Here is a 46,672-nt window from a genome sequence, read left to right as displayed (position 1 = left end):
TCTATCAGATTCTGTCATCACCTCATTTGTACTTTTAATAGCTGATTGACCTTTAGAGTCTATTTGGTTCAGATTGCTTGAAGCACTGGCTGTGTACGACGTATTAATATTCATTTTGATTCTCCTTTTTTAAAAAAATAGTGATTATTAAATATATCGGCATTTCAGTTAAAATTTGTTAGTTTGATGACGATATAGTAATTATTACAAGGAGGGTTAATATATGACAAATAATATCTTTAAACATTTATTATTACCAGCATTATTATTGGCGCTTGTTACTAGTTTTTTTGCACCTAACTCAGCGGAAGCAGCTATTACAGGGAATAACAGTCCTAACACTGCAATCTCAATGGGATATTGGAAAAATAGTCGTTCAGACACGACAATCTTACCTGAAGGCGAAAATGAAGCGTATTATCAGTTCACGATCAATAAGGGTGAAAGGGTTTATGTGCGAAGTTCATATGATAAGCAATATACGGGGATGAAAATCGAGGTGTATAATTCGAAAAATTCTGACGAGAGGTCTAGAGTCATTAACTCTGATTCCATTACACCATTTATTTTTGCCAATACTGGTGACGTGACTTCAACTTCAGAAACTTATTTTGTGAAAGTGACACGTGGTACATATACAGGGAATATGTATTTTACTGTATCCATTCAAGATCGTATTAAATCTGGAAATGGTAATTTCAATTTTACGGGCACCGCTTCCAACCTGGGGAATTCTTCTTTAAATCTAGCAGGTGTTGATTCTTCAGTTATTACAATGGATTTAACGAACAATTCTTCTATTCCTAAAAATGCTATCGTAAAATCGATTACGACGACTAGTACCCAAACACCTAACCAAGGGAATGTCACACACAAACTGACGGCTAGTGAAAGTAATGTTTGGTACCAATCACTTTTTTCATCTGCAACAAGCGGTTCTTACCGTATTTCTCTTGAAGATCAATTAAAAGTCGCTCAAAAATGGAGCTTTAAGTACAAAGCAAAGGCTACAGCGAGATCTACTATGAGCAATGTCAAAGCCGATATCCGTTACGAATATGATGTCACAGATGGATTCTAATTGAATGGTGTTTACAGATATGTACACCAATTGATCAATAAGTAAGGGAACATCCCTTACTTTTTTAATTGTCGCATTTTTGATGCTATATGATATTTCACCACTCTTAAAACAGCACCTAATACGGCCTGCTCGGCTTCTATATTTTGCGGCGGCAGCCGGTCATCGAGAAGTTCCGTCATGCCAAGTACCGTCCATTCATAAAATCATACGCTACCCATCTTTTATCATTTTCATCCATAAAAAAGTGAAAGTGTTAGTAGTGGTTTTGCTGGAGGGCATGTTGAAAGAGGAGGATGGTGATCATATCGGTGGCCCGCTGGTACAGATCCCATTCTTCGTAGGCCGCAAATGTCATCCGTATTTCATGTAGTGCCTGTTTCATTTCGCTTAATTCCTCGACCGTAAAGGTCTTCTTCAAGTTCAATTGATATTCGTGCAGTTTTCGTTTTAGCTTGCCAATTGGCGTATGCATGGCGATCGTCTCTCCCTATAACCTGACCTTTTGAGATAGTGAATACCATCCCATTATAAAGGATGTGCCTATTTTCTTCTTCATGATTTGTGATATTTTATCACGCTCTTTTCTACTCATGTTTCCATCGTCTCATTTGACTTCTCATGTAAATCAAGTTACTATTTATTCGATAATGATAATCATTTTCATTTAGAGAGGAGCCTATAACTGAATGATCCCTTCTCTTTTTTACGAAAGCAGCCCATTTATGTTATCTGGGACGCAGCAATTCGATGTAAAGAATCGTCCCTATCGCCTTTTCATCTATCAACCTGATGGACCCATACCTTCAGAAGGTTTCCCTGTGATATATGCACTCGACGGAAATGCGATTTTCGCCACCATGGTGGAAGCACTTCGTCTACAATCAAGTATCCCTGAAAAAACAGGGGTGACACCTGCTGTCATTGTTGGCATTGGATACAAGACGGATCAACCCCATCATCCACAACGACATGAGGATTTTACTCATCAACCGCCTGATCAATGGATACAGGCGCTTAAAAAAGGAGCTGCCACACACTCGTATGGGGGTGCTCATCCCTTTTTTTCCTTTTTGGAAAAACAAATCAAACCGATGATTGAAGCAAGGTACCCAATCAATCGAGGTCGTCAAACTCTATTCGGCCACTCTCTTGGCGGTCTTTTTACGTTAAGTACATTATTCGATTACCCTGAAGCATTTCAAACATATATTGCTGGCAGTCCATCCATTCATTGGTATCCGTCACTCCTGTTACAGCAAGAGCAGGCGTTTCAAGAACGATTAAAACAACAGACGCATCAAAATCGATTATTGATTGGTGTTGGTGAGCTTGAAAAAGACCATCTCTGCCAGATGAATCAAAACGCACAGGCGATGAAAGAGCGGCTTTCTGTTTCTTCACCTAATGGTTTACACGTACAATACATGGAATTTCCAAGAGAAGGACATTCCTCTGTTCTTCCTGTCTTGATTAATGAGGCATTTCGTTTTGCTCTCTATCCTTCCGAATCAAAAAGACAAAGGAGTGAGACCGATGAATAACCCTTTCTTGCGTGAAGATGGTTCATTTCTTGTGCTGATGAACGAAACAAGACAGCATTCTCTTTGGCCATCCTTTGAACCAGTCCCTAAAGGATGGGAGACTGTATACGGAGAAGACACTCGGGACGCTTGTATCGACTACATTCAAGCAAACTGGCAAGATCTCCGTTGCTACGATGTCACCGAAGAAGAGGCACAACCATCTGAATCATATAAAATCATTGTCACCCTGTGAATGAGACAGGGTGTTTTTCATTTCGTTGTCAAAAGAAAGTAGAGGTGACTGTTCATGAATACTCATTCTCAGCCTGTGCTAACTGAGGCTGGTCATTTTATGTACCGCCTAATCAGTGTTGAAAAAATCCATCATACAGAGTTACCGCATGTAGAACAACAACTGTCAAATACATACTGTCTTCTTTTTAGTCTCAAAAGCAGCGGCTTTCTCTTCATCAATGATCAAAAATGGCGACTGAAAGATGAAACACTCTATACGATGATGCCAAACGAGACGTTTATGCTGGAAACTGACCCCTATCAAAAATATGAACTTTATTTAGTGCGCTTTCACATCTATGTCTCGCATCACGATGATCTAAAAGCCATTTCAAAAGAGACGGCAAAACCTCTTCTCAATGCATGGCAATTCGTACATACAGATACGTTTGAGCAGATTCATCACTCACTAACACAGATGGCAGACCTTTTGCAGCAGACTGACTCCACTCATTCCTTTCAAAGTCAGCTGCTGTTTCAAAAGTTGATTTTAAAGCTACTGACGCTTCAAAAGCATATGATGTGTGACACCACACAGGCGCTTTTTAAAACGAAACAATACATCGACGATCATTCAGATGAACCCATTCGTTTAACCACACTCTCTGAGATGGCTGGTGTCAGTCCCAATCATTATAGTGAACGATTTAAGGAACAATTCGGTCTAAGCGTCACAGACTATTTGATGAAAAAAAGGCTGACTCGTGCTAAACAACTGATGGCGCAAGGAAACGAAAAGCTCAAGAATATTGCCCAGGAAATCGGCTATCAGGACCCTTATTACTTCAGTCGAATTTTTAAGAAAAAAACGGGTGTGACCCCTTCTCAATATATGAAAAGCAGACAGCGTAAAATCATTGCCTACGGTCCTTCTATCCTTGGACAGCTCACGCCGCTTCATTTGCTTCCATACGCTGCTCCCATTCATCCGAAGTGGACAGCGTATGATTTTGAGCATTATGGTGATGACATTCCAATTCATTTAAACGCACATCGTATCAATGAACATAGTGAAAAAAACATACAGCAAGTGCAAAAAGCACAGCCAGAATTCATTATTGCAAACGATCAAATAACACATGATGAGAAAGCCGCACTTCAATCGATTTGTCCTGTACATTTTGTCCCTTTCAATCAATTAGACTGGCGTTCTCAGTTTCAAGAGACTGCCGCTATATTGGGCGAAGAAAAAGAAGCACAGGAGTGGCTGACACACTACGATGAACTAGTCGAGCAGGCGAAGAGAATTTGCTCACGCAGCAGAAAAACGGTTCTCCCTATTAGAATCTATCAAGATCATCTCTATTTGTCCGTCAACCGCACTTTGTCAGAGGTTATATTAGACGATATCGGTCTGCCTTCCGCCTTTCATGAATCTAGTAAAATCACGGAGCGGAAAATCGATGTACACTTCATCAAGCAGTGTGATCCAGATTGCATATTTTTACTTTTGCATAAAGAACCGAGCACCCTCGCTTTCTATCAACAATTAAAGCAGCAGGTGGCTTGGCAAAACATAAGAGCAGTTGCGCAAAAAGCGGTTTATTCGCTCTCTTCAGACCCTTGGAGAGAGTATACGGCTGCCAGCCATCAACGGGTCATTCATGATCTATTATCTTTTTATCCGTAAAAAGTCCATCAAATTCCTGAGAAAAATCTATGGATCATTGATGAAAAGCATCATACAATCTTTAATTGAGAACAATTATCAGTTAAAGGAGAAAACATATGAAAAAATGGGCAGCTTTGCTTATCATTTGTATCGTAATGGTCATCAGTTCAGCTTGCGGCAGTGGAAATCAAAAAACAACTACTACAAAGAAAACAACATCCACAGAAGCATCAGCTCAGGCTGAAGTTGAATACTTAGGGAAGACGTATCAAGTAAAAACACCAGCAAAACGCCTTGTCATTGCTGGAAGTTTAGAATCAATGGAAGATGCAAAACTGCTAGGTGTTGAGCCGATTGGGGCATCAACTGTAGGCGGCGCATTCCCTTCATTGTTTGAAGACATCACATCTAAAACAGAGGGCATTGGTGAAAAAACAGAACCAAACTTAGAAAAAATCCTGAAGCTCAATCCTGATGTCATTTTAGGATCGACAAAGTTCCCACCAGCGACCATTAAAAAGCTGGAGAAGGTTCAAACGACGATCCCAGTCTCTCATATTTCTTCTGATTGGAAAGACAATCTCTTATTGCTTGGGGAACTGACTGGGAAGAAAAATGAAGCGAAAACAATCATTTCGAACTATCAAAAAGACCTAGTAAAAGCGAAAAAGCTGTTAAAAGAGACAAGTAAAAACAAAACAGCGATCATCCTCCGCATTCGCCAAGGAGATTTGTATGTCTATCCTGAGGACGTGTACTTCAACTCTACGTTGTATGGAGACCTTGGATTTACAGCTCCAAACGATGTGAAAAAGGCCAAAGCACAAGCCTTACTATCCATGGAACGTCTTGGAGAATTGGACCCTGATTATATTTTTGTTCAGTTCTCTGAAGAAGAGAATGCATCAAATCCAAATGCCCTCAAGGACTTAGAAGCCAATCAGATTTGGGCAAGCCTTCAGGCTGTGAAACACGGACATGTGAGTGAAAATATCGTCGATCCCTTGCTTCAAGGCGGAACAGCTTTAAGCAAAACCACATTTCTCGATCAAGCAGTGAATTGGTTATCCACACAAAAAACAGATTGAGCGCCGACATGGCGCTCTTCTTCATGATGGAAGGAGGGTCTCGTGAATGAAAGGTTCTTTTTTATATGACGAGTTGAACGGTCGTCAACTGGATATTTATATTCCACCTAGTCCAAGTACTCCCATGCCAGCTGTGATTGTGCAGGATGGATCCTCCCTGTTTCACCAGCAAATCCTCTCTTTAGAAGATATGATCGAACGCGGCACCATCACACCTGTGGTCCTCATTGGCGTTCATCCCTTCAACCGGCTTGATGAATATACGCCATGGAGAGCACCTGCTCTTCATCCATCCTTTCCAGCTTTCAAAGGCGAAGCTGACACATATCTCACTTTTTTAGCTGACCAGCTGATGCCCTATCTTGTTCAGCACTATCCGATTCAGCCTGAGCAGGGACAGCACGGACTCATTGGCGCCTCTTTAGGCGGGCTTGTGTCCATGTATGTACTTTGGAAGGAACCATCCCTTTTTCAACACATCGGCGCTCTATCCGGTTCCTTTTGGTACCCTCATTTCATGGCCTACATACGTCAGCACAGCCTTCAGACGCTGCCCCGGCGCATCTACCTATCGGTTGGCAGTGAAGAAGGAAAGGGGAAATCCTCTGCTCAGCAATATATGGTGCCATTTACGGAGGAGCTCCATCACATCGTGCTCCATTGTGGCCTCTCAGAACATTGCCTCCGCCTTCATATTGAGCAGGGAGAAGGACATCATATCGGTCAATTTCAGCGAAATTTTTTGTCTGCCATCAAGTGGTTTTATCAGCGTTAAATAGAGCCTGCCTTTCCCGCGGAAATTTTTTAAGCCACTCTATAAGCGGATATGATATATTGGAACGTATAGATTGAAGGAGGAGGGATTTGCGCATGAGACCTTTACAAATCTCAGCTGATACCTCACAAAAGCTTGCTGCATCTCTCAATGTACCAATTGAACAAATTATGCATATGCCGCAACATATCTTATTAGCTAAATTAGCGGAGCTTGAACAGAAGAAAGATCGCTCTTCTTAAAGAAATAAAGGAGTTTACATTCATGGAACAACAACTAGAACAATCAAAATTACATCCTCGCAGTACAGGGCAAACCATTTTGCTGATTGCTGGGATTTTACTCATTGCCTTTAACCTGCGGCCTGCCATTACGTCCGTCGGACCTGTGATCGGCGCCATTCGTTCTGATTTACAGCTTTCAAATGGACTTGCAGGTTTTCTCACGACATTACCGCTGCTCTCATTCGCATTGCTTTCTCCAGTTGCACCTAAAATCGGAAAACGTCTTGGCAATGAACGAACCCTTTGGCTTGGACTTGCTGTCCTTCTATTTGGGATTGTGATTCGCTCGTTTGGCACCATCACCTTCTTAATGATTGGAACAGCACTAGTCGGCGTTGGGATTGCGATTTGTAACGTGCTCTTACCGGGGCTCGTTAAGCATAAATTCCCTGCACATGCTGGATTGATGACAAGCGTATATACAACCTCGATGTCCGTCTTTGCTGCACTTGCATCAGGTGTGAGTGTTCCGCTGAGCCATACGATGCCTGGCGGCTGGAATACGTCATTCCTTGTATGGGGTGGACTTGCACTCATTGCCATGATGGTCTGGGCTCCGCAGCTTCTTCATCAAAACACAGCGGCAGTCAAAAGCATCTCGCTCACAGAGCAGCCAATATGGCGTTCACGTGTCGCATGGCAGGTGACCTTTTTTATGGGCTTGCAGTCATTTCTTTTCTATAGCAGCATCGCATGGTTCCCTGATATTTTGACATCACATGGAATGAACCTGTCGACGGCTGGATGGATGCTGTCTATTATGCAGTTTGCTGGTCTGCCATCCACCTTTTTAACGCCTGTTTTTGCAGAAAAATTAAAATCGCAAAGACCGCTTGTATGCGGCCTTGTTCTTGTATATTTGCTTGGCATGATCGGTCTTCTTCTAGGAGGAACTACACCTATTCTTGTCATCTCTGTTTTATTGATCGGCATTGGACAAGGAGCTAGTATCAGTCTTGCCCTCACATTTATCGGATTACGGACAACCCATATGGAACAAGCAGCTGCCCTCTCAGGAATGGCGCAATCTCTCGGTTATTTATTAGCCGCTGTTGGTCCATTCATGATTGGTATTCTCTTTGATTACACCCATTCATGGACACCATCCATTATCATCTTTATTATTATTTTGTTCTTTATGTTTTTATCAGGCATGCGCGCCGGACGAAATGTCTATATATCAGATCCTTCTTAAAAAGAAAGAACCCGCCTCAAGAGACGGGTTCTTTTCTATTTATGCTTGTTCTGTCACATGTACTTTCAATGTTGCTTGCACTTCTGGATGAAGCTTCACAGGTACATTTGTATATCCTAACGCACGGATGGCGTCATTCAGCTCGATTTTGCGCTTATCGAGTTTGATTTGATGATCCTTTTGTAATTTATCAGCGATTTGTTTGCTTGTAATAGATCCAAACAGACGACCGCCTTCACCTGATTTTGCAGTGAGCTCCACTGTTAACGCCTCAAGTGTTTCTTTTAGTTGTTTGGCTTGTTCAAGCTCTTGGATGGCATTCTTTTTCTCTTTGTTTTTCTGTCCTTCCAATGCACTTAGGTTCGTTGGATTTGCTTCAACAGCTAACCCTTGTTTGATCAGAAAGTTGTGAGCGTATCCGTCAGCTACATTCTTGACTTCGCCTTTTTTCCCTTTGCCTTTTACGTCTTTTAGAAAGATCACTTTCATCTTTGAACCCCTCCTTCGAAATATTCATCTATGGCAGCTTTTAACTTCTCTACCGCTTCTTCAATGGTTATACCATAAATTTGGGTTGCAGCGTTAGTCAAATGACCGCCGCCGTCTAACGCTTCCATGATAATTTGGACATTGATATCCCCTAACGATCTTGCACTGATGCAGACAGTGTCGTCATCTCGTCTAGCGACAGCAAATGACGCTTCCACCTCACTCATCGACAGCAATGAATCAGCCGTCTGTGCAATCGTAATTTGATCATAATACTCCGAGCTGTCAGACGGCAATGAAGCGATCGCCACCTGGCTTTGATACAGCTCTGTATGTTGAATGAGTTTTGCCCGTTTGATGTAATGATCGACTGTCTCTTTTAAGAACTTTTGCACAAGGACAGGATCTGCTCCCTTCGCTCGAAGGTAGGAAGCCGCATCGAACGTTCTTGACCCCGTTCTCAGCGAGAAACTCTTCGTATCAACGATGATTCCAGCAAGAAGCGCAGTGGCCTCAATCATGTTAATTCTTAATTTCTTCGGCTGATACTCTAATAGCTCTGTCACAAGTTCCGCTGTGGATGAAGCATATGGCTCCATATAGACAAGTAAAGGATCTCGGATAAATTCCTCGCCTCGTCTATGGTGGTCAATTACAACGACGTTTTCAATTTTATTCAGCAGTCGTTCTTCCATCACAAGGGACGGTTTATGTGTATCAACGACCACAAGCAATGTGTCATCCTTTGCAAGCTCCATTGCTTCCTCTGGTGTGATAAAACGTGACCAAAGTTCTTCATAATTCTTAATTTCACTAATTAAGCGTTGGACACTGTCCCCAATCTGATTGGCATCAATGACAATATAGCCTTCTTTCCCATTGGCTTGGGCGACCTTTAAAATACCGATTGATGCACCGATTGAGTCCATGTCTGGGAACTTGTGTCCCATGATCATGACATTACCGCTTTCAGACACAATTTCTTTTAAGGCATGAGAAATGACCCGTGCGCGTACTCGTGTCCGTTTTTCCATTGGATTGGTTTTCCCGCCGTAGAATTTCACTTTCCCATTCGGCTGTTTAATGGCTACCTGATCCCCGCCTCGTCCGAGGGCAAGGTCAAGACTCGATTGCGCAAGTGCTCCAAGCTCTTTTAAAGAAGGAACAGACGCACCGATTCCGATACTAAGGGTAAGCGTCGCGCTATGTGCCCCTGTTTTCTCACGGACCTCGTCTAAAATGGAGAACTTCGACGCTTCAAGCTCAGCTAAAATGCTCTCATTTAATACCGCCATAAAACGTTCAGACGAAATTCTCTTCAGGAAAATGCCATATTCTTGTGCCCAATTGTTTAACAGAGACGTCACTTCACTATTAATGGTGCTGCGCACCTGATCATCAAGGCCTTGCGTGACATCGTCATAATTGTCTAAAAAGATATAAGATAACACCGTTCGTTCATTTTCATACTGTCTTTCAATCTGCACCTGTTCCGTTACATCAAAGAAATATAAAAGGCGCTCTGACCGCTTAATAATGACTTTGAATTTCCGGTCATTCAGCGTCACATTTTCTGTCTCGACCTCCTGTTTAATAAGAGGCACAATTGACTCGAATGTATCGTACAAGGATCTGCCGACAAGTGTGCTTTCATGAAAGCACGAAGCAAGAAATGGATTTGTCCACTCGATATAATACTGGTCATTAAACAGCATAATACCAATTGGCATCTCCATTAATGCTTCTTCTCCAACCTTTTTGACTCGATAGGATAATGTTGAAATATATGAATCAATCTCTTTTTGTACTTGCGTATCTGCCCACTTTAAGAAGTAGAGCACACCTGCAAGGACTAAAAGACCAACCGCTCCTATGATCCAATTAAAATAAAGGTTGAGGAGGACTGTGACCATCGCAAGTACAATTAACGCGAAGATCGGATACTTGATGACAGGTTTTCTATAGAAGCTTGGCACTGATATCAACTCCTCAACATTCAGAGTGAATTATTTGTTTTTTACTTTATCTCTTAAATCAAAGCCTATGTCAGCAATCCCTATAATACGCACAATCACACCGATTGGCGGCAAGAGAACCGTCAACACAATAGCAAAAATGGGTACCACTTTTGAGATGTTTTTTTCGTGGCAATAATAGAAGATAAAAGAAAAGCCCTGAATAAGCACCAGTATAAATAAAATTTGAAACGCACTCGTTTGCACGAGCCATAAAAAGCTGCCTTTTTCCGTCTGAATCAGCATCAAAAGTAGTGTGAGTAAATAATACCATACCATGCTTTTTGGCAGCCGCATATCCTTAAATTTCTTAAGGGTTGGCATGTCTTTGACAAACCGTTTGATCAGAGGCTGCACGAACCAGTGATTCACAAAAGCCATCAGCGTGACACCAATCAATAACGCTACAGGTAAAGCACTCAATGCGGTATCCTGCATCTCTCTAAACTGCTTCAGTTGTTTCGCAATGTCCTGTTCAGAAGCGCCGGATTGCTTTAAGACACTCTCTAACATAGGAATCATTTGCCCAATCGCTTCTTTAGCGATTCCAAGTATATCGACTTGGAAAAGCTGAACACTGACAACAAAGTAGATGAGAAAACTGAATAAATAGATCAGCGCTCCTGTAATGACCGCATTCCCCGGCTGCCTCTTGCTATAGAAAACACCCATGCCTAAACCGACAGCAATCAGCATTGGTGCACTCATCAGCCCAGCAATAGACCCAATTAAAAAGCTGATCACTATGCCAATAGCGCCAGCAGCAATTCCTTTTTTCAAGCCATGCCTGATTGTATAGAGAATGATCGGAATCGGAGCAGCTAGAAAGAAAATAATGGATAATAGCGGCACATACAAATAAAACAGCATCATGACCGAAAAAATACTGATCATAATTGCGCCTTCTACTAACGCTTTTGTTTGTTTCACACCTTCACCTCTATCCAATCATTTTTCTATATCTTGCTCAATGTGTACTTCTATGTATACGTACTATGTAAGCTCTATCATGTCTTGCCCCAACCTTTATTTTACCATAGTGGCAAATCTCAAGTAAAATCCAGGCTATCCTGGGAACGTTTCACGTGGAACACAATATGGAATTGTACATGCAAGTTTTCAGACAGCATGTTACAATTTTTTAGATTATTCTTAGCTATAAACCCTGAATTCAAGGTCAAAAGCTGTTAGAATAGAAACATCATCAATAAATGTAAGAAGGAGAATTCACATGGGAAAAACACTCGTATTCGGACACAAAAACCCTGACACAGACACGATTTGCTCTGCTATCGCTTACGCTGATCTGAAAAACAAAATTGGCGCTCAGGCAGAAGCTGTCAGACTTGGAGAAATCAATGGAGAAACACAATACGCATTAGATTTCTTTAAACAAGAAGCACCTCGTTTCATTGAAACGGCTGCAAACGAAACAAAGCAAGTCATTCTTGTCGATCATAACGAATTCCAGCAAAGTGTAAGCGATATTGATCAAGTACAAGTGACTGAGGTCATTGACCATCACCGTATTGCCAACTTTGAAACAAGTGAACCTCTTTACTATCGTGCTGAGCCAGTTGGTTGTACAGCAACGATCTTAAACAAAATGTACAAAGAGCATCAAATTACGATTGAAAAAGAAATCGCTGGTTTGCTTTTATCTGCGATCATTTCTGATTCCTTATTATTCAAATCCCCAACATGCACACAGCAAGACATTGATGCTGCGCATGAGCTAGCGAAAATCGCAGGGGTAGACCCAGAAGTATACGGCCTAGACATGCTGAAAGCCGGTGCTGATCTGAGCCAGAAAACCGTTCAAGAATTAATTACACTTGATGCAAAAGAATTTGCACTAGGCAACAGCAAAGTTGAAATTGCTCAAGTCAATACAGTAGATATCGCTGAAGTGACAGCAAGACAAGCTGATATTGAAGCGAAAATCAATGAAGTCATTGCAGCGAAAAGTCTTGATCTATTTGTTCTAGTGATCACAGACATTTTAGAAAATGATTCTCTTGCTCTTGCACTTGGTGCTGAAGCGGCAAAAGTAGAAAAAGCATTTAACGTAACACTTGAAAATAACACAGCTTTACTAAAAGGTGTTGTATCCAGAAAGAAACAAGTGGTTCCTGCACTAACGGACGCCCTTTCTTAATCAACACGACAAGACTGCTGACAGACACGTTCAGCAGTCTTTTTCTATGTTAAAAAAGCGTTCCTTTCAGAACGCTTCTTTCTAATGAATATACATATCACTGACGAGGATATCCTTTAGCGCACTTGTTGGTATTGTGAATTCAACAACCCCCATGTAGCCAGGCGCCACATCATATTCATTAAAGGAAATCACAAGCTTGCCTTTCGAATTGATATAGAAGCTTTGATCTGGCTGAATCTTCTTAAATGGGTCCATTTCATCTTTGCCAATCCAGTAAACCTTATTGGAATCCTCTTTCATCTGTTTCTTCATTTGTTCTTTAATATTTTCACTAATCACATCAATATAACGATCATTTTTAAACAAGCTTGGTAGTGTGATCAGTACATGATTTTTCTTATCAACCGTATCGTACGTCATCTCTTCTGCTGCTGAAGCCTGAGTAGTTACCTTGTAACGACCTAGTGAGAGAATCTGGTCATTGTTTGTTCTCACTTCATACCCACTCTCAACGCTCAAATGACCATTTTTATAACCCTTTGTTTCCTTTTCAAAATCTTGATACAGCTTTTTGTTTTCAGCTAAATATTTTTGATTCAGGCTGTCTTCTAATTTTCCGTCACCAAGCCCCGATACGTGTGGTGTTTTGAGATCAATATTCGTTCCTTGATCGCTCTTTTTAAATTCTGTGAAAGTCACGACTTTCACAAGCTCTCCAATGACAGGTACCTCTGAAATCGCTCTTGCTGCCTGTGGACTGACGTTAACAGTCGTGACAAACAGAGCAGCCGCAGCGACGAGTCCAATGGTCCATTGCTGAAAGTGAGGTTTTTTATTTTTTCGTTTCAACGTCCGTTCAACCATGGCATCATATTCCGGTGGAATAGGGATTTCTAAATATTCCTCTTTTAACTGTTCCAAATACTTATCCATTTATATTTCCTCCTGCGATAATTCTACTTTTAAAAGTCGCAACGCCTTATATAATCTTGTTTTGATGGTGTTTTCGTTTTCTTCGAGAATATGAGCGATGTCCTCTAGTTTTAAATCTTCAAAGAATCTCAATATGATGATAACCCGGTACATCTCAGGCAAATCCTCTATGGCCCGTCTGACGTCTTGATCCTCATAGACATCTGATTCACCCTTTGATAAGAATTCGAGTGTGTCGTCATCTGTCACCTGCACCCGCTTCTTCTTTCGTAAAAAGTCTAAGGCAGCGTTCACCACGATTTTATAAAACCAGCTATGCATCTTGCTTGCATCCTCTAGCCTGTGAACAGATTTGAGTGCTTTATGAATCGCCTCTTGAACGACATCCATGGCATCTTCCGGGTTTTTGACATAACTATAGGACAATCGATAAAAACTATGTTTATGCTCCATTACGTAATCCGCAAATTGATCATCAATCTTTCGTTTCTTCATTTTACAAAGAGCTCCTTTATCTTAAATGCGCATCTGTTATTTCTTACAATGGATAGACGCGCACCTTTTGAAAATAGTTTGCGCTCGTTATTTTTTTAACATGTCATCGCATGTTCTTTTCTATACAAAAAGAGCGAACCTGACGGGTTCACTCTTTCAAAGCAGTCATTTTTTGATGAACAAACGATCTTAATGAAGAAAGCGGATGAATGATGGAAGCGCCTGTTTCCCGCTCAACCTGTTGTGCAGCGTGAACCATCGAAAGCTGCATCACGCAAATGTGTCCACTTTTTTGCTTCATACATCTTCTCAGCTGCTCTTTGATTCGATCCTCATATGCTGGCATGTCACCATTTAGGCAAAGATGAAAGATATCCTCCATCACAACAATATCGGCTTCAACCTGTATTCCCCGCTCTTTTGCATACGAATAAAACCGATGCATCGTTCCTTCCACTGTATCTGGGTTTGAAAACACAAGTTGAAGAGGCTCTTTTTTCTCGCAAATCAGCTCAAATAACGGTTCATCTATCGGAACAATCGGTTGTTTGAAAAGGTGCTGCTGGTCACCCATAGCCGCAATATATTGTGTACAGGTTAATAGGATCATATCAGCTTCCCTCTCTTGCATCAGTCTGTTGATGGCATAGGTTTGCTGCTGGTGAAGATCAAAAGCGGGATCTTGTTTGGCACGTTCCATAAATGATGAATCGACTGTGTGATGCAACTCAAATGCTGTATCACGAAAAACGTCTTCTATATAAGACATATTGGAAGGATGTGCGTGAAGGCAATGTAATCGAATCATCAGGTTCGCTCCTCATGAAAGTTTTCAATCATTATATCAATCCTTGTATGAAATAGGGAGAAACATGACCATATTGATATTGAGAGATTGAAGGAGGGATTCTACTTGAAAGAAGATCAACAGCCTAAACCATCTTCAGATTCAGAAGACACTTTAACGAATCGACAAGGTCATCCGGTAACAGATAATCAAAACATGAGAACCGTTGGGAACAGAGGACCAACCACGCTTGAAAACTACGATTTCCTAGAGAAAATCAGTCATTTTGATCGTGAGCGTATTCCTGAACGTGTCGTCCACGCACGCGGGGCCGGGGCACACGGTTATTTTGAAGCCTATGGCACATTCGGTGATGAACCCATCTCCACCTATACAAGAGCCAAGTTATTTCAGGAGAAAGGGAAAAAGACCCCTGTCTTCGTTCGTTTTTCTTCTGTGATTCACGGCGGTCATTCGCCAGAAACATTGCGCGATCCTAGAGGGTTTGCGATCAAATTTTATACAGAAGAAGGAAATTGGGATCTAGTTGGAAACAATCTGAAAATTTTCTTTATCCGAGATGCTTTGAAGTTCCCTGATTTGGTTCATGCCTTTAAGCCCGATCCTGTCACCAATCGTCAGGACGGCGAGCGTATTTTTGATTTCGTCTCGCAATCACCAGAAGCGACGCACATGGTGACATTTCTCTTTTCACCATGGGGCATTCCAGCGACATACCGCCACATGCAAGGCTCGGGTGTCCATGCCTACAAATGGGTGAATCACGAAGGGAAAGCGGTGCTGGTCAAATATCACTTTGAACCGAAACAAGGCATTCGCAACCTGACACAGGAACAGGCTCAAGCGATTCAAGGGGAAAACTTTAATCATGCCACACAGGATTTATATGAAGCCATTGAGCAAGGAGATCATCCTGAATGGGAGGTATATGCGCAGATCATGGAGGATGAAGCCCACCCTCACCTCGACTTTGACCCGCTTGATCCGACAAAACTTTGGTACAAAGATGACTATCCATGGAAACCGATCGGACGAATGGTCTTAAACAAAAATCCAGAGAATTATTTTGCAGAAGTCGAGCAGGTTGCGTTTGGGACTGGGGTTCTCGTAGACGGTCTCGATTTTTCAGATGATAAATTGCTGCAAGGACGCACCTTCTCCTACTCTGACACGCAGCGATATCGTGTGGGGCCAAACTATTTACAGCTTCCGATCAATGCTCCGAAAAAGCATGTCGCCACCAATCAACGAGATGGACAAATGGAATACCATGTCGATCAAGGAAAAGGACAAAATCCCCATGTGAATTATGAGCCGTCTATCCTCGGTGGATTAAAAGAAGCGAAGCAGGATGGAAAGGATCATACACCTTTTGTCGAGGGTGAAGTGAAACGAGAATCCATTGACCGCCCGAACAATTTCGGTCAAGCGGGAGAAACGTATCGCCGCTTCAATGATTGGGAACGTGAGGAGCTGATTAAGAACTTAGTCAATACCCTTGCGACATGTCAAAAAGACATTCAAGATCAAATGATCGAAAACTTTACAAAAGCAGATGCTGATTACGGAAAGCGTGTCGCTGACGGCTTAAAAGCCTTTAAACATGAGGAACCAAGCGGACCCATCGGTTCAACAGGCGCAGCACAAGCCGTGAACGAAGCCATCAAGAACAGCACACCTTCAGACCCTTATTAAATGAAAAAGAATGCAGCGGCGAGGCTGCATTCTTTTTGTTTATATCTATTAAGCGTTTTGACCTTTTTTGATCCATTCTGCCACATTGACTGTACGTTTCGCCTGATGTTTCGCAGCTGCTTCTGCATCCTCTTGAATCTTTCCATTTTGGTCCACAGTGACACTCACACCGTAAGGGTTGCCCCCTGCACCGTATAGGGAGTCATCTGTGTATCCAGGAGCGGCAATAATCGCTCCCCAGTGGAACATAGTCGTGTAAAGGCTGAGAATGGTCTGCTCCTGTCCACCATTTGGATTTTGTGCAGATGTCATCGCACTCACTGCTTTGTTTGCCAATTTCCCTTGGAACCACAAGCCGCCTGTTGTATCTAAGAATTGCTTCATTTGAGCCGGCAAGTTACCGAAACGTGTCGGCATGCTAAAGATGATCGCATCTGCCCACTCTAAATCACTCAATTGAACCTCTGGTACATCTTTTGTTTCATCTAAATGTGCTTTCCATGCTGGATTTGATGCCACAACTGCTTCTGGTGCCAATTCAGCAACCTTTAATACCTTCACTTCAGCGCCAGCTTCTTTCGCTCCAGCCTCAGCCCATTTTGCCATCTGATAATTTGTACCTGTTGAACTATAATAAATAATCGCTAGTTTTACATTTTCCATTTGTTCCAGCTCCTTTTGTTTGGTTTGCCCAAAAAGCTTCTGTAAAAATCCCACCTGTATTCCCCACCTTCATTAAAATTGACGACGATACCATAATGCCGCAGCATCGACTTCTTCTCTCGTTAGCTGATGTCCACGATGTTCCCAATGTAGCGTTACAGATGCTCCCGCCTCTTGCAGTAATTGCTCCAGTTCCTGTGATTCCTCTGGACGGCACATTGGGTCATTTTCACCAGCTGCTATAAAGACTTGTTTCCCCGCTAATGACGGTAATGAAACCCCGCGTCTTGGGACCATCGGGTGATGCAGGATGGCTCCTTTCAGTGCATCTCCATAATGGAATAACAGGCTCCCAGCAATGTTCGCCCCATTGGAATAGCCGATGGCTACCACATTGTGACGGTCAAATCCATGTTCATCTGCTGCTTCTCCGATGAATGTATATAGTTCCTTTGTACGCTCAATTAAATCTTGTTCGTCAAAAACACCCTCTGCCAAACGCCTGAAAAAACGCGGCATGCCGTTCTCTAACACATTTCCTCTCACACTAAGAACAGAAGCGTCAGGATCTATCACCTCTGCAAGCGGCAATAAGTCATGTTCTGTCCCTCCAGTTCCATGCAGTAATAAAAGAACAGGTCTTTGTTCATTCTTTCCTTTTCGAAAAAGATGCTTCATCATGAATCTCCTTTCCCTTTGATTTCTCTCACCTCAATTGGCAGCACAATTTGTTCAATCTGGCTACGCTGCGCCTCATATTGAGATGGCAGTTTCAATGCTTCACCCATTGTTTCCACTGTTTCATCGTGTGCAAACCCTGGAGGATCGGTCGCAATTTCAAATAATATGCCGCCAAGCTCTCTAAAGTAAATGGCATTGAAGTAATTCCTGTCTTGCACAGGTGTGACTTGATACCCGCTTTGTGCAATATGTCTTTGCCAATCTAATTGATCCTGATCATCTGTTGCTCTCCATGCAATATGATGTACAACCCCAACACCCATACGTCCGCGTGCAACAGGTATCTTGTTCACATCAATCACATTGCCTATCTCACCAAACGAACGGAATCTCACATAGTCCTCTTCTGCTCCAACTCGTTCAAAACCCATTGTTTGTTCTAGCAGCTGCATCGTTTGCTCTGGCTGTGATGTTAACAAAACAGCTCCGCCAAACCCTTTTATCGCAACAGCCGGTGTGACCCCGTTAAATGTCCACTCATTTTCTTTTCCCTCCGCACGTTCTACTAGCTCAATCAACAAGCCGTGTGGATCTTCGAATGAGAGAAAGGCTTCATCAAAGCGTTCAACCATTTCATAAGAAATATCAAACTGCTCAAGACGTTCCTTCCAGAAAGAGAAAGCGCCTGATGGTACAACATATGTCGTCACGCCCACTTGACCTGCGCCAATTTGTCCCTTTTGTGCACCTGGCCATGGGAAAAACGTGATAATCGTCCCCGGAGATCCTCCTTCATTTCCAAAATATAAATGGTACGTACCTGGATCATCAAAATTCACGGTCTTCTTCACGAGACGAAGTCCTAAAACACCTGCATAAAAATCAACATTCTCCTGAGGATGACCAACAATTGCTGTAATATGGTGAATTCCTTCTGTTTTCTTCACTTCTAATGACCTCCCCATCATGAAATAACAAGCTTCTATTCATTATGTCTTTGTTAACACCTTTATATTATCTCGAATTCGAGATATTAAATCAAAAAAATATATTTATCTCGAATTAAGGATATGATGTTTTTAAATAAATGTCAATGGTGTATGTTCAATCTTTTGAAAAAACAGATCTTCTTTTTATATAGCGGATCTGTTTTCCCTTTATTTTAACAACTCTTTCTTTTTAATATGTTACTGGTAGAATATTCGTAGAGGAAACTGAATGTTATTGCTTAATATAGGATGATTTGATGTTTTACAGAGCTTTTAAAAATATGTTAAGGGGAGAATATTATGGCTAATACATGCCCATACTGTGGCACAAATCTAAAAACGGAGATAGATTTCTTTTTTTGTGATTTTTGTGAGATGAATTTATCACTAAATCAGATTCAAAAAGACGGAGAAAGAATCCAGATAATAAATAGAGAAGTCAATTCTTCCTATCTTAACATGACAACTCCAGAATTAATGACATTTTCAACGTGGGAGCTAATACTCCTTTTAAGAGAAGCTAGAAAAGTAAGAACTTCCTTTTACAAAAGAAATTTTGAGTCAAGAATTCACAAGGAAACTAGAGAAGGGGATGAATTACTGCAGTCATATAAACTATCCACCAAAAAAATGTATGTAATCGAAAATATACTTAAGGTTCGGCTAGGTTATATCCCATCAAATCTAAATAAATCATTCCTCAACAATTATAAAAAAAATATAGAAAACCCTAAATATAAAGCAAAAATGCTGATATGGGAAACGTAATTAATATATTTTCACTTGATTAGTTTAAACTTTTAATATCTTTAAAGCTATGCCTCAAATAGTCAGCAATTATTTATTTTATTTACTTAAAAAAGCGAAGAGCTCAAGGCTCTTCGCTTTTAAGTCAACGACTTACTCACCAGTAACGTATGGAAGTAATGCCATTTGACGTGATTTTTTGATCGCTAAAGTCAATTTACGTTGATACTTAGCGCTAGTTCCTGTTACACGACGAGGTAAAATTTTACCACGCTCAGAAACAAACTTTCTAAGAAGATCAACATCTTTGTAGTCGATGTGCGTGATTCCGTTAGAAGTAAAGAAACACACCTTACGACGTTTCGCACGACCGCCTCTGCGTCCACCTGCCATTTGTTTTCACACCTTTCCTTTAGTCATTTTTTCAGATCAATTAGAATGGCAAATCATCATCGGAGATGTCAATCGGTTTACCATCATTCGCAAATGGGTCATCATTGAAGCTATTTCCCTGATTACGATTTTGTTGGTTGTTTTGATTGCCATATGGATTTTGATTTGGTTCATTTCCGAATGGATTCTGATCGTTTTGGCTACCGCCATAATACTGGCCTCCGCTATTGCCACCGCCGCTGTATCCACCTGAACCAGCACCGCCGCTCTTAGGCTCAAGAAATTGAACACTTTCAGCTTGAACCTCTGTCACGAAGACACGTTGTCCTTGCTGATTTTCATAGTTTCTTGTCTGCAAACGACCGTCTACACCGGCAAGACTTCCTTTTTTCAAGAAATTAGCCACGTTCTCGGCTTGTCTTCTCCAAGTAACACAGTTAATGAAATCGGCTTCACGCTCTCCAGATTGATTCGTAAACGTACGATTCACAGCTAGAGTAAACGTGGCTACAGCCGCACCATTAGGCGTGTAGCGAAGCTCAGGGTCTTTTGTTAGTCTTCCGACCAATACAACACGGTTTAGCATATTGAAAGACCACCTTTAAATATATATTTCAATGATTTATACTTCTTCTTTAACAACAATGTGGCGAATGATATCGTCACTAATCTTAGCTAAGCGGTCAAATTCTTGAACTGCTGCAGCGTCAGATTGAACGTTTACGATTTGGTAGAAGCCTTCACGGAAATCGTTGATTTCATATGCAAGACGACGTTTACCCCAATCCTTTGTTCCAGTGATCTCCGCACCGTTAGAAGTTAACACGTTATTGAAACGCTCGATAACTGCTTTTTTAGCCTCATCGTCAACTGTTGGGCGGATGATGTACATAACTTCGTACTTTCTCATCTGATTGCACCTCCTTTTGGTCTAAGCGGCCCTAAACGGGCAAGGAGCAATAAATTATATTACTCACAATTGTATATTATAACAAACCACTTGGCCTATGACAAGAACTTATACATTAAAACGGAAATGAATGACGTCTCCATCTTTCACTACATATTCTTTACCTTCTAGACGGACTTTTCCAGCCTCTTTTGCAGCAGACATGCTTCCTCCAGCAAGTAAATCTTCATATGCAACCGTTTCAGCACGAATAAACCCACGTTCAAAGTCCGTATGAATGATTCCAGCACATTCCGGTGCCTTCATTCCTTTTTTAAACGTCCAAGCGCGTACTTCCTGCTCACCTGCTGTGAAATAAGTAGCTAAACCAAGAAGTGAATAAGATGCTTGAATCAGCTGATCTAGACCTGATTCTTTGATGCCAAGCTCTTCAAGGAACATCTGCTTCTCTTCTCCTTCAAGCTCTGCAATTTCAGACTCGATCTTCGCACAAACGATGATGACTTCAGCATTTTCACCAGAAGCAAACTCGCGGATTTGCTGCACATATTCGTTGCCCTCATGATCCGCTACTTCATCCTCACTCACATTTGCTACATAAAGAACTGGTTTAGATGTGAGTAAATGAAGCTGTTTCACAAGCTTCTGCTGCTCATCTGTAAATTCTACAGATCTTGCCGATTTCCCAGCTTCAAATGCGTTCATTAGCTTCGACAAAATATCATATTCAGCTACCGCTTCCTTATCCTTTTGTTTTGCAAGTTTACTCACACGAGCCAAACGCTTTTCAACTGTTTCTAAATCAGCCAAAATCAACTCTAAATTAATGGTTTCGATATCTGACACAGGGTCAACCTTACCTGATACGTGTGTGATGTTATCATCTGCAAAAGCTCTCACCACATGACAGATCGCATCTACTTGACGAATGTGAGAAAGGAATTTATTCCCTAAACCTTCACCTTTAGAGGCCCCTTTGACAATACCGGCAATATCAGTGAATTCAAAAGCAGTCGGAACTGTCTTTTTCGGCTGCACCAATTCTGTTAGTTTTTGCAAACGATCGTCTGGAACTTCTACAATTCCGACGTTTGGATCAATGGTACAAAACGGATAGTTAGCAGACTCCGCTCCAGCCTGTGTAATTGCATTAAATAGCGTTGACTTCCCAACGTTAGGTAAGCCAACAATACCAGCTGTTAAAGCCATTCTTTCATCTCCTCTATATCAAACGTGCTCGTTATACTGCGTAATATGAACCTAGAGCAATTATAAGTAGGTTTACATGAAAAGACAAGCTAACCATCATGCATTTTCAATAGAAGAAACAGCAACAAAAAGAGGAAATCAGAGCTACAAAAGGAGAAATTGCATCTGTTTCTCCTATAGAATATACAAATTTAATCAAAAAAAGCATGAGGCCTACTAAGCAGTTGGCTCCTCATGCTTGACAAGAATTTTCTTCATTTTTCGTTCAAAATCTCTTCTTGGAATCATCACGCTGTGCCCACAGCCTTCGCATTTAATGCGAATATCCATGCCCAAACGAATCACCTTCCACCGATTGGCACCACATGGATGGGGTTTTTTCATTTCAACTACGTCGTGTAACCCAAACGCTTTGTCTGCCATCAGCCTTCACCTCTCTTACTCACTTCATTGAATCTATTGTACAAAAAAACGACGATGAAGGGCAATGCACAAAATAAAGAGCCTCTTTCATTCGTCAATCTCGTTCTTTTTTATAGAAAAAACCCTTCTTTTAGATCATTTTATTTGTGACCAATAGTTACTTAAACTCCGCTTTTTTTCAATATTGTCACAAACACTCTAGGCCAAAAGGTTTTTATTGGTAGAACGCTGTGGTTTTTCCATATTTTTTGATTTATGATATCTGCATAAATGTTATGTGAGGGAGCAGGTATGATGGTCAATCGAAAGGATAGATTAACTGATAAAGAATATAAAATCATATCCGATCATGCTGGAAACATAGACAATTACCAGCTGCACCATACGATAGAAACAGGTCAGCAAACGCTCACTGTCCACGATTTTCTAAAGATCGATCATAAATTATATGGTTTAACGATGCAGCAGGAACATTCAGACGAATTCATTGTTGCTTTTCACTGTCCGCTGCCAAAGCAAATGACGGTCACATCATCACAAGATGTGCAATCGGCGACACAATCATTGCTCAAAACGGATTATGCCTATCCTATTGAAAGAAAGTCCCTAGCTGGGAATCAAGATCATGTCTTTTTTAAAGGGAAAGAATACATAGAACAAGTCTGTCAGAAGCACCCTAATGCAGCCATCCATCTCACTGGACAAGCCCTTGCCGGTGCTGTTTGTGCTTATATTGCAACAGAACAGCCAGCTGTCAAAAAAGCCGTCACCTTTGATAGTCCAAATATATGGGGCAGCCTGTTGCCTTCGATTCAGCAAAAGGCGCTGCAAGGTACATATACTCATGTTCTCACTGAATATATTCAGCCTACTCATTACGTAGGTTTACTCAATCGTCACGATCATGGGGTTGGACAAGTAAAGTACGCTGTACCACCTCGGCAGCAAGGCTCAGTCCAAGAATCCAATAAATACAAACAAAGAGAAATCGACACCTTTTTAAAATCAGCCTTTGCGTCTATGAATATAGAATGGAACGAATCATTTGATACAAATGCATTTTTAGCTCTCGTATCAGGAGATTTCGAAGTAAATGGGTATAAATTCCATTCTAATGGAACTGCCCGTATTTTAGATGAACAGCTTGATCACAATACAAGTTTTACAACCATGCTTTTACAAGAAATTCATTTGGGCCGTGCATATGCACAAAGCGGTCTTGAAATTATCATAAAATCCCATTTACTAAAGAATTCATCTTATGATCTACAAAGCATTATTGAACATGAGGTACACACCATATTTGAGAAAATCGATGGAATCGATGAAAGTGTAAAAGAAGCCGTCCACCATGTAAAACAAGAGCTCAAAGGACTTGTCGGCTTTGGCCACTATGATTTATTAAGTCATACTGATGTGGAAGCACTGTTAGAGGAAGTAAGGATGGAGCAGCAGCATTCATCCTTTTATTCACATGAAAAACAACTGAATGCCTTGTACACCCTTAGAGATTACGAACAAGAACTTGCCACCCTTTCAAGACATCTCTACACAATGGGTGATGACTATGCCAAGGCAGATAGACGCCTTGCGATGCAGATGAGTATTCATTAAGAAAGGAGTCGCCAAATGATCAATCAAAATAAACCTCCTAGTGACGCCCAGCGTTTCTTGCAAAATGTGAGCGCTCGCCGCTCCATGTCTGTATTCGAAAATCAATCTGCACCTCATACACAATCGCAATCTCCTGAAGAAATCGCCGCCATTCAGGCTATACGCAGAGAAGGACAGCGAAAGGATCTAAAGCGACTGCTGAAATTGCGGCTTCATGACGAATTAGCAAACACTCGCGTACACTTGGAGTATCAACTGTCCAAAACAGAAGACATGTTGAACCAGACAACCATTGTCAAACAGCATTTATCCCAGCATTTAAAAGGACAAGCCATCTCAGAATTAGAGGAACGCATTCAGCGTCTTCAGCAAATGCCTGTATATGACGACATCAAAGACGCCATCGATTCAATTCGGATAAAATAAGCGCTTCTCTTGCCAAGAGAGGCGCTTATTTTATTTTATCAATATAATTTTTAGACTGAAAAAATATCTTTTTGCTTAAAATCGGATATAGCATTAAACAGACGAGTAAATAAAGATTCAACAAACTATAAATCGGATACAAGAAAGCAATCAAATCGGCAAATCCAAGAGATGTTAAGGGCGCCATCAAAAGAAGCATAACAAACACAATCAACCAGCGAGGCATTCGTACAACAGAGAGCATCCGGCTGGATAAACCAAATAAACCTGCGGCTGTCGTCGTATAAATCGCTAGACAAAGGACGACTGTCATAAACACAAACAATGACGTCGGCGCCCCTTCTAATACTGTAAACAAAGGAATTCCCTCTGCTGAAAGACTTCCAGAAATATCAACCAGTATTTCGTTGTACACATAAGAGATCACACCAAAAATCAGACCACTTAATATGCTGGCCACCTTGGCTTCTCCGAGCCCCTTCATTTCTTTCCCAACCGAAGACAGCACCGCAACAACAGATAATATATTCAAAGAGGCAAAAACAATACTGGCTGGCCAATTGTACTGCTGCCCAAAATCAATCCTCCACATATGATCATGATTCATATAATAAAAAACAAACGCATAGATGAGCCCCACCACCAAAATTGGTATAATGAAAGCATTCACCGATAAGAGCCCTTTCACATCCCAGAAAAAAATCATAAATGAAAAAAAACAAAACGCACCGATGCCAATCCAAAATGGTACATGATACATCTCAAGTGTAACCCCGCCACCGGCAATCATGACCGTAGTTGTCGTGAATAAATATAGAACGATTAAAATGTCATATACTTTAGCCAGCCATGGTCCTACAAGCCGCTCTAACACTGGCACAAAGTGATCGGCACGTACCTCATAACTAATTTTTAACACCACATAGGTAGACAGCATAAACATCAATGTAAACAGAAGAATGGCTAGTCCACTATCAAGGCCAAAAAACTGCCAAATTTCTTGACCAGAAGCATATCCCGCTCCTATTAAGCTTCCTAAAATTAAAAGCGTCCACCTTGAACCAGCCTTCCACACAATCATCACCTCATAGGTATAGAATTAAGCTTGTTTCCGTATACTGTTACTAACTACTATGACAAGGAAGTGAGACCTATGAATAGCAAGAACGGTCTTTTTTTAAGAAATAGGGTGAAAGAATACGTGTCCCATACGGATACAAATGCCATTCAACAGCTTAAAAGTATTTTATTCTCGCATCTTCAGAAAGCAGGAAAAAGACCCGTTGCCATCGTTTGTATTGGAACAGACCGCTCAACTGGCGACTCTCTAGGTCCACTTGTTGGCACAAAACTTTCAGGTCTGGATTTGAAAAAGCTTCATGTATACGGAACGCTCTCTGACCCAGTTCATGCGGTCAATTTAAAAGAAAAGCTCGCTGAAATTGAACAAGCTCATAAACATCCGTTTATTGTAGCTGTTGATGCTTGTTTAGGAAGAGTGAAAAGTGTAGGTTCCTTTCAGATTGGAGATGGGCCGTTAAAGCCTGGGGCAGGTGTGCAAAAGGAGCTGCCAGAGGTAGGAGATATTCATATCAATGGAATCGTCAACGTGAGCGGTTTTATGGAATACTTCGTTCTACAAAATACACGTCTTCACCTTGTCATGTCTATGGCCAATACACTTTCTGAAAGTCTATCTCACATTGATCAAATGGATTGGACGAGAGAAAAAAGTCGATCTCTCTTCACCCCTATTCAAAATATCACTGGGAGAATATAAAAAAGACCATCTCGTATCAAGATGGTCACTCTGAGGATTCTCTCGCAGAAAGCAATTCAAGAATTCTTTCTAAATCTTCGTTTGAGAGAAATTCAATCTCAATTTTCCCTTTTTTCTTCTGTTTCTTGATCGTCACTGGAGTACCAAAGTAATTTTGTAAGAAAGACTCTCTTTCTTTCAATATTCGATCCTTTGGTGCTTCTTTTTTCTTTGTTTCACGTGGAACATTTTCGTTTAATTGCTGAACAAGTTTCTCAACCTGACGTACATTTAAACCCTCATCCACGATTTTCTTTACCAATGGAGCCAGCTTCTTTTTGTTTTTCAAACTAAGCAGCGTACGTCCATGTCCCATTGATAACGTTCCATTGGCAATTAACTCTTGTACTTCATCTGGTAATGTCAAAAGACGAAGATGGTTCGCAATATGTGGTCTGCTCTTACCTAATCGCTTCGCTAATTCCTCTTGAGTCACACTTAAGTGATCTAGCAAGGAAGCATAGGCTTCCGCTTCCTCTAATGGAGATAAATCCTCACGCTGTAAGTTTTCTAAAAGAGCGATCTCTCTCATCAGCGTTTCTGAAAATTCTCTGACGATCGCAGGAATCGTTATTAAACCAGCTTGTTGCGCTGCTCGGAATCGGCGCTCACCTGCTACAATGTCATATCCTTTAATCGATTTCCGCACAATAATCGGCTGTAAAACACCGTGCTGCTGAATCGACTCTTTGAGATCGGACAATGCCTCTTCATCGAACATTTTTCTTGGCTGATACGGGTTCGGACGCAGATCCTTAATTTTGATTTCTTCGACAGTTTCTTCATTTGCATCTACGTTGTTAAATAGTGCATTAATACCCTTTCCAAGACCTTTAGCCATTCGTATCCACTTCCTTTGCTAAGTCTAAATAGACATCTGCACCTCTTGAACGTGGATCATACAAGATAATAGGCTTTCCATGACTAGGCGCTTCGCTGAGTCTCACATTTCTCGGAATCACGGTCTGATAGACTTTATCTCTAAAGTACTTCTTCACTTCTTCGATGACCTGAATCCCAAGATTTGTTCGTGCATCAAGCATCGTCAGTAAGACACCTTCAATGGCAAGATCGGTATTTAAATGTTTCTGCACGAGACGAACTGTATTTAACAATTGACTCAATCCTTCAAGCGCATAATATTCACACTGAACCGGTATTAAAACGGAATCGGATGCAGTTAACGCATTAATCGTCAGTAATCCAAGTGATGGCGGGCAGTCAATAATCATGTAATCGTAATTTTGCTTAACAGATTCAAGTGCTCTCTTCAGCCTCACTTCACGTGAGATCGTAGGCACAAGCTCAATTTCCGCACCTGCAAGCTGTATCGTCGCAGGAATGACATCAAGATTTTCGACCTCTGTCGTCTTAATCACATCAAGTACATCTGCATCGTCAACTAAAATATCGTACACACACTTCTCTACGTCGGCCTTCTCAATCCCAATACCACTCGTGGCATTGCCCTGCGGATCAATATCAACTAGCAACACTCTTTTTCCTATGTATGCTAAACACGCACTCAAATTAACAGAAGTTGTCGTCTTCCCGACGCCGCCCTTCTGGTTGGTAATCGCTATGATTTTTCCCACGATGTCACCCACTTTCAACTTAACAAGTTTCTCATTCATTCTTACTTTCTATTCTATCAAAAAAAGTATGAAACGTTTGCTTTTTTTGTTTCTCCATTATAAATTCGTCGACGAATGTCTATTTTCGTACATGATTAAATGAATAAAAACACACATAAAAATATATTAGTATATCTTTTTGTTGAATATCGATATACTGAGAAATAAAAAAATCCCCCACTTTAATAAAAGTGAGGGCACATATCAAAAGTTTAATCCGCCAATTTTGCGGCCTTCGCTCACAATGACCTTAGGGGTCACTGTTTTATAGCTTTTCTTTTTCAAAAATCCATAGGGTGCCTTAATGGTAAATGTCGCATGTCCCACAGCGTCACCTGTTTTAGCGTAGGCCTGCCACACAATCTTTGAACAGTATGTGGGGTCCAATGATTGGATCGACATTGTGATGGAGTATCGAGCCTTCGGATGGTCTTTCACGTAATCGTGTGCCCATTCTCCTGCAAGATCCGCCTTTTCTTCGTGGTTGATCCGAATCACCTTTGTGTTGGCACTATAGCGAAACCAGCTATGAATGGAATCGATATTTGGGTGCTGTCGAAACCCTGGAATGGAGGCATAGCTTTTCTCGTTAATGACGATACCTGCATGACCAATTAAACCATTCAAAGCACCAGTGCTTGTCACCAATATATCCCCTTTTTTAGGCATAATATTGGTACCGGGATACGGCTTTCCTAAAAGGTGGCGAATGGTATGCGGCTTTTCATCAGTCACCATCTCATCCTGCTTGTTTTGTCGTAAGCCATAGTTCTTCAAGTCATCATCAGCTGTGATCAAGTCAATCGTATCGTCCTGAGACTCATGCTCTTGATTTAATTGTTGAACTGTTACCTCTTTAGAAACCACGCCTTGTTCCTTCAGGACGTTCAGTTCTTCCTTCGTAATTGTTTCTTCTGAATCATGAACCTCTTGGCTCGGTGGCGTATTCACAGCGAATATAGTCGTTTCATTTGAAAAAAGAGAAAGAGAGAATAGTAAATAACAGATAATAGCAAAAATTGTCTTTTTCATATTCATTGAATAGATGTCACCTCCTTTCTACTATGAGAATCATATTTTACCAATTAATCAATAATAAGTAAATGTTATGAACTTTGAAGAAAGGCAGACAAAAAAAGCTGACGAGTGGATCTCATCAGCTTTTCTCTATTTAGGAATTCGAATCGTTAATTGGATGTATTCCTCAAATTCTTCTTCCTCGGTATTTATTTTAAGTCCGCTGTCTTCTACCATGTGGAGAGACTGGCGAATGGTATTCATCGCAATTCGTGTATCTCGACTAAATGCCTTACGTTTTGGCTTCGGTTTGCGATCTGTTTTTTGTTCAAGCATCTTCACTACACGCTCTTCAGTCTGTTTCACATTCAGCTGCTTTTCGATGATTTCCTGCAATAGCGCGATTTGTAATTCTGGAAGCTTTAGGGGTACAAGTGAACGTGCATGCCTCTCAGAGATTTTTTTCTCCAAAATGGCCTGCTGTACCTCTTCAGGCAACTTTAAAAGTCTTAATTTGTTGGCAACAGTTGATTGTCCCTTGCCTAAACGCTGAGCAAGCGCCTCTTGCGTTAAATCATGGAGCTCTAAAAGACGTGCATAAGCATGAGCCTCTTCAATAGCAGACAGCTCTTCCCTTTGCAAATTTTCAATCAATGCCACAGATGCCGTTTCCGTATCAGTAAAATCTTTTATAATAGCGGGGATCTTCTCCCATTGAAGAGTTTGTACCGCTCTCCAACGTCTTTCGCCGGCGATCAGTTCATATTTTCCTTCTTCTTCTGTTGGTCTGACAACAATAGGTTGGATAATGCCATGGGTATGAATAGTCGTGGCCAGCTCTTGTATCTTTTCTTCTGAAAAAATGGTGCGTGGCTGAAAACGGTTAGGCATAATTGTGTCGACCGGGAGCTCCTGTATCTCTTCCTTTAATGTATCATGCTCAGCAATCTCTTCCTCTATTTCGGTTTCACGCTCAGGATGTTCTTTGTCACCAAGCCCGAAGAAGCGTGAGAGTGAATGCTTCATGAACCTACACCACCTTTAAAAACTACCTTTTTATAATTCTATTTTCTCATGTTTTTTCCTTCTGTAAAATCATAAATATTGAAGAAAAACCGACCTTTTACATGATCAACCTTCTATTGGTGATTTATTAGGTGTTCCTGGTTTTCTAGGATATTTTTTTGGTGTTTGTTTTTTCTTTTCAATGACAATGATGTTCCGTTCGCTTTCTTCTAAAGGAAGAACAAAGGAATGCTTTTCAACAACCTCTCCTCCGAGGACAGTGACGGCTTTTTTGCCTGCTTGCATTTCTTCATCAGCTGCAGACGCTTTTAACGCAACAAACAATCCTTGCTTTTTCACAAGAGGCAGACATAGTTCGCTCAAGACGGATAAACGCGCAACTGCTCTAGCAGTGACAAGATCATAGCTTTCACGCTGTTCCTTACGTTGGCCAAAGGTCTCCGCACGATCATGATAAAAAGTAGTATCTTGTAAGTTTAACCCTTTTGCTAACTCATTGAGAAACGTAATTCGTTTCTGGAGAGAATCTACAATGGTCACATGTAGATGAGGGAAACAAATTTTAAGAGGAATGCTTGGAAAACCAGCACCAGCTCCAATATCACAAATCGTTGTCACATTGTGAAAATCAATAAAAAATGCTGCTGATATCGAATCATAAAAATGCTTTAAATATACTTCTTCCTTTTCTGTAATGGACGTTAAATTCATCTTCTCGTTCCATTCTACAAGCATGCGGAAGTAAGTTTCAAATTGTTCAAGCTGCACAGGAGAAAGAGTGATCCCTTTCTCCTCTAGTGCTGCTTTAAATTGATCAATGTTCATGCCGACATCCTTTCTACTCTGCTATCTTCGCAATACGTCCCTGCTCCAAATACACTAAAAGGATAGAAATATCAGCAGGGTTAACGCCAGAAATACGAGAAGCCTGTGCAACAGAAAGCGGTCGGACTTCTTTTAGCTTTTGTTTCGCTTCAGTTGCAATCCCTTTGATGGCATCATAATCGATTCGATCCGGAATCTTTTTGTTCTCCATCTTTTTCAGCTTTTCAACTTGTTGGAGCGACTTTTCAATATAACCTTCGTATTTAATTTGAATCTCTACCTGCTCACACACATCAGAAGGAAGTGGTGTTTCAGCAGGAGCTAATTGCACAACAGATTCATAGTTCATTTCTGGACGCTTCATCAAATCACTTGCACGAATGCCGTCCTTCAACTCACTTCCACCAAGCGAACGAATAAATTCTTGTGTCTCTGCTGTAGGTTTAATGATGACAGAGTATAATCGTTTTTTCTCCGCTTCAATGGCTTCTTTTTTCAGCTGGAACGCTTGGAATCTCTCTTCAGAAATTAATCCAAGGTTATATCCCAGTTCAGTTAATCTTAAATCAGCATTGTCATGACGTAAGAGTAGACGATACTCTGCACGAGATGTCAAAAGACGATAAGGTTCATTTGTTCCCTTTGTGATAAGGTCATCGATGAGAACACCGATATATGCATCAGATCGGCTTAAAATGACTTCTTCTTTACCTAATGCTTTTCTTCCTGCATTAATACCTGCCATAATTCCTTGACCTGCTGCTTCCTCATAACCCGACGTTCCATTAATTTGGCCGGCTGTATATAATCCGGAAATTTTCTTCGTCTCAAGTGTCGGCCACAGCTGTGTAGGCACAATTGCATCATACTCGATGGCATAACCCGCTCGCATCATTTGTACATTTTCAAGTCCTGGGATGGTTGAAAGCATACGCTGTTGTACATCTTCAGGAAGACTTGTAGACAAACCTTGCACATATACTTCCTGCGTATTACGACCTTCTGGCTCTAAGAAAATTTGATGTCTTGGTTTGTCATTAAAACGAACGACCTTATCTTCAATAGAAGGGCAGTATCTAGGACCAGTTCCTTTAATCATACCTGAATACATTGGAGAACGGTGAAGATTCTCGTCAATAATTTGATGCGTCTCTAAACTCGTGTATGTTAACCAGCATGGTAATTGGTCTGTAATATATTCAACCGTTTCATAGGAGAACGCCCGTGGTACATCGTCACCAGGTTGAATTTCTGTCTTACTATAATCAATCGAATGGCTGTTCACTCGAGGGGGTGTTCCTGTTTTAAAACGAACCAAATCGAATCCTAATTCTGCTAGATGATCTGATAATTTAATTGAAGGCTGTTGGTTATTAGGGCCGCTTGAATAAGAAAGATCCCCTAAAATAATGCGGCCTTTTAAGAAAGTACCAGTCGTTAAGACAACAGATTTCGCACGATAATTCGCCCCTGTTTGTGTAACGACACCTTTACATTCATCATCTTCTACAATTAAATGATCCACCATACCTTGTAGCATTGTCAGGTTTGGTTCATTTTCCATTGTTTTTTTCATTTCGTGCTGATATTGGAACTTATCTGCTTGCGCTCTTAACGCACGGACAGCAGGTCCCTTCCCAGTATTCAGCATACGCATTTGAATATGCGTCTTATCTATATTTCGTGCCATTTCTCCGCCTAGTGCATCAATTTCTCTGACGACAATCCCTTTTGCGGGACCACCTACTGACGGATTACATGGCATAAAAGCAACCATATCGAGGTTGATAGTCAATACAAGTGTTTTGGCGCCCTGTCTTGCAGAAGCAAGAGCAGCCTCAACACCAGCATGACCGGCACCGACGACGATGACGTCATATTGGCCAGCTTCATAACCCATTTCTTATGTTCCTCCCTTTACTTTCCTAAACAGAATTGAGAGAACAACTGATCAATTAAGCTTTCATGAACAGCATCCCCAATAATTTCACCTAGCTGCTCCCAGCAACGTGTTAAATCTATTTGAACAATATCTATCGGTACGCCCATTTCAATTCCTTCAAGAGCATCCTCAATTGATTGTTTTGCTGCCTGAAGGAGCGCAATATGCCTTGTGTTACTTACATACGTTAAATCTCCACTTTCAATTGAACCTGTGAAGAATAGTGATTGAATCGCCATTTCAAGCTCATCAATCCCCTTTTCTTGTAATAATGATGTTGTGACCACCGGACGATCTTTCGCTAGCTGCTTGACCTCTTCTACATCAAGCTTAGGCTCAAGATCTGTCTTATTCACAATCACGATGATATCCATACCGGAGACAGCCTCAAAAAGCTTAATATCTTCTTCTGATAATTCCTCACTATAATTAAGCACAAGTAAAATCAGGTCAGCTTCTTTTAAGACCTGTCTAGATCGTTCAACCCCTATACGCTCAACAATGTCCTCAGTCTCACGTATACCCGCAGTATCTACTAGACGAAGAGGTACGCCTCTTACATTCACATACTCCTCAATGACATCTCTCGTTGTTCCGGGAATATCGGTCACAATCGCCTTTGTTTCCTGTACAAGACTATTCAGCAAGGAAGACTTCCCAACATTCGGCCTTCCGATAATCACAGTGGATAAGCCCTCACGAAGAATTTTCCCCTGCTGCGAAGTCGTCAGCAGCGATTCAATTTCCTTTTTCACAGATGTCGCTTTTTCAACTAAGACTCGATGTGTCATTTCTTCGACATCGTCATACTCTGGGTAGTCTATATTTACTTCAACATGGGCGAGTGTCTCCAATATCTCACCGCGAAGTCGTTTAATTAAACCGGAGAGACGTCCCTCCATTTGATTGATCGCTACATTCATCGCACGGTCTGTCTTTGCACGAATCAAGTCCATTACGGCTTCAGCTTGAGACAGATCGATTCTTCCATTTAAGAAAGCACGTTTTGTAAACTCACCTGGCTCCGCTAATCTTGCTCCTTCTCTTAAAGCAAGCTGCAATACTTTATTTACCGTCACAATTCCGCCATGGCAGTTGATTTCAATAACGTCTTCTCTCGTAAATGTTTTTGGCGCTCTTAATACCGACACCATGACCTCTTCTATTACTTGCTCAGTACTAGAATCCACGATATGACCATAATGGATGGTATGGGAATCCACGGATACAAGTTTTTTCTCCTTAGGCCCCTTATACATACGATCAGCAATCTGTACCGCATCAGGCCCACTTAAACGAATAATCGCAATTGCCCCTTCACCCATTGGTGTAGAAATTGCTGCAATTGTATCCACCGCTCATTCACCTCTTTCTCTTTAATAGACAGTCTTTTATCTATTAAATGGACGTTGTCCATCTCTATATCAAAAACGCTTAATCCAAAATTTAAAGATACCACAAATGAAAGCGAAGCGAAAGTATCCAATATCTAATTATCCACAGCTTTGCACCTTGTCTATTTTAACACTTAACTTATCCACATGTGAATAACGACGTTCTCAACTTATCTTCACATCTTACACCTAAATCCAATAAATTTAAACGCCTACATCCCTTTACTTCATTGTAAAAACGGCGTTTTTCATCCAAATAACACGCTAACTTTTTAGAAATAAAGGGTGAATCTTCTATAGAAAGGGAATTTTTCAATAAAAAAAGACTAAAATCCAGCTTTGCTGAATCTTAGCCTTTCTGCTATTTTTTATACAGCACCACAACATGACGTTTGCTGCCTGTATCTTCCGATGCTGTAGCAAGTTCTTTAGAAAAAGCGGCGATCGTATCATGAACGACTTTTCGTTCATTCGAAGGCATAGGTTCTAAATGGACCTTTCTCTTCGTTTTTAAAACACGTTTTGCCGTCTTGATGGCGTATTGTTCAAGTGCTTCTTGACGTTTTTTCCTATAATCTCCAATATCGATTGTAATATGGTGATATTGATCGGAATAACGATTAAACACTAACTGTACCAATGTTTCTAAAGAGTACAAAGTTTGTCCTCTTTTTCCAATCATTAATGACGTTTTATCTCCATCAATGTGGAAAGAAATCTTTTTCGGTTCCTTCTTGGAAACAATTTTTGCTTTAGGATCAATTGATTTAACAATTTTATCTAAATACTGTGTAGCTAATTTAAGAGCATCTCTCTTTTCTACTAACTTAACAACAGCTTGTCTTTTACCAAATAATCCCAAAAACCCTTTATTTCCTTCATCTACTATTGTGATATCTACTTCTTCTTGTAGTAGCTGAATTTGTTTAAGTCCGGAATCTACTGCTTCTTCGATTGTACGACCGACAGCAGTTATTTCCTTCATTTTTTATTCCCGCCAACTTTTTCTTTTGTATCAACTTGTACTTGAGGTGTTCTAATCACCAATGTTTGAATAATCATGAAAATGTTACCTACAACCCAGTACAGTGAAAGTGCTGCTGGGAAGCTGATTGCAAACACAATGATCATAATCGGCATGACCCAAAGCATAATTGCCATTTGAGGGTTGTCCGAAGGATTTCCAGCCATCATCAGCTTCTGCTGAATGAAAGTAGCTACACCCGCAATAATCGGTAATAGAAACAATGGATCTGGACTGCCTAAGTCAAACCATAAGAATGTATGCTTTTTAATTTCAGCTGTTCTCATAATCGCATGATAAAAACCGATTAAGATTGGCATCTGAATTAAAATCGGGAAACACCCTGCTAATGGATTTACACCATTTTTTTGGAAAAGAGCCATTGTTTCCTGCTGAAGCTGCTGCTGTGTTTTTTGATCTTTAGAGCTATATTTTTCACGAAGCTTCTTCAATTCAGGCTGCAATGCCTGCATTGCTTTTGTACTTCTTAACTGTTTAATCATTAATGGTAAAATAAGCAAGCGAATTAACAGTGTAACAATAATGATCGCAACACCATAGTTTTCACCAGTCAAATTTGCCATGTACGTGATTAATTGAGATAGTGGGTAAACAATATAAGAATTCCAGAATCCCTTACTATCTGATGTAATTGGTTCATTGATTTGTGTACATCCTGCCAATAGAACCAACACGCCAATCAAGCTAAATATTAGTAATAATCGCCTTTTCAACAAGATTCCTCCCATTACTTCAAACTTTATTTAAGTTGGAATTGATTACGAAAGTGACTCACCTAATCAGTATGGTAACATTTTTTCATTACAAAGTGGTGGTTTCATTTTAATTCACTAGATGAAGGAAGCGCTTTTAAAAATTGATTCAACGAAAGTTTCTATTACGAAGACTTTTTCGGTTGTTGTTGATAAACAGCGGATTTTCTAAATAAATGTTGGAGAGACTTCTTTGTTTCCTCAAAGGTCAATTCACTCGCTGGTTTTCGTGCAATGACAATATAATCTTTTTCTTGCTTTAACTTATGACCTTCTTCTAAAAACACCTGACGGATCAGACGTTTAATTCGATTTCTTATCACTGCATTACCAATCTTCTTACTGACAGACAACCCTAAACGCAGTTCATCTTGATTCGGTTGATCCAGCTGATAAATAACGAATTGGCGGTTAGCCATTGATTGACCTTTTTTGAACACTTTTTGAAACTCTTCATTTTTTTTTAGCCTGTTTCGCTTCTTCATGTCTTCTTCCACTCCGATAAAAACTGACAGTTCATTTACGATTTTATGTAAAAAAGACCACTGACATTATTCAGTGGCCTAAGCTGATAATTTTTTTCTACCTTTGCTGCGGCGTCGCTTTAAAACTAGACGTCCGTTTTTAGAACTCATACGGCTGCGGAAGCCATGAACTTTACTACGCTTACGGTTATTTGGTTGAAACGTTCTTTTCATTTATGACACCTCCCTGAGGAATAGCTGTTTAAGACAGTCTAACTCATTATATTTGTGTAACCTATCGATTGTCAATATCAATGATAAAACTCTTATTATCAACCTTATAAGCATAACACAATTTATCAAGTGAAGAAACCTTCTTTTTCAGTTTCCAGCATTTTATTCTTTTTTCCTCCTAAAAGACCTCCAAAACAAGGCTGTGGATATTTTTCTAGCATATTTAGACTATCCACATCCATTATCGACATTTTTTGCACACAAATAACCGATGTGGATAATTATTTTTCAACAGGATGTAAAGTTTGTGGATAAGTTTGTGACACCCATTGCACCATCTCGTTTATTTTGATATTATATTTGTGTTTTAACTCTTAATTACTTATCTGACCTATTTATATTATCCACAAGTTGTGGATAACCTGTGGAAAGTTATTGCACAGCTTGTTGAATTGTTTATCCACAACTTGTGTAATTTGTCGAAAAGACGTTTTTCTACTATATTAATTGTTTTCAACAAAGTATGTGCACGAATGGTAATGACCATTTGCTCTTTTTCGTGTTCTATAACAGTTTGATACTGGTCATTTTAAAAAGAAAAGGAGGGGGGAGAGGCCTTATGGAAAATATTTTGGATCTGTGGAATAAAGCACTTCAAAAAATAGAGACAAAATTGAGCAAACCTAGTTTTGAAACATGGATGAAGTCGACAAAAGCCCATTCTCTTCAAGGAGATACACTCACAATTACTGCACCTAATGAATTTGCTAGAGACTGGCTGGAGTCAAGATATCTTCACTTAATTGCAGATACCATCTATGAACTGACAGGTGAAGAGCTCAGCATCAAATTTATTATTCCTCAAAATCAGAACGAAGAGGAAGCCATGCCAAAGTCTCCAATTAAAAAAATGTCTAAAGAAGAGCCTGTTGAAATTCCACAAAATATGCTGAATCCAAAATATACATTTGATACTTTTGTTATTGGTTCAGGCAACCGTTTTGCTCATGCCGCTTCACTCGCAGTGGCAGAAGCACCAGCAAAAGCATATAACCCGCTCTTTATTTATGGGGGCGTTGGTTTAGGAAAGACCCACTTGATGCATGCGATTGGTCATTACGTCATAGACCATAATCCATCAGCCAAAGTGGTCTATCTATCATCTGAAAAATTTACAAATGAATTTATCAACTCAATCCGAGACAACAAGGCTGTCGACTTCCGTAATCGCTATCGGAATGTAGATGTACTTTTGATAGATGATATTCAATTTTTAGCAGGAAAAGAACAAACACAAGAAGAATTTTTCCATACATTCAACACACTTCACGAAGAAAGTAAGCAAATCGTCATTTCTAGTGACAGGCCGCCAAAAGAAATTCCGACACTTGAAGACAGATTGCGCTCACGATTCGAATGGGGTCTAATTACAGACATTACCCCGCCAGACCTAGAAACGCGTATTGCGATCTTGCGAAAAAAGGCAAAAGCAGAAGGCTTAGACATACCGAATGAAGTCATGCTTTATATTGCCAATCAAATCGACAGCAACATTCGTGAGCTGGAGGGTGCTTTGATTCGTGTCGTTGCTTACTCTTCTTTAATTAATAAAGACATCAATGCTGATCTAGCAGCTGAGGCCCTAAAGGACATCATTCCTTCATCAAAGCCAAGGATCATTACGATTAAAGATATTCAAAGAATTGTAGGGCAGCAATTTAATATTCGATTAGAAGATTTCAAAGCGAAGAAACGTACGAAATCAGTTGCTTATCCAAGACAAATTGCCATGTACCTCTCTAGAGAAATGACTGATTCCTCTCTGCCTAAAATAGGAGAAGAATTCGGCGGACGTGATCATACGACAGTCATTCATGCTCATGAGAAAATTTCGAAATTAATCGTTGAAGATGAACAGCTTCAGCAGCATGTCAAAGAGATCAAAGAACAATTAAAATAAACAAGCTGATATGATTAGTACGGGAAAATGTGAATAACTTCAGCATGGTCATACACAGTCTGTCCACATGTGGATAGGCTGTCTTTCCTTTCTTTTTACCGACTTATCCACATATTCACAGGCCCTACTAGTACTTCTACGATTTTTATTAAATAAATATATATACATGTCATTAAGAAAATTTAGGAGGACCACTATGAAATTCACGATTCAAAAAGATCGTCTTGTTGAAGGTGTCCAAGATGTATTAAAGGCCGTATCCTCTAGAACAACGATTCCTATTTTGACCGGGATTAAAATTGTTGCATCTGATGAGGGGGTTTCTCTAACAGGAAGCGACTCTGATATCTCAATTGAATCTTTTATTCCTAAAAGAGATGGGGATTTAGAAGTCATTACAATTGATCGTCCGGGAAGTATTGTGCTGCAGGCCCGCTTTTTTAGCGAAATCGTTAAGAAATTGCCAATGTCTACTGTCGAAATTGAAGTAGAACAAAACCATTTGACCATCATCCGCTCTGGTTCAGCAGAATTTAATCTAAACGGCTTAGATGCTGAAGAATATCCACATCTACCACAAATCGAAGAACACCATGCTTTTCAAATTCCAACAGATCTGCTTAAAAACTTAATTCGTCAAACCGTTTTTGCAGTGTCCACCTCAGAAACACGCCCTATCTTGACAGGTGTAAACTGGAAGGTGGAAAAAGGTGAATTAATATGCACGGCAACGGATAGCCATCGTCTTGCTTTAAGAAAAGCGAAGTTAGATATTAACGAGGAAAGTTCATACAATGTGGTCATTCCAGGGAAGAGTTTAACTGAGCTAAGCAAAATTCTTGATGATGGACAAGATCTTGTGAGCATCGTCATTACAGAAACGCAAGTTCTTTTTAAAGCACAAAACGTGCTGTTCTTCTCAAGATTGCTGGATGGTAATTACCCAGATACAGCTCGCCTTATCCCGCAAGAAAGTAAAACGGATGTCGTGGTGAACACGAAAGAATTCCTTCAAGCGATTGATCGTGCGTCACTCTTGGCAAGAGAGGGACGTAATAACGTTGTGAAACTGTCTGCTGATCCTGCGGAAAGTCTTGAAATCTCTTCTAACTCGCCTGAAATTGGTAAAGTGGTTGAAACGGTTCAAGCGGATGACATTAAAGGGGAGGACCTAAAGATCTCCTTTAGTCCGAAATATATGCTGGATGCTTTAAAAGTATTAGAGGGAACTGAGATTCATGTAAGCTTCACTGGTGCAATGAGACCATTCCTTTTACGCACGCCGAATGATGATTCAATCTTGCAATTGATTCTTCCAGTAAGAACGTATTAAGCTCATCTAAAATGGCTGCTGTGTGAGTGCACAGCAGCTTTTCTTCTCGTTTACCATGCTTTCTTTCATCCCAGTTCGCTTTCCCCCTTTCCTTCTTGTCTTGTTTTTTAGTACAATTAGATATTAGTGATATTGAAAGAGGTCGATATAATGCCTAATCTTATAACCATTGAAACAGAAATGATTACATTAGGGCAGTTTTTGAAATTAGCCGAAGTCATCCAATCTGGCGGAATGGCGAAATGGTTTTTAAGTGAACATGAGGTGTTCATTAATCAAGAGCCAGATAATAGACGGGGACGTAAATTATACCCAGGAGATGTTGTCGAGATCGAAGGTTATGGCACATTTCAAGTTGTGAATTAGAAACGGGTGACAATACATGTACATTCAAAGTCTGGCGTTAACCTCATACCGAAACTATGAACACACCGAACTTCAATTCGACAATAAGGTCAATGTCATGATCGGTGAGAACGCCCAAGGTAAAACGAACTTGATGGAAGCGATCTATGTATTGTCGATGGCAAAGTCTCATCGTACGTCAAATGATAAAGAACTTATCCGATGGGACAAAGACTATGCTAAAATAGAAGGTAGAGTCATCAAAAAAAACGGTCCACTCCCAATGCAGCTCGTGATCTCAAAAAAAGGAAAAAAGGGAAAGGTCAATCACATTGAACAACAGAAACTTAGTCATTATGTTGGTGCTTTAAACACCATCATGTTTGCACCAGAGGATCTGAGCCTTGTGAAGGGCAGCCCACAAATTCGCAGAAGATTCCTCGACATGGAGATTGGACAAGTTTCTGCTGTCTATTTACATGATTTATCGCTCTATCAAAAAATCCTTTCTCAGCGAAATCATTACTTGAAGCAATTGCAAACAAGAAAGCAAAAGGATCAAGCGATGCTGGAGGTTTTAACAGAGCAGTTGATTGATGCGGCAGCAAAAGTTGTCAAAAGACGACTTACTTTTACGAAACAGCTTGAAAAATGGGCGCAGCCGTTGCATTTTGGGATTTCTAGAGAGCTAGAAACACTCACGCTCCAATACCAGACAGCGATAGAGGTATCAGAAGCGTCAGACTTGTCGAAAATAAAGAATAGCTATGAAGAATCGTTTCAGAAACTAAGGGACAGAGAAATAGACCGAGGGGTGACACTGTGGGGGCCTCACAGAGATGACCTTCTTTTCTTTGTGAATGGTCGGGATGTTCAGACATATGGCTCTCAAGGGCAGCAAAGAACAACAGCTCTTTCACTAAAGCTTGCAGAAATTGATCTGATCCATGAAGAAATCGGTGAATACCCAATTCTTCTACTCGATGATGTTTTATCTGAACTTGATGATTACAGACAGTCTCATTTGCTCCATACCATTCAGGGACGTGTACAGACCTTCGTCACGACAACAAGTGTTGAAGGCATCGATCACGCTACCCTGAAAGAAGCGGAAATTTTCAGAGTAGCCAGTGGAAAAGTAATTGACTGATAAATGAGGTGTGAGTCTTGTATATTCATTTAGGTGATGATTGTGTTGTTTCTACACGAGAGATTGTCGCAATTGTTGATTACAAAATGAGATCATCTTCTGTTGTAGAGGAATTTCTTCAAAAACAAGAGGAACAAATCATTTCGTTGTCACAAGGGACACCCAAATCCATCGTCGTCACAACTAAATCCGTGTATTACTCTCCTCTTTCCTCAAGCACGCTCAAAAAACGTGCTTCATTTGTGATTGAAATTGAAGTCTAAAAGCTCAATTCATATAAATATATCGTTTAAGAAAAGTGTAGGTGAATGTACGTGGCAATGGAACAGCAACATAATAGTTATGATGAAAATCAGATACAGGTGCTCGAGGGGCTAGAAGCTGTTAGAAAACGTCCAGGAATGTACATTGGGGCAACCAATGCAAAAGGACTTCACCATCTTGTATGGGAAATTGTCGACAACAGTATTGATGAGGCATTAGCTGGTTATTGTACAGACATTACAGTGCAAATTGAAAAAGATAATAGCATTACAGTAAAAGATAATGGCCGCGGTATTCCTGTTGGGATTCATGAAAAGATGGGACGACCTGCAGTAGAAGTCATTATGACTGTTCTTCACGCTGGCGGTAAGTTTGACGGCAGCGGTTATAAAGTATCTGGCGGTCTGCATGGTGTAGGGGCGTCTGTTGTAAATGCGTTATCTACAACCTTAGACGTGACAGTATATCGTGATGGAAAGATTCATCATCAGCAATTTAAACGCGGAGTTCCCGTTGGCGATCTAAAAATTATTGGTGAAACAGACGTAACAGGTACAACCACTCATTTTGTGCCAGATACAGAAATTTTCACTGAAACCATTGAATTTGATTACGACACACTTGCCAATCGTGTACGCGAGTTAGCCTTCTTAACAAAAGGTGTTAACATCATCATTGAGGACTTACGCGAAGGAAAAGAGCGTAGAAATGAATACTGCTACGAAGGCGGTATCAAGAGCTATGTGGAACATTTAAATCGCTCGAAAGAAGTGGTTCATGAAGAACCAGTTTACATCGAGGGTGAAAAAGACGGAATCACTGTTGAAGTTGCTTTACAATACAACGATTCCTATACAAGCAATATCTATTCTTTCGCCAACAATATCAATACGTATGAAGGCGGAACACACGAAGCTGGCTTCAAAACGGGTCTGACGCGTGTCATTAATGATTATGCTCGTAAAAATGGCGTATTCAAGGATGGAGACTCGAATTTGAGTGGTGAAGATGTGCGCGAAGGCTTAACGGCTATTATCTCCATCAAACATCCAAACCCACAATTCGAAGGTCAAACGAAGACGAAGCTTGGGAATTCAGAAGCGAGAACCATTACAGATTCTCTTTTCTCTGAAGCACTTGAGAAATTCCTGCTAGAGAACCCGGATTCTGCGAAGAAAATCGTAGAAAAGGGACTGATGGCAGCTCGTGCAAGAATGGCAGCCAAAAAGGCACGTGAGCTGACAAGACGTAAAAGTGCACTGGAAGTCTCTAGCCTGCCTGGGAAATTGGCAGACTGTTCTTCTAAAGATCCTTCTATCTCTGAGCTCTATATCGTAGAGGGAGATTCTGCGGGCGGATCTGCTAAGCAGGGTCGTGATCGTCACTTCCAGGCCATTTTACCGCTAAGAGGAAAGATCCTAAACGTTGAAAAAGCACGACTAGATAAAATTTTATCTAACAACGAAGTTCGTTCTATGATTACAGCGTTAGGAACTGGAATCGGTGAAGACTTCACTTTAGAGAAAGCTCGCTATCACAAAGTTGTGATCATGACGGATGCGGATGTCGATGGTGCCCATATTCGCACGCTGCTCTTAACGTTCTTCTATCGCTACATGCGTGAAATCATTGAAAACGGTTATGTGTATATTGCGCAGCCGCCTTTATATAAAGTGCAGCAAGGTAAACGTGTTGAGTATGTGTATAACGATAAACAGCTAGATGAGCTGCTAAAGACATGGCCTCAAACACCAAAACCTGGACTTCAGCGCTATAAAGGTCTTGGAGAAATGAACGCAACTCAGCTTTGGGAAACAACAATGGATCCTGGTGCGAGAACACTTCTTCAAGTGACGCTTGAGGATGCGATTGATGCTGATGAGACATTTGAAATGCTGATGGGAGATAAAGTAGAACCGAGACGAAACTTTATCGAAGAAAATGCACAATACGTGAAAAATCTTGATATTTAGATAGGTCCCCTTGAGAACAACCTTATTTCTTGTTTGGAATAAGGTTGTTTTTCAAGATTCAGGCCTGTGAAACGAATGTCCTGGTTTTCTATGTTTCGTTGATTTTCTAGTAAATTAATGTGTATAAAGCAGAGATTATTGATATAATGAAGAATAATCTTGTGAAGATAAATACATATTTTACTCCCACATAATTTATTTCATGTGATACGTAAAGGGAGGTTCTTATAGTGAGTGAACAACATACACCGAATGTACGCGAAGTGAATATCAGTCAAGAAATGCGTACGTCCTTTTTAGATTATGCAATGAGTGTTATTGTTTCGCGTGCATTACCAGATGTACGAGATGGATTGAAGCCTGTGCATCGGAGAATTTTGTATGCGATGAATGACCTAGGAATGACAAGCGATAAACCATTTAAGAAATCTGCACGTATCGTTGGGGAAGTTATCGGTAAGTACCATCCTCACGGTGATAGCGCTGTATACGAAGCAATGGTTCGGATGGCGCAAGATTTCAACTATCGTTATATGTTAGTTGATGGTCATGGAAACTTTGGTTCAGTCGATGGAGACGGAGCAGCGGCGATGCGTTATACCGAGGCGCGCCTATCTAAGATTTCTATGGAAATCCTCCGTGATATCACAAAGGATACCATTGATTATCAAGATAACTATGATGGCAGTGAAAGAGAACCAATGGTGATGCCTGCAAGATTTCCGAACTTATTAGTCAACGGAGCGACAGGAATTGCTGTAGGAATGGCGACCAATATCCCGCCGCACCAATTAGGTGAAGTAATAGATGGGGTATTGGCCATCAGTCAAAACCCTGAAATGACAACACATGAGCTTATGGATATCATCCCAGGACCAGATTTCCCAACAGCAGGACAAATCATTGGTCGAAGCGGTATTCGGAAGGCGTATGAAACAGGGCGCGGCTCTATTACATTACGAGCGAAATCGAATATTGAAGAGACATCTAGCGGTAAACAGCGCATTGTTATCAATGAGATTCCGTACCAGGTCAACAAAGCCCGTTTGATTGAAAAAATCGCTGATCTTGTCCGTGATAAAAAGATTGATGGCATTACAGATTTGCGTGATGAGTCGGATCGTAATGGTATGCGTATTGTCATTGAGCTGAGAAGAGATGCGAATGTCCATGTTCTATTAAACAATCTATATAAACAAACGACACTTCAAACCTCATTCGGTATCAACTTGCTGGCGCTTGTTGATGGACAGCCAAAGGTTTTATCACTGAAACAATGTCTTGAATATTATCTTGAGCATCAAAAAGTGATCATTCGCAGAAGAACGGCGTATGAACTGCGTAAAGCAGAAGCAAGAGCTCATATTTTAGAAGGCTTGAGAATTGCACTTGATCACTTAGATGAGGTCATTGCCTTAATTAGAGGATCTCAAACCGCTGAAATTGCGAGAAATGGTTTGATGGAAAACTATAGCTTGTCTGAAAAACAGGCACAGGCCATTCTTGATATGCGACTCCAGCGCTTGACTGGTTTAGAACGAGAGAAGATAGAAGATGAATATAAAGGACTTGTTGATTTGATTGCTGAATTAAAAGCCATCCTAGCAGACAATGAGAAAGTTCTTGAAATCATCAGAGAAGAATTAATAGAAATCAAAGAGCGCTTCAATGATACGCGTCGAACTGAAATTGTGACAGCGGGTATTGAAACAATCGAAGATGAGGACTTGATTCCTGTTGAGAACATTGTGATTACACTGACTCATAATGGTTATATTAAGCGTCTGCCTGCATCAACATACCGCAGTCAAAAAAGAGGCGGTAAAGGTGTCCAAGGAATGGGGACCAACGAGGATGATTTCGTTGAACAACTGATCTCGACATCGACCCACGATACGATCCTCTTCTTCTCCAATAAAGGGAAGGTCTATCGTGCGAAGGGGTATGAGATTCCTGAATTTGGTCGAACAGCGAAAGGGATTCCGATTATTAACCTCCTTGAAGTAGAAAAAGGAGAGTGGATTAACGCCATTATCCCAGTAAGCGAATTTGATGAAGATTCGTACCTCTTCTTTACAACAAGACACGGTGTATCGAAACGGACATCATTGTCTCAGTTTGCAAACATTCGAAACAATGGTCTTATTGCACTGAGCCTGCGTGACGAAGATGAACTGATGGCCGTTCGTTTAACAAATGGAGAAAAACAAATCATCATTGGGACGAAAAAGGGGATGCTGATTCGTTTCGACGAGACAGATGTTCGTGAAATGGGACGTACGGCAGCTGGGGTCAAAGGGATCACACTTTCTGAGGATGACATCGTCGTTGGAATGGAAATCCTTGAGCCAGATGCAAACGTATTGATCGTCACCGAAAGAGGTTATGGTAAATTAACGCCTGAAAAAGAATATCGTGTTCAAACTCGAGGCGGTAAAGGTCTTAAAACATGCAAGATCACTGACAACAATGGTCCGCTTGTCACAGTGAAGGCGACCAATGCTGAAGCTGAAGAAGACTTGATGATTATTACAGGGAGCGGTGTCATCATTCGTATGGCCGTTTCAGACATTTCGACAACAGGCCGTGTCACTCAAGGTGTCCGCCTGATTCGTCTACGTGATGATGAACATGTCGCTACAGTGGCATTAGTTGAACAATCACCAGAAGATGATGAAGAGAATAGTGAAGAAAACATAGAGTCAGACCAAGAACAATCTGAGTAAAAATAAAGCCGGTTTTTCACCGGCTTTATTTTTTTTTGAAAAAACATGATTTTTTTTGAAATTTATAATGCTTTTTTCATAGATATGTGTTAATCTTTCAAAGGAGCAAAAAGAGGCTCTATTTTTTATCTCTTTCACAGCAAAACTTCTTAAAAAAATTAAATGTTTTTCAAGAAAAATGTTGACTATTGATAGAGATATATGATATATTTAAGTGGTCGCTTTGAGAGAGTGGCAAACAAGTTCTTTGAAAACTAAACAAG

48 protein-coding genes and 2 pseudogenes are annotated in these 46,672 nt (G+C 40.6%); 21 read left to right on the top strand and 29 right to left on the bottom strand.

Annotated features, from left to right (window positions below):
- Window positions 1-114 (bottom strand): annotated as a pseudogene (locus BA70_RS20885) (DUF4885 family protein); the annotation flags it as partial.
- 109 nt (window positions 115-223) lie between these two features.
- Here BA70_RS20885 and BA70_RS15105 point away from each other — a divergent pair.
- On the top strand, window positions 224-1,081 hold the full coding sequence (locus BA70_RS15105; RefSeq protein ID WP_034323916.1) for a hypothetical protein: 858 nt from the start codon (window positions 224-226) through the stop codon (window positions 1,079-1,081).
- A 110-nt stretch (window positions 1,082-1,191) separates the two neighbouring features.
- Here the strand turns inward: BA70_RS15105 and BA70_RS20630 are convergent.
- Window positions 1,192-1,263: pseudogene (locus tag BA70_RS20630) on the bottom strand (hypothetical protein); the annotation flags it as partial.
- 74 nt (window positions 1,264-1,337) lie between these two features.
- Complete coding sequence (locus tag BA70_RS15100) at window positions 1,338-1,556, bottom strand: hypothetical protein (RefSeq protein ID WP_034323914.1); 219 nt, start codon at window positions 1,554-1,556, stop codon at window positions 1,338-1,340.
- A gap of 214 nt (window positions 1,557-1,770) precedes the next feature.
- On the opposite strand from BA70_RS15100, the gene BA70_RS15095 reads away from it, so the two are divergent.
- The 7 genes from BA70_RS15095 to BA70_RS15070 all read left to right on the top strand — a co-directional run bounded on the left by BA70_RS15095 (window position 1,771) and on the right by BA70_RS15070 (window position 7,855).
- Window positions 1,771-2,625 carry an alpha/beta hydrolase gene (locus BA70_RS15095; RefSeq protein ID WP_051691168.1) on the top strand — a complete coding sequence of 285 codons (855 nt, stop codon included), beginning with the start codon at window positions 1,771-1,773 and terminating at the stop codon, window positions 2,623-2,625.
- Entirely contained in the window at window positions 2,618-2,860 is a 243-nt protein-coding gene (locus BA70_RS15090; protein ID WP_034323912.1) for an MbtH family protein, read from the top strand. Before BA70_RS15095 ends, BA70_RS15090 begins: the two co-directional genes overlap by 8 nt.
- Before the next feature lie 54 nt (window positions 2,861-2,914).
- Complete coding sequence (locus tag BA70_RS15085; protein ID WP_051691167.1) at window positions 2,915-4,531, top strand: ABC transporter substrate-binding protein; 1,617 nt, start codon at window positions 2,915-2,917, stop codon at window positions 4,529-4,531.
- 98 nt (window positions 4,532-4,629) lie between these two features.
- On the top strand, window positions 4,630-5,601 hold the full coding sequence (locus BA70_RS15080; RefSeq protein WP_034323910.1) for an ABC transporter substrate-binding protein: 972 nt from the start codon (window positions 4,630-4,632) through the stop codon (window positions 5,599-5,601).
- 46 nt (window positions 5,602-5,647) lie between these two features.
- Window positions 5,648-6,376 carry an alpha/beta hydrolase gene (locus BA70_RS15075; RefSeq protein ID WP_034323908.1) on the top strand — a complete coding sequence of 243 codons (729 nt, stop codon included), beginning with the start codon at window positions 5,648-5,650 and terminating at the stop codon, window positions 6,374-6,376.
- A gap of 95 nt (window positions 6,377-6,471) precedes the next feature.
- Window positions 6,472-6,618 carry a YycC family protein gene (locus BA70_RS19640; protein WP_078061739.1) on the top strand — a complete coding sequence of 49 codons (147 nt, stop codon included), beginning with the start codon at window positions 6,472-6,474 and terminating at the stop codon, window positions 6,616-6,618.
- A gap of 22 nt (window positions 6,619-6,640) precedes the next feature.
- Complete coding sequence (locus BA70_RS15070; protein ID WP_034323906.1) at window positions 6,641-7,855, top strand: CynX/NimT family MFS transporter; 1,215 nt, start codon at window positions 6,641-6,643, stop codon at window positions 7,853-7,855.
- A 39-nt stretch (window positions 7,856-7,894) separates the two neighbouring features.
- Here the strand turns inward: BA70_RS15070 and rplI are convergent, their stop codons facing one another.
- From rplI to BA70_RS15055, 3 genes are read right to left on the bottom strand one after another with little or no spacing between them, the layout of a single operon-like run.
- Window positions 7,895-8,344 (bottom strand): 50S ribosomal protein L9, encoded by a 450-nt coding sequence (gene rplI, locus BA70_RS15065; protein WP_034323903.1) that lies wholly within the window; start codon window positions 8,342-8,344, stop codon window positions 7,895-7,897.
- A complete protein-coding gene (locus BA70_RS15060) occupies window positions 8,341-10,320 on the bottom strand; it encodes a DHH family phosphoesterase (RefSeq protein WP_034323900.1) in 1,980 nt (659 codons plus the stop codon). Before BA70_RS15060 ends, rplI begins: the two co-directional genes overlap by 4 nt.
- A 30-nt stretch (window positions 10,321-10,350) precedes the next feature.
- Window positions 10,351-11,289, bottom strand: coding sequence for a YybS family protein (locus BA70_RS15055; RefSeq protein WP_034323898.1), 939 nt, complete (start codon window positions 11,287-11,289; stop codon window positions 10,351-10,353).
- Between the two features lie 301 nt (window positions 11,290-11,590).
- Between BA70_RS15055 and BA70_RS15050 the strand changes: the two genes are divergently transcribed.
- Window positions 11,591-12,517 (top strand): manganese-dependent inorganic pyrophosphatase, encoded by a 927-nt coding sequence (locus BA70_RS15050; protein ID WP_034323895.1) that lies wholly within the window; start codon window positions 11,591-11,593, stop codon window positions 12,515-12,517.
- An 81-nt stretch (window positions 12,518-12,598) separates the two neighbouring features.
- Here BA70_RS15050 and rsiV read toward each other — a convergent pair whose 3' ends face one another.
- From rsiV to BA70_RS15035, 3 genes are all read right to left on the bottom strand, one after another.
- A complete protein-coding gene (gene rsiV, locus BA70_RS15045) occupies window positions 12,599-13,453 on the bottom strand; it encodes an anti-sigma-V factor RsiV (RefSeq protein WP_034323893.1) in 855 nt (284 codons plus the stop codon).
- Entirely contained in the window at window positions 13,454-13,948 is a 495-nt protein-coding gene (locus tag BA70_RS15040; protein WP_034323891.1) for an RNA polymerase sigma factor, read from the bottom strand.
- A gap of 148 nt (window positions 13,949-14,096) precedes the next feature.
- Window positions 14,097-14,756, bottom strand: coding sequence for a hypothetical protein (locus BA70_RS15035; protein WP_034323888.1), 660 nt, complete (start codon window positions 14,754-14,756; stop codon window positions 14,097-14,099).
- Between the two features lie 105 nt (window positions 14,757-14,861).
- On the opposite strand from BA70_RS15035, the gene katX reads away from it, so the two are divergent.
- Complete coding sequence (gene katX / locus BA70_RS15030; RefSeq protein ID WP_034323885.1) at window positions 14,862-16,451, top strand: catalase KatX; 1,590 nt, start codon at window positions 14,862-14,864, stop codon at window positions 16,449-16,451.
- 48 nt (window positions 16,452-16,499) lie between these two features.
- Here the strand turns inward: katX and wrbA are convergent, their stop codons facing one another.
- The 3 genes from wrbA to BA70_RS15015 all read right to left on the bottom strand — a co-directional run bounded on the left by wrbA (window position 16,500) and on the right by BA70_RS15015 (window position 18,763).
- Entirely contained in the window at window positions 16,500-17,114 is a 615-nt protein-coding gene (wrbA, locus tag BA70_RS15025; protein ID WP_003215063.1) for an NAD(P)H:quinone oxidoreductase, read from the bottom strand.
- 72 nt (window positions 17,115-17,186) lie between these two features.
- Window positions 17,187-17,795: an alpha/beta hydrolase gene (locus tag BA70_RS15020; protein ID WP_034323880.1), complete on the bottom strand. Its 609-nt coding sequence runs from the start codon at window positions 17,793-17,795 to the stop codon at window positions 17,187-17,189.
- On the bottom strand, window positions 17,792-18,763 hold the full coding sequence (locus BA70_RS15015; protein ID WP_051691166.1) for a ring-cleaving dioxygenase: 972 nt from the start codon (window positions 18,761-18,763) through the stop codon (window positions 17,792-17,794). Before BA70_RS15015 ends, BA70_RS15020 begins: the two co-directional genes overlap by 4 nt.
- Window positions 18,764-19,084: 321 nt before the next feature.
- On the opposite strand from BA70_RS15015, the gene BA70_RS15010 reads away from it, so the two are divergent.
- Window positions 19,085-19,552 carry a hypothetical protein gene (locus BA70_RS15010; RefSeq protein WP_034323877.1) on the top strand — a complete coding sequence of 156 codons (468 nt, stop codon included), beginning with the start codon at window positions 19,085-19,087 and terminating at the stop codon, window positions 19,550-19,552.
- Between the two features lie 132 nt (window positions 19,553-19,684).
- Here BA70_RS15010 and rpsR read toward each other — a convergent pair whose 3' ends face one another.
- The 5 genes from rpsR to BA70_RS14985 form a co-directional block, all read right to left on the bottom strand.
- Complete coding sequence (gene rpsR / locus BA70_RS15005) at window positions 19,685-19,924, bottom strand: 30S ribosomal protein S18 (protein ID WP_008347556.1); 240 nt, start codon at window positions 19,922-19,924, stop codon at window positions 19,685-19,687.
- A gap of 40 nt (window positions 19,925-19,964) precedes the next feature.
- Window positions 19,965-20,510: a single-stranded DNA-binding protein SsbA gene (ssbA, locus tag BA70_RS15000; protein WP_034323875.1), complete on the bottom strand. Its 546-nt coding sequence runs from the start codon at window positions 20,508-20,510 to the stop codon at window positions 19,965-19,967.
- 36 nt (window positions 20,511-20,546) lie between these two features.
- Complete coding sequence (gene rpsF / locus BA70_RS14995; protein ID WP_003215073.1) at window positions 20,547-20,834, bottom strand: 30S ribosomal protein S6; 288 nt, start codon at window positions 20,832-20,834, stop codon at window positions 20,547-20,549.
- Window positions 20,835-20,942: 108 nt separating this feature from the next.
- The gene (gene ychF, locus BA70_RS14990; protein WP_034323871.1) at window positions 20,943-22,043 is read right to left on the bottom strand and encodes a redox-regulated ATPase YchF; all 1,101 of its coding nucleotides are present in this window, start codon (window positions 22,041-22,043) and stop codon (window positions 20,943-20,945) included.
- Between the two features lie 216 nt (window positions 22,044-22,259).
- On the bottom strand, window positions 22,260-22,466 hold the full coding sequence (locus tag BA70_RS14985; protein ID WP_008347561.1) for a DUF951 domain-containing protein: 207 nt from the start codon (window positions 22,464-22,466) through the stop codon (window positions 22,260-22,262).
- 294 nt (window positions 22,467-22,760) lie between these two features.
- Here BA70_RS14985 and BA70_RS14980 point away from each other — a divergent pair, with 294 nt between their 5' ends.
- The gene (locus tag BA70_RS14980) at window positions 22,761-24,080 is read left to right on the top strand and encodes a hypothetical protein (RefSeq protein ID WP_034323868.1); all 1,320 of its coding nucleotides are present in this window, start codon (window positions 22,761-22,763) and stop codon (window positions 24,078-24,080) included.
- A gap of 15 nt (window positions 24,081-24,095) precedes the next feature.
- Entirely contained in the window at window positions 24,096-24,506 is a 411-nt protein-coding gene (locus BA70_RS14975) for a hypothetical protein (protein ID WP_034323865.1), read from the top strand.
- Between the two features lie 25 nt (window positions 24,507-24,531).
- On the opposite strand, the gene BA70_RS14970 is transcribed toward BA70_RS14975, so the two are convergent.
- The gene (locus BA70_RS14970) at window positions 24,532-25,587 is read right to left on the bottom strand and encodes a YkvI family membrane protein (RefSeq protein WP_078061737.1); all 1,056 of its coding nucleotides are present in this window, start codon (window positions 25,585-25,587) and stop codon (window positions 24,532-24,534) included.
- 72 nt (window positions 25,588-25,659) lie between these two features.
- Between BA70_RS14970 and yyaC the strand changes: the two genes are divergently transcribed.
- Window positions 25,660-26,286, top strand: coding sequence for a spore protease YyaC (gene yyaC, locus BA70_RS14965; RefSeq protein ID WP_034323860.1), 627 nt, complete (start codon window positions 25,660-25,662; stop codon window positions 26,284-26,286).
- A gap of 25 nt (window positions 26,287-26,311) precedes the next feature.
- Here the strand turns inward: yyaC and BA70_RS14960 are convergent, their stop codons facing one another.
- From BA70_RS14960 to rpmH, 11 genes are all read right to left on the bottom strand, one after another.
- Window positions 26,312-27,166: a ParB/RepB/Spo0J family partition protein gene (locus tag BA70_RS14960; protein WP_034323858.1), complete on the bottom strand. Its 855-nt coding sequence runs from the start codon at window positions 27,164-27,166 to the stop codon at window positions 26,312-26,314.
- Window positions 27,159-27,920, bottom strand: a complete 762-nt coding sequence (gene soj, locus BA70_RS14955; RefSeq protein ID WP_034323920.1) for a sporulation initiation inhibitor protein Soj — start codon at window positions 27,918-27,920, stop codon at window positions 27,159-27,161. The genes BA70_RS14960 and soj overlap by 8 nt, the downstream gene beginning before the upstream one ends.
- 243 nt (window positions 27,921-28,163) lie before the next feature.
- The gene (locus BA70_RS14950) at window positions 28,164-28,997 is read right to left on the bottom strand and encodes an orthopoxovirus pf05708 family protein (protein WP_034323856.1); all 834 of its coding nucleotides are present in this window, start codon (window positions 28,995-28,997) and stop codon (window positions 28,164-28,166) included.
- Window positions 28,998-29,126: 129 nt separating this feature from the next.
- Window positions 29,127-30,002 carry a nucleoid occlusion protein gene (gene noc / locus BA70_RS14945; protein ID WP_034323854.1) on the bottom strand — a complete coding sequence of 292 codons (876 nt, stop codon included), beginning with the start codon at window positions 30,000-30,002 and terminating at the stop codon, window positions 29,127-29,129.
- A 105-nt stretch (window positions 30,003-30,107) separates the two neighbouring features.
- The gene (rsmG, locus tag BA70_RS14940) at window positions 30,108-30,827 is read right to left on the bottom strand and encodes a 16S rRNA (guanine(527)-N(7))-methyltransferase RsmG (protein WP_034323852.1); all 720 of its coding nucleotides are present in this window, start codon (window positions 30,825-30,827) and stop codon (window positions 30,108-30,110) included.
- A gap of 13 nt (window positions 30,828-30,840) precedes the next feature.
- Window positions 30,841-32,727, bottom strand: coding sequence for a tRNA uridine-5-carboxymethylaminomethyl(34) synthesis enzyme MnmG (gene mnmG, locus BA70_RS14935; RefSeq protein ID WP_034323850.1), 1,887 nt, complete (start codon window positions 32,725-32,727; stop codon window positions 30,841-30,843).
- Between the two features lie 17 nt (window positions 32,728-32,744).
- The gene (gene mnmE, locus BA70_RS14930) at window positions 32,745-34,124 is read right to left on the bottom strand and encodes a tRNA uridine-5-carboxymethylaminomethyl(34) synthesis GTPase MnmE (RefSeq protein ID WP_034323847.1); all 1,380 of its coding nucleotides are present in this window, start codon (window positions 34,122-34,124) and stop codon (window positions 32,745-32,747) included.
- 400 nt (window positions 34,125-34,524) lie between these two features.
- Entirely contained in the window at window positions 34,525-35,148 is a 624-nt protein-coding gene (gene jag / locus BA70_RS14925; RefSeq protein WP_034323845.1) for an RNA-binding cell elongation regulator Jag/EloR, read from the bottom strand.
- Entirely contained in the window at window positions 35,145-35,921 is a 777-nt protein-coding gene (gene spoIIIJ / locus BA70_RS14920; protein WP_034323842.1) for a YidC family membrane integrase SpoIIIJ, read from the bottom strand. Before spoIIIJ ends, jag begins: the two co-directional genes overlap by 4 nt.
- Window positions 35,922-36,085: 164 nt before the next feature.
- A complete protein-coding gene (gene rnpA / locus BA70_RS14915; protein ID WP_008360906.1) occupies window positions 36,086-36,445 on the bottom strand; it encodes a ribonuclease P protein component in 360 nt (119 codons plus the stop codon).
- A gap of 78 nt (window positions 36,446-36,523) precedes the next feature.
- Complete coding sequence (gene rpmH / locus BA70_RS14910; protein ID WP_008360908.1) at window positions 36,524-36,658, bottom strand: 50S ribosomal protein L34; 135 nt, start codon at window positions 36,656-36,658, stop codon at window positions 36,524-36,526.
- A gap of 619 nt (window positions 36,659-37,277) precedes the next feature.
- Between rpmH and dnaA the strand changes: the two genes are divergently transcribed.
- The 7 genes from dnaA (at window position 37,278) to gyrA (ending at window position 46,409) form a co-directional block, all read left to right on the top strand.
- Window positions 37,278-38,618, top strand: a complete 1,341-nt coding sequence (gene dnaA / locus BA70_RS14905) for a chromosomal replication initiator protein DnaA (protein ID WP_034323840.1) — start codon at window positions 37,278-37,280, stop codon at window positions 38,616-38,618.
- 196 nt (window positions 38,619-38,814) lie between these two features.
- Window positions 38,815-39,951, top strand: a complete 1,137-nt coding sequence (gene dnaN, locus BA70_RS14900) for a DNA polymerase III subunit beta (protein ID WP_034323837.1) — start codon at window positions 38,815-38,817, stop codon at window positions 39,949-39,951.
- Window positions 39,952-40,101: 150 nt separating this feature from the next.
- Window positions 40,102-40,317, top strand: coding sequence for a S4 domain-containing protein YaaA (yaaA, locus tag BA70_RS14895; RefSeq protein WP_008360916.1), 216 nt, complete (start codon window positions 40,102-40,104; stop codon window positions 40,315-40,317).
- 16 nt (window positions 40,318-40,333) lie between these two features.
- Window positions 40,334-41,446, top strand: a complete 1,113-nt coding sequence (gene recF, locus BA70_RS14890) for a DNA replication/repair protein RecF (RefSeq protein ID WP_034323835.1) — start codon at window positions 40,334-40,336, stop codon at window positions 41,444-41,446.
- Window positions 41,447-41,463: 17 nt separating this feature from the next.
- Window positions 41,464-41,709 carry an extracellular matrix regulator RemB gene (remB, locus tag BA70_RS14885; protein ID WP_024718423.1) on the top strand — a complete coding sequence of 82 codons (246 nt, stop codon included), beginning with the start codon at window positions 41,464-41,466 and terminating at the stop codon, window positions 41,707-41,709.
- A gap of 57 nt (window positions 41,710-41,766) precedes the next feature.
- Entirely contained in the window at window positions 41,767-43,683 is a 1,917-nt protein-coding gene (gene gyrB / locus BA70_RS14880) for a DNA topoisomerase (ATP-hydrolyzing) subunit B (protein WP_034323919.1), read from the top strand.
- Window positions 43,684-43,913: 230 nt separating this feature from the next.
- The gene (gyrA, locus tag BA70_RS14875; RefSeq protein WP_034323831.1) at window positions 43,914-46,409 is read left to right on the top strand and encodes a DNA gyrase subunit A; all 2,496 of its coding nucleotides are present in this window, start codon (window positions 43,914-43,916) and stop codon (window positions 46,407-46,409) included.
- Window positions 46,410-46,672 lie beyond the last annotated feature (263 nt).

Origin of the sequence: Bacillus zhangzhouensis (assembly GCF_000715205.1) — a bacterium.
GTDB classification, from domain to species: Bacteria; Bacillota; Bacilli; order Bacillales; family Bacillaceae; genus Bacillus; species Bacillus zhangzhouensis.
Note: the sequence above shows the minus strand (reverse complement) of the source record. Positions and strands in the feature narration are given on the sequence as shown.

Excerpts from the sequence above, each read along its gene's own strand:
- BA70_RS15105 (WP_034323916.1), top strand. The coding sequence starts at position 224 with ATGACAAATAATATCTTTAAACATTTATTATTACCAGCATTATTATTG.
- BA70_RS15100 (WP_034323914.1), bottom strand. The coding sequence starts at position 1,556 with ATGCATACGCCAATTGGCAAGCTAAAACGAAAACTGCACGAATATCAA.
- BA70_RS15095 (WP_051691168.1), top strand. The coding sequence starts at position 1,771 with ATGATCCCTTCTCTTTTTTACGAAAGCAGCCCATTTATGTTATCTGGG.
- BA70_RS15090 (WP_034323912.1), top strand. The coding sequence starts at position 2,618 with ATGAATAACCCTTTCTTGCGTGAAGATGGTTCATTTCTTGTGCTGATG.
- BA70_RS15085 (WP_051691167.1), top strand. The coding sequence starts at position 2,915 with ATGAATACTCATTCTCAGCCTGTGCTAACTGAGGCTGGTCATTTTATG.
- BA70_RS15080 (WP_034323910.1), top strand. The coding sequence starts at position 4,630 with ATGAAAAAATGGGCAGCTTTGCTTATCATTTGTATCGTAATGGTCATC.
- BA70_RS15075 (WP_034323908.1), top strand. The coding sequence starts at position 5,648 with ATGAAAGGTTCTTTTTTATATGACGAGTTGAACGGTCGTCAACTGGAT.
- BA70_RS19640 (WP_078061739.1), top strand. The coding sequence starts at position 6,472 with ATGAGACCTTTACAAATCTCAGCTGATACCTCACAAAAGCTTGCTGCA.
- BA70_RS15070 (WP_034323906.1), top strand. The coding sequence starts at position 6,641 with ATGGAACAACAACTAGAACAATCAAAATTACATCCTCGCAGTACAGGG.
- rplI (WP_034323903.1), bottom strand. The coding sequence starts at position 8,344 with ATGAAAGTGATCTTTCTAAAAGACGTAAAAGGCAAAGGGAAAAAAGGC.
- BA70_RS15050 (WP_034323895.1), top strand. The coding sequence starts at position 11,591 with ATGGGAAAAACACTCGTATTCGGACACAAAAACCCTGACACAGACACG.
- rsiV (WP_034323893.1), bottom strand. The coding sequence starts at position 13,453 with ATGGATAAGTATTTGGAACAGTTAAAAGAGGAATATTTAGAAATCCCT.
- BA70_RS15040 (WP_034323891.1), bottom strand. The coding sequence starts at position 13,948 with ATGAAGAAACGAAAGATTGATGATCAATTTGCGGATTACGTAATGGAG.
- BA70_RS15035 (WP_034323888.1), bottom strand. The coding sequence starts at position 14,756 with ATGATTCGATTACATTGCCTTCACGCACATCCTTCCAATATGTCTTAT.
- wrbA (WP_003215063.1), bottom strand. The coding sequence starts at position 17,114 with ATGGAAAATGTAAAACTAGCGATTATTTATTATAGTTCAACAGGTACA.
- BA70_RS15020 (WP_034323880.1), bottom strand. The coding sequence starts at position 17,795 with ATGATGAAGCATCTTTTTCGAAAAGGAAAGAATGAACAAAGACCTGTT.
- BA70_RS15015 (WP_051691166.1), bottom strand. The coding sequence starts at position 18,763 with ATGATGGGGAGGTCATTAGAAGTGAAGAAAACAGAAGGAATTCACCAT.
- BA70_RS15010 (WP_034323877.1), top strand. The coding sequence starts at position 19,085 with ATGGCTAATACATGCCCATACTGTGGCACAAATCTAAAAACGGAGATA.
- rpsR (WP_008347556.1), bottom strand. The coding sequence starts at position 19,924 with ATGGCAGGTGGACGCAGAGGCGGTCGTGCGAAACGTCGTAAGGTGTGT.
- ssbA (WP_034323875.1), bottom strand. The coding sequence starts at position 20,510 with ATGCTAAACCGTGTTGTATTGGTCGGAAGACTAACAAAAGACCCTGAG.
- rpsF (WP_003215073.1), bottom strand. The coding sequence starts at position 20,834 with ATGAGAAAGTACGAAGTTATGTACATCATCCGCCCAACAGTTGACGAT.
- ychF (WP_034323871.1), bottom strand. The coding sequence starts at position 22,043 with ATGGCTTTAACAGCTGGTATTGTTGGCTTACCTAACGTTGGGAAGTCA.
- BA70_RS14985 (WP_008347561.1), bottom strand. The coding sequence starts at position 22,466 with ATGGCAGACAAAGCGTTTGGGTTACACGACGTAGTTGAAATGAAAAAA.
- BA70_RS14980 (WP_034323868.1), top strand. The coding sequence starts at position 22,761 with ATGGTCAATCGAAAGGATAGATTAACTGATAAAGAATATAAAATCATA.
- BA70_RS14975 (WP_034323865.1), top strand. The coding sequence starts at position 24,096 with ATGATCAATCAAAATAAACCTCCTAGTGACGCCCAGCGTTTCTTGCAA.
- BA70_RS14970 (WP_078061737.1), bottom strand. The coding sequence starts at position 25,587 with ATGATTGTGTGGAAGGCTGGTTCAAGGTGGACGCTTTTAATTTTAGGA.
- yyaC (WP_034323860.1), top strand. The coding sequence starts at position 25,660 with ATGAATAGCAAGAACGGTCTTTTTTTAAGAAATAGGGTGAAAGAATAC.
- BA70_RS14960 (WP_034323858.1), bottom strand. The coding sequence starts at position 27,166 with ATGGCTAAAGGTCTTGGAAAGGGTATTAATGCACTATTTAACAACGTA.
- BA70_RS14950 (WP_034323856.1), bottom strand. The coding sequence starts at position 28,997 with ATGAATATGAAAAAGACAATTTTTGCTATTATCTGTTATTTACTATTC.
- noc (WP_034323854.1), bottom strand. The coding sequence starts at position 30,002 with ATGAAGCATTCACTCTCACGCTTCTTCGGGCTTGGTGACAAAGAACAT.
- rsmG (WP_034323852.1), bottom strand. The coding sequence starts at position 30,827 with ATGAACATTGATCAATTTAAAGCAGCACTAGAGGAGAAAGGGATCACT.
- mnmG (WP_034323850.1), bottom strand. The coding sequence starts at position 32,727 with ATGGGTTATGAAGCTGGCCAATATGACGTCATCGTCGTCGGTGCCGGT.
- jag (WP_034323845.1), bottom strand. The coding sequence starts at position 35,148 with ATGAAGGAAATAACTGCTGTCGGTCGTACAATCGAAGAAGCAGTAGAT.
- rnpA (WP_008360906.1), bottom strand. The coding sequence starts at position 36,445 with ATGAAGAAGCGAAACAGGCTAAAAAAAAATGAAGAGTTTCAAAAAGTG.
- rpmH (WP_008360908.1), bottom strand. The coding sequence starts at position 36,658 with ATGAAAAGAACGTTTCAACCAAATAACCGTAAGCGTAGTAAAGTTCAT.
- dnaA (WP_034323840.1), top strand. The coding sequence starts at position 37,278 with ATGGAAAATATTTTGGATCTGTGGAATAAAGCACTTCAAAAAATAGAG.
- dnaN (WP_034323837.1), top strand. The coding sequence starts at position 38,815 with ATGAAATTCACGATTCAAAAAGATCGTCTTGTTGAAGGTGTCCAAGAT.
- yaaA (WP_008360916.1), top strand. The coding sequence starts at position 40,102 with ATGCCTAATCTTATAACCATTGAAACAGAAATGATTACATTAGGGCAG.
- recF (WP_034323835.1), top strand. The coding sequence starts at position 40,334 with ATGTACATTCAAAGTCTGGCGTTAACCTCATACCGAAACTATGAACAC.
- gyrB (WP_034323919.1), top strand. The coding sequence starts at position 41,767 with ATGGAACAGCAACATAATAGTTATGATGAAAATCAGATACAGGTGCTC.